55 protein-coding genes, 2 tRNA genes and 1 pseudogene (2 of these 58 running past the window's edge) are annotated in these 54,509 nt (G+C 73.7%); 30 read left to right on the forward strand and 28 right to left on the reverse strand.

What is annotated here, in order from left to right; all coding sequences use genetic code 11:
- A protein-coding gene (locus ACFWI8_RS04625) for a peptidoglycan recognition family protein (protein ID WP_387085610.1) crosses the window boundary here: on the forward strand, positions 1 to 811 show its 3' portion. It extends 365 nt beyond the left edge of the window; the window shows 811 of its 1,176 coding nt (coding positions 366-1,176); its start codon lies beyond the left edge, outside the window; its stop codon occupies positions 809 to 811.
- A gap of 393 nt (positions 812 to 1,204) precedes the next feature.
- Here ACFWI8_RS04625 and ACFWI8_RS04630 read toward each other — a convergent pair whose 3' ends face one another.
- Positions 1,205 to 2,710 (reverse strand): fused MFS/spermidine synthase, encoded by a 1,506-nt coding sequence (locus tag ACFWI8_RS04630; RefSeq protein ID WP_387085613.1) that lies wholly within the window; start codon positions 2,708 to 2,710, stop codon positions 1,205 to 1,207.
- 275 nt (positions 2,711 to 2,985) lie between these two features.
- Here ACFWI8_RS04630 and ACFWI8_RS04635 point away from each other — a divergent pair, with 275 nt between their 5' ends.
- Entirely contained in the window at positions 2,986 to 3,531 is a 546-nt protein-coding gene (locus ACFWI8_RS04635; protein WP_387085616.1) for an RNA polymerase sigma factor, read from the forward strand.
- Entirely contained in the window at positions 3,528 to 4,043 is a 516-nt protein-coding gene (locus tag ACFWI8_RS04640) for a transmembrane transport protein (RefSeq protein ID WP_387085619.1), read from the forward strand. Before ACFWI8_RS04635 ends, ACFWI8_RS04640 begins: the two co-directional genes overlap by 4 nt.
- A gap of 139 nt (positions 4,044 to 4,182) precedes the next feature.
- Here ACFWI8_RS04640 and ACFWI8_RS04645 read toward each other — a convergent pair.
- The 7 genes from ACFWI8_RS04645 to galU all read right to left on the reverse strand — a co-directional run bounded on the left by ACFWI8_RS04645 (position 4,183) and on the right by galU (position 9,203).
- Positions 4,183 to 4,256: transfer RNA gene (locus ACFWI8_RS04645), tRNA-Ala, on the reverse strand.
- A 61-nt stretch (positions 4,257 to 4,317) separates the two neighbouring features.
- Complete coding sequence (locus ACFWI8_RS04650) at positions 4,318 to 5,232, reverse strand: hypothetical protein (RefSeq protein WP_387085623.1); 915 nt, start codon at positions 5,230 to 5,232, stop codon at positions 4,318 to 4,320.
- Between the two features lie 139 nt (positions 5,233 to 5,371).
- Positions 5,372 to 5,995, reverse strand: a complete 624-nt coding sequence (locus ACFWI8_RS04655) for a GNAT family N-acetyltransferase (protein ID WP_387085626.1) — start codon at positions 5,993 to 5,995, stop codon at positions 5,372 to 5,374.
- Positions 5,992 to 6,492 (reverse strand): molybdenum cofactor biosynthesis protein B, encoded by a 501-nt coding sequence (locus ACFWI8_RS04660; protein ID WP_387085628.1) that lies wholly within the window; start codon positions 6,490 to 6,492, stop codon positions 5,992 to 5,994. Before ACFWI8_RS04660 ends, ACFWI8_RS04655 begins: the two co-directional genes overlap by 4 nt.
- Positions 6,489 to 6,968, reverse strand: coding sequence for a cyclic pyranopterin monophosphate synthase MoaC (gene moaC, locus ACFWI8_RS04665; RefSeq protein WP_387085631.1), 480 nt, complete (start codon positions 6,966 to 6,968; stop codon positions 6,489 to 6,491). The genes ACFWI8_RS04660 and moaC overlap by 4 nt, the downstream gene beginning before the upstream one ends.
- A gap of 23 nt (positions 6,969 to 6,991) precedes the next feature.
- Positions 6,992 to 8,266, reverse strand: coding sequence for a gephyrin-like molybdotransferase Glp (gene glp, locus ACFWI8_RS04670; RefSeq protein WP_387085634.1), 1,275 nt, complete (start codon positions 8,264 to 8,266; stop codon positions 6,992 to 6,994).
- 25 nt (positions 8,267 to 8,291) lie between these two features.
- Positions 8,292 to 9,203, reverse strand: coding sequence for a UTP--glucose-1-phosphate uridylyltransferase GalU (gene galU / locus ACFWI8_RS04675; protein ID WP_387085637.1), 912 nt, complete (start codon positions 9,201 to 9,203; stop codon positions 8,292 to 8,294).
- Positions 9,204 to 9,365: 162 nt separating this feature from the next.
- On the opposite strand from galU, the gene ACFWI8_RS04680 reads away from it, so the two are divergent.
- Positions 9,366 to 9,986 (forward strand): 5-formyltetrahydrofolate cyclo-ligase, encoded by a 621-nt coding sequence (locus ACFWI8_RS04680; RefSeq protein ID WP_387085640.1) that lies wholly within the window; start codon positions 9,366 to 9,368, stop codon positions 9,984 to 9,986.
- Positions 9,987 to 10,017: 31 nt separating this feature from the next.
- Here ACFWI8_RS04680 and ACFWI8_RS04685 read toward each other — a convergent pair whose 3' ends face one another.
- Positions 10,018 to 12,789, reverse strand: coding sequence for a penicillin acylase family protein (locus tag ACFWI8_RS04685; protein WP_387085643.1), 2,772 nt, complete (start codon positions 12,787 to 12,789; stop codon positions 10,018 to 10,020).
- Positions 12,790 to 12,991: 202 nt separating this feature from the next.
- On the opposite strand from ACFWI8_RS04685, the gene ACFWI8_RS04690 reads away from it, so the two are divergent.
- The 3 genes from ACFWI8_RS04690 (at position 12,992) to ACFWI8_RS04700 (ending at position 15,783) form a co-directional block, all read left to right on the forward strand.
- Entirely contained in the window at positions 12,992 to 14,494 is a 1,503-nt protein-coding gene (locus ACFWI8_RS04690; RefSeq protein WP_387085874.1) for a potassium/proton antiporter, read from the forward strand.
- Positions 14,495 to 14,587: 93 nt separating this feature from the next.
- Complete coding sequence (locus ACFWI8_RS04695; protein WP_387085646.1) at positions 14,588 to 14,947, forward strand: FmdB family zinc ribbon protein; 360 nt, start codon at positions 14,588 to 14,590, stop codon at positions 14,945 to 14,947.
- Positions 14,944 to 15,783: an S-methyl-5'-thioadenosine phosphorylase gene (locus ACFWI8_RS04700; protein ID WP_387085649.1), complete on the forward strand. Its 840-nt coding sequence runs from the start codon at positions 14,944 to 14,946 to the stop codon at positions 15,781 to 15,783. The genes ACFWI8_RS04695 and ACFWI8_RS04700 overlap by 4 nt, the downstream gene beginning before the upstream one ends.
- A gap of 306 nt (positions 15,784 to 16,089) precedes the next feature.
- On the opposite strand, the gene ACFWI8_RS04705 is transcribed toward ACFWI8_RS04700, so the two are convergent.
- On the reverse strand, positions 16,090 to 16,611 hold the full coding sequence (locus tag ACFWI8_RS04705) for a methylated-DNA--[protein]-cysteine S-methyltransferase (protein WP_387085652.1): 522 nt from the start codon (positions 16,609 to 16,611) through the stop codon (positions 16,090 to 16,092).
- 161 nt (positions 16,612 to 16,772) lie between these two features.
- Between ACFWI8_RS04705 and ACFWI8_RS04710 the strand changes: the two genes are divergently transcribed.
- Positions 16,773 to 17,396: an RcpC/CpaB family pilus assembly protein gene (locus ACFWI8_RS04710; RefSeq protein WP_387085655.1), complete on the forward strand. Its 624-nt coding sequence runs from the start codon at positions 16,773 to 16,775 to the stop codon at positions 17,394 to 17,396.
- Between the two features lie 162 nt (positions 17,397 to 17,558).
- Positions 17,559 to 18,110: a large conductance mechanosensitive channel protein MscL gene (gene mscL, locus ACFWI8_RS04715; protein ID WP_387085658.1), complete on the forward strand. Its 552-nt coding sequence runs from the start codon at positions 17,559 to 17,561 to the stop codon at positions 18,108 to 18,110.
- Positions 18,111 to 18,142: 32 nt separating this feature from the next.
- Here the strand turns inward: mscL and ACFWI8_RS04720 are convergent, their stop codons facing one another.
- From ACFWI8_RS04720 to ACFWI8_RS04750, 7 genes are all read right to left on the reverse strand, one after another.
- Positions 18,143 to 18,814, reverse strand: a complete 672-nt coding sequence (locus ACFWI8_RS04720; RefSeq protein ID WP_387085661.1) for an AMP-binding protein — start codon at positions 18,812 to 18,814, stop codon at positions 18,143 to 18,145.
- Positions 18,815 to 19,003: 189 nt separating this feature from the next.
- Entirely contained in the window at positions 19,004 to 21,037 is a 2,034-nt protein-coding gene (locus tag ACFWI8_RS04725; RefSeq protein ID WP_387085664.1) for a fructose-specific PTS transporter subunit EIIC, read from the reverse strand.
- A complete protein-coding gene (gene pfkB, locus ACFWI8_RS04730) occupies positions 21,034 to 21,993 on the reverse strand; it encodes a 1-phosphofructokinase (protein ID WP_387085667.1) in 960 nt (319 codons plus the stop codon). The genes ACFWI8_RS04725 and pfkB overlap by 4 nt, the downstream gene beginning before the upstream one ends.
- The gene (locus tag ACFWI8_RS04735; RefSeq protein WP_387085670.1) at positions 21,990 to 22,751 is read right to left on the reverse strand and encodes a DeoR/GlpR family DNA-binding transcription regulator; all 762 of its coding nucleotides are present in this window, start codon (positions 22,749 to 22,751) and stop codon (positions 21,990 to 21,992) included. Before ACFWI8_RS04735 ends, pfkB begins: the two co-directional genes overlap by 4 nt.
- 214 nt (positions 22,752 to 22,965) lie before the next feature.
- Entirely contained in the window at positions 22,966 to 24,474 is a 1,509-nt protein-coding gene (locus ACFWI8_RS04740) for an MFS transporter (RefSeq protein WP_387085673.1), read from the reverse strand.
- Positions 24,475 to 24,631: 157 nt separating this feature from the next.
- On the reverse strand, positions 24,632 to 25,273 hold the full coding sequence (locus ACFWI8_RS04745; RefSeq protein ID WP_387085676.1) for a TetR/AcrR family transcriptional regulator: 642 nt from the start codon (positions 25,271 to 25,273) through the stop codon (positions 24,632 to 24,634).
- Between the two features lie 277 nt (positions 25,274 to 25,550).
- On the reverse strand, positions 25,551 to 26,564 hold the full coding sequence (locus ACFWI8_RS04750; protein ID WP_311599649.1) for a sigma-70 family RNA polymerase sigma factor: 1,014 nt from the start codon (positions 26,562 to 26,564) through the stop codon (positions 25,551 to 25,553).
- A gap of 372 nt (positions 26,565 to 26,936) precedes the next feature.
- Between ACFWI8_RS04750 and ACFWI8_RS04755 the strand changes: the two genes are divergently transcribed.
- The 7 genes from ACFWI8_RS04755 to egtD all read left to right on the forward strand — a co-directional run bounded on the left by ACFWI8_RS04755 (position 26,937) and on the right by egtD (position 36,006).
- Positions 26,937 to 28,208: a M6 family metalloprotease domain-containing protein gene (locus ACFWI8_RS04755; protein WP_387085679.1), complete on the forward strand. Its 1,272-nt coding sequence runs from the start codon at positions 26,937 to 26,939 to the stop codon at positions 28,206 to 28,208.
- Between the two features lie 124 nt (positions 28,209 to 28,332).
- Positions 28,333 to 29,784 (forward strand): FtsW/RodA/SpoVE family cell cycle protein, encoded by a 1,452-nt coding sequence (locus tag ACFWI8_RS04760; RefSeq protein WP_387085682.1) that lies wholly within the window; start codon positions 28,333 to 28,335, stop codon positions 29,782 to 29,784.
- 63 nt (positions 29,785 to 29,847) lie between these two features.
- Positions 29,848 to 31,038, forward strand: coding sequence for a M20 family metallopeptidase (locus ACFWI8_RS04765; protein ID WP_387085685.1), 1,191 nt, complete (start codon positions 29,848 to 29,850; stop codon positions 31,036 to 31,038).
- A 530-nt stretch (positions 31,039 to 31,568) separates the two neighbouring features.
- Entirely contained in the window at positions 31,569 to 32,936 is a 1,368-nt protein-coding gene (gene egtA / locus ACFWI8_RS04770; RefSeq protein ID WP_387085688.1) for an ergothioneine biosynthesis glutamate--cysteine ligase EgtA, read from the forward strand.
- Positions 32,929 to 34,239 (forward strand): ergothioneine biosynthesis protein EgtB, encoded by a 1,311-nt coding sequence (egtB, locus tag ACFWI8_RS04775; protein WP_387085691.1) that lies wholly within the window; start codon positions 32,929 to 32,931, stop codon positions 34,237 to 34,239. The genes egtA and egtB overlap by 8 nt, the downstream gene beginning before the upstream one ends.
- Positions 34,239 to 34,979 (forward strand): ergothioneine biosynthesis protein EgtC, encoded by a 741-nt coding sequence (gene egtC / locus ACFWI8_RS04780; RefSeq protein WP_387085694.1) that lies wholly within the window; start codon positions 34,239 to 34,241, stop codon positions 34,977 to 34,979. The genes egtB and egtC overlap by 1 nt, the downstream gene beginning before the upstream one ends.
- Before the next feature lie 22 nt (positions 34,980 to 35,001).
- A complete protein-coding gene (egtD, locus tag ACFWI8_RS04785; protein ID WP_387085697.1) occupies positions 35,002 to 36,006 on the forward strand; it encodes an L-histidine N(alpha)-methyltransferase in 1,005 nt (334 codons plus the stop codon).
- Between the two features lie 15 nt (positions 36,007 to 36,021).
- Here the strand turns inward: egtD and ACFWI8_RS04790 are convergent, their stop codons facing one another.
- Positions 36,022 to 36,399, reverse strand: coding sequence for an Hsp20/alpha crystallin family protein (locus ACFWI8_RS04790; protein WP_387085700.1), 378 nt, complete (start codon positions 36,397 to 36,399; stop codon positions 36,022 to 36,024).
- A gap of 225 nt (positions 36,400 to 36,624) precedes the next feature.
- Here ACFWI8_RS04790 and ACFWI8_RS04795 point away from each other — a divergent pair.
- The 3 genes from ACFWI8_RS04795 to ACFWI8_RS04805 all read left to right on the forward strand — a co-directional run bounded on the left by ACFWI8_RS04795 (position 36,625) and on the right by ACFWI8_RS04805 (position 37,881).
- A tRNA-Arg gene (locus ACFWI8_RS04795) sits at positions 36,625 to 36,700 on the forward strand.
- Between the two features lie 510 nt (positions 36,701 to 37,210).
- Entirely contained in the window at positions 37,211 to 37,450 is a 240-nt protein-coding gene (locus ACFWI8_RS04800) for a ribbon-helix-helix protein, CopG family (RefSeq protein WP_387085703.1), read from the forward strand.
- Positions 37,447 to 37,881: a PIN domain-containing protein gene (locus ACFWI8_RS04805; RefSeq protein WP_387085706.1), complete on the forward strand. Its 435-nt coding sequence runs from the start codon at positions 37,447 to 37,449 to the stop codon at positions 37,879 to 37,881. The genes ACFWI8_RS04800 and ACFWI8_RS04805 overlap by 4 nt, the downstream gene beginning before the upstream one ends.
- Positions 37,882 to 38,178: 297 nt before the next feature.
- Here ACFWI8_RS04805 and ACFWI8_RS04810 read toward each other — a convergent pair whose 3' ends face one another.
- Positions 38,179 to 38,367 carry a hypothetical protein gene (locus ACFWI8_RS04810; RefSeq protein WP_387085709.1) on the reverse strand — a complete coding sequence of 63 codons (189 nt, stop codon included), beginning with the start codon at positions 38,365 to 38,367 and terminating at the stop codon, positions 38,179 to 38,181.
- A complete protein-coding gene (locus tag ACFWI8_RS04815) occupies positions 38,364 to 38,543 on the reverse strand; it encodes a hypothetical protein (protein WP_387085712.1) in 180 nt (59 codons plus the stop codon). The genes ACFWI8_RS04810 and ACFWI8_RS04815 overlap by 4 nt, the downstream gene beginning before the upstream one ends.
- A gap of 177 nt (positions 38,544 to 38,720) precedes the next feature.
- Between ACFWI8_RS04815 and ACFWI8_RS04820 the strand changes: the two are divergent.
- From ACFWI8_RS04820 to ACFWI8_RS04855, 8 genes and pseudogenes are all read left to right on the forward strand, one after another.
- Positions 38,721 to 38,777, forward strand: a pseudogene (locus ACFWI8_RS04820) (hypothetical protein); the annotation flags it as partial.
- Between the two features lie 530 nt (positions 38,778 to 39,307).
- A complete protein-coding gene (locus ACFWI8_RS04825) occupies positions 39,308 to 39,784 on the forward strand; it encodes a hypothetical protein (RefSeq protein WP_387085880.1) in 477 nt (158 codons plus the stop codon).
- Positions 39,781 to 40,299: a flavoprotein gene (locus tag ACFWI8_RS04830; RefSeq protein ID WP_387085715.1), complete on the forward strand. Its 519-nt coding sequence runs from the start codon at positions 39,781 to 39,783 to the stop codon at positions 40,297 to 40,299. Before ACFWI8_RS04825 ends, ACFWI8_RS04830 begins: the two co-directional genes overlap by 4 nt.
- 211 nt (positions 40,300 to 40,510) lie before the next feature.
- Positions 40,511 to 40,903, forward strand: a complete 393-nt coding sequence (locus ACFWI8_RS04835; protein WP_387085718.1) for a group 1 truncated hemoglobin — start codon at positions 40,511 to 40,513, stop codon at positions 40,901 to 40,903.
- A gap of 99 nt (positions 40,904 to 41,002) precedes the next feature.
- Complete coding sequence (locus ACFWI8_RS04840; RefSeq protein ID WP_387085721.1) at positions 41,003 to 42,205, forward strand: NAD(P)/FAD-dependent oxidoreductase; 1,203 nt, start codon at positions 41,003 to 41,005, stop codon at positions 42,203 to 42,205.
- A gap of 2 nt (positions 42,206 to 42,207) precedes the next feature.
- Positions 42,208 to 43,125, forward strand: a complete 918-nt coding sequence (locus tag ACFWI8_RS04845; protein ID WP_387085724.1) for an RNA polymerase sigma-70 factor — start codon at positions 42,208 to 42,210, stop codon at positions 43,123 to 43,125.
- A gap of 30 nt (positions 43,126 to 43,155) precedes the next feature.
- Positions 43,156 to 43,680: an RNA polymerase sigma factor gene (locus ACFWI8_RS04850; protein WP_387085727.1), complete on the forward strand. Its 525-nt coding sequence runs from the start codon at positions 43,156 to 43,158 to the stop codon at positions 43,678 to 43,680.
- On the forward strand, positions 43,667 to 44,368 hold the full coding sequence (locus ACFWI8_RS04855; protein WP_387085730.1) for a hypothetical protein: 702 nt from the start codon (positions 43,667 to 43,669) through the stop codon (positions 44,366 to 44,368). Before ACFWI8_RS04850 ends, ACFWI8_RS04855 begins: the two co-directional genes overlap by 14 nt.
- Here the strand turns inward: ACFWI8_RS04855 and ACFWI8_RS04860 are convergent.
- Positions 44,365 to 44,934 carry a DNA polymerase ligase N-terminal domain-containing protein gene (locus ACFWI8_RS04860; RefSeq protein ID WP_387085732.1) on the reverse strand — a complete coding sequence of 190 codons (570 nt, stop codon included), beginning with the start codon at positions 44,932 to 44,934 and terminating at the stop codon, positions 44,365 to 44,367. The two genes, ACFWI8_RS04855 and ACFWI8_RS04860, sit on opposite strands and share 4 nt — an antisense overlap.
- Before the next feature lie 18 nt (positions 44,935 to 44,952).
- Positions 44,953 to 45,474, reverse strand: coding sequence for an NUDIX domain-containing protein (locus ACFWI8_RS04865; RefSeq protein ID WP_387085735.1), 522 nt, complete (start codon positions 45,472 to 45,474; stop codon positions 44,953 to 44,955).
- Between the two features lie 230 nt (positions 45,475 to 45,704).
- Between ACFWI8_RS04865 and ACFWI8_RS04870 the strand changes: the two genes are divergently transcribed.
- Together ACFWI8_RS04870 and ACFWI8_RS04875 are read left to right on the forward strand one after the other, a co-directional pair.
- The gene (locus tag ACFWI8_RS04870) at positions 45,705 to 46,319 is read left to right on the forward strand and encodes a hypothetical protein (protein ID WP_387085738.1); all 615 of its coding nucleotides are present in this window, start codon (positions 45,705 to 45,707) and stop codon (positions 46,317 to 46,319) included.
- Between the two features lie 37 nt (positions 46,320 to 46,356).
- Positions 46,357 to 47,859 (forward strand): MFS transporter, encoded by a 1,503-nt coding sequence (locus ACFWI8_RS04875; protein ID WP_387085741.1) that lies wholly within the window; start codon positions 46,357 to 46,359, stop codon positions 47,857 to 47,859.
- Here ACFWI8_RS04875 and ACFWI8_RS04880 read toward each other — a convergent pair.
- Positions 47,836 to 48,279 (reverse strand): hypothetical protein, encoded by a 444-nt coding sequence (locus ACFWI8_RS04880; protein WP_387085744.1) that lies wholly within the window; start codon positions 48,277 to 48,279, stop codon positions 47,836 to 47,838. The genes ACFWI8_RS04875 and ACFWI8_RS04880 overlap by 24 nt on opposite strands.
- A 66-nt stretch (positions 48,280 to 48,345) precedes the next feature.
- Positions 48,346 to 50,787, reverse strand: coding sequence for a glycoside hydrolase N-terminal domain-containing protein (locus tag ACFWI8_RS04885; protein WP_387085747.1), 2,442 nt, complete (start codon positions 50,785 to 50,787; stop codon positions 48,346 to 48,348).
- A gap of 300 nt (positions 50,788 to 51,087) precedes the next feature.
- Here ACFWI8_RS04885 and ACFWI8_RS04890 point away from each other — a divergent pair, with 300 nt between their 5' ends.
- Positions 51,088 to 51,954 carry a phosphotransferase gene (locus ACFWI8_RS04890; protein WP_387085750.1) on the forward strand — a complete coding sequence of 289 codons (867 nt, stop codon included), beginning with the start codon at positions 51,088 to 51,090 and terminating at the stop codon, positions 51,952 to 51,954.
- A 4-nt stretch (positions 51,955 to 51,958) separates the two neighbouring features.
- Here ACFWI8_RS04890 and ACFWI8_RS04895 read toward each other — a convergent pair whose 3' ends face one another.
- From ACFWI8_RS04895 to ACFWI8_RS04910, 4 genes are all read right to left on the reverse strand, one after another.
- On the reverse strand, positions 51,959 to 52,918 hold the full coding sequence (locus ACFWI8_RS04895; protein ID WP_387085753.1) for a hypothetical protein: 960 nt from the start codon (positions 52,916 to 52,918) through the stop codon (positions 51,959 to 51,961).
- 84 nt (positions 52,919 to 53,002) lie between these two features.
- On the reverse strand, positions 53,003 to 53,128 hold the full coding sequence (locus ACFWI8_RS04900; RefSeq protein ID WP_311602724.1) for a hypothetical protein: 126 nt from the start codon (positions 53,126 to 53,128) through the stop codon (positions 53,003 to 53,005).
- 293 nt (positions 53,129 to 53,421) lie between these two features.
- Positions 53,422 to 54,213 (reverse strand): alpha/beta fold hydrolase, encoded by a 792-nt coding sequence (locus ACFWI8_RS04905; protein ID WP_387085756.1) that lies wholly within the window; start codon positions 54,211 to 54,213, stop codon positions 53,422 to 53,424.
- Between the two features lie 55 nt (positions 54,214 to 54,268).
- Positions 54,269 to 54,509: the 3' portion of a MarR family transcriptional regulator gene (locus ACFWI8_RS04910; protein ID WP_311602720.1), read on the reverse strand. It continues 200 nt past the right edge of the window; 241 of the gene's 441 nt are visible here — the last part of the coding sequence; the start codon falls outside the window, past its right edge — the gene reads right to left on this strand; the stop codon is at positions 54,269 to 54,271.

A 54,509-nucleotide genomic window follows, 5' to 3' on the forward strand; every position in this document is an offset into this window, starting at 1 on the left:
CTGGCAGCCCCTGAACCCGGCCGCCGACTGCGGCCGCGCCAACGAGGGCGCCACGCTCGTCGCCGCGCACGGCGCCTCCCGCTTCGAACTGCGCCTCCCCGACGGGGTCCAGGACGCCCCGGGCCTCGCCGTCGACACCGAACGCGGCACCCCGCGCAGCCAGCGCGTCCCTGACTCGCCGCAGCGGATGCGCGGCACGCGGTACCTCTCCCGGGCCGAGTGGGGCGCGGACGAGTCCCTGCGGTTCGACGAGAACGGTGAGCCGATCGGGCCGCTGACGTACTACCCCGTGCAGGCCATCACCGTCCACCACACGGCGACGACCAACGAGTACACCGACGCCGCCGCCGAGGTGCGGGCCATCTACACCTTCCACATCCAGACCAACGGCTGGACCGACATCGGCTACCACTTCCTGATCGACCGTGAGGGCCTCATCTACGAGGGGCACTACACGGGCGACGACGGCATCCCGGCCCACGACGCCGAGGGCAACGCGGTCACCGCCAGCCACGTCGGCGGCATGAACTCCGGCAACGTCGGCATCGCCCTGCTCGGCACCCTGGTCGACCAGCCGCCGACCGACGCGGCCCGCGACTCCCTCGTCACGCTCGTCGCGTTGCTGAGCCGCTTCCACGGGCTCGACCCGCAGGGCCAGACCCGGTTCGTCAACCCCGTCAGCGGCGCGGAGCGCGACGTCAGCGTCGTCAGCGGCCACCAGGACTGGATGGAGACCGAGTGCCCCGGCGCGGTCATGTACGCGGAGCTCGACGCGGTCCGCGCGGCGGCGGCGAGGGCGGCGGCCCGCTGACGGAGCCAGCGGGCGGCGGCGCCGCCTGGGAGCCGCACGTCGGGGAAGACCCGCCCCCACGTGTCGGCCAGCCCGAGCCCGTCGCCCGCCCACGGCTCCAGATACGCGTCCCGCACCCGCGCCACGGCGTCCGGCACGGGCGAGTCCACGAGCCGACCGCACCACTCGGCGAACGTCGGCAGGAGCCGGCGCAACGCCGCCGCCTCCCCGGGGCCAAGACCGAGCCCCGCCCCAACCGTCAGATATTCGACGAGCCGGCCGGGCAACGCGGCAACTCCCGCGCCAACGCCGGCTCGAACGCGGACCCCGGCGGATTGGCCTTGAACCACACGGCCCCGCCGCCGCGCAGCGGCACCCGCGCCGCGGCCCGCCACGCCGGCTCCTGCCGCGGCGTCACCGCCTCGCGGGCGTCGCGTACGGCGTGAGCAGCTGGTCGACGGGCGCGAAGTCGTCGGTCAACACCTGGGCGTCGCCGACCCACTCCGTGACCTCCGCGCCGCTGAGGATCTCCCACCGCTCGCCGGGACGAAGGTTCCCGCGCTCGGTGAAGCGCTCCCCCCACGCCGCCACGTCGAGCTCCCGGTCCGAGGCCGCGGCCACGAAGTTGCCGCCGGTCCCGTCGTCGAAGGCCCGCCGGTCCGCGGCCACCGCGACGTACTCGAACTCCTCGGACAGCGTGGCGACGGCGGCCCGGACGAACGCGAGCTCGCCGTGGTCGATCATGTTGACGACGTAGGCGCCGCCGGGCCGCAACACGCGCTCCACGTCCGCGATCGCCTCCCGGGTGGTGAGGTGCCACGGCACGCTGATCCCCCCGAACGCGTCACCGACGACCAGGTCCCGGGAGTCGGTGTCGATCCGCCGCAGGCCCATCCGGCCGTCCTCCACCCGCACCCGCAGGTCATCGCCCGTCTCCGCGCCCAGCCACGCCCGGTCGACGTCGACCACCCCCGGGTCGATCTCGGACACCACGCTGCTGGAGCCGGGCCGCACCGCGCGCAGGTAACTGGGTATCGAGAGGCCGCCCCCGCCCAGGTGGTAGGCGTCCAGCGCCTCACCCGCCGGGTACGCCGTGTCGATCACCGACGCGATCGCGCGTACGTAGCCGAAGTCCAGGTGCTCCGGATCGTCGAGGTCCACGTACGAGTGCCGCAGCCCGTCCAGGACCAGCGTCCGGCCGCTCTCGCGCGCCGGATCCGCGACCACCCGCGCGCAGTGGTACCGCGTCTCCGCGTCACAGCCACTCGGCACCGCAGCGCTCCCCGCGACGCTGCCGCCCACGACCACGCTCGCCACCAGCGCCCGCCGGCCACGCCGCCAGTCCCGCATCGACGCGTCGACCAGCACCCCCGTCAGCACCAGCAGCACCCCGAGCCCGATCAGGATCACGCTGACCGGCACCAACGAGATGAGCACGAAGCCGGTCAGCACGGTGCCGGCGATACCGCCCGCCGTGCCGATCCCCGACAGCCGCCCCACCACCGTGCCGGTCACCGCCAGGTCGGTCAGCATCAGCTTGGTCACCATCGGCGTCACCGCCGTCAACAGCGCCGCCGGCACGAACAGGCAGGCCCCGCCGACGAACAGCGCCGTGGAGCCTCCGGCCTCGCCGACCAGCCGCACCAGGGCCGGCGTCACCGCCACCGCCACCCCCGACAGCGCGAGCAGCGGGCCGAGCGTCCGCCGCGGCGCCACCGCGTCCGCGGCGCGCCCGCCGGCCCACGACCCGAACGCGATCGCCGACAGCGCGATGCCGATCACCATGGTGTTCATCTCCATGGTCAGTCCGACGTACGGCGCCAGCAGCCGCAACGCCACCAACTCGACGACCAGTACGGCCGCCGAAGAGCCGAACACGAGCACGGCCCCCAGCCGGGGCCCGATCCCTGGCGCACTCACCGCTCCACCACCCTCACCTGCCTGCGGTCACGTCCTCTGCGAACCTACAAGCAGCGGAACGTCCCTCAGAAACGGGCCGGCGGGGTCGTGCTCACAGTCTCCACCCGTCGTCCGCGGGCCGGACCGCGGAACTCGACGAAGCACCACCCCGCGCCGGCCACGACGGCTCGTCAGCTCCCTGTACGCCGGAATCGCGCCCGGTGCGGAGCCCGTGAACCTTTCTGTCCCGGCCGCCGACTGTCCTGGTGACGCGAGGCGGGGACCCGGAGGTGTCGATGGACGAGGACAGGCGCGGCGAGCTGCTGGTGGTGCGCTGCCAGCTCGGGGAGCGGGAGGCGTTCGACGAGTTGGTGCGCCTCTGGCATCCGCCGCTGTGGCGCTACGTGCGGGGCATGGTGGGCTCCTCGCACGTCGCGGATGACGTCGTCCAGGAAGTGTGGGTCGCCGCGGTGCGTGGACTGCCGCGCCTGCGGCAGCCGGAGCGGTTCGCCGCGTGGCTGTTCGTCATCGCCCGGCGCGCGGTGACCGATCACCTGCGGCGGGCGTACACGGCTGTGGAGGTCCCGGCGGTGGCGGACGCCGGTGTCGCCGACGGGGGCGACTCACCCGACCGCGTACTGAACTCCGTGGAGATCGAAGCCGGCCTGTCCTGGCTGCCGCCCCCGGAGCGCGAGGTGCTGATCCTGTTCCACTTGCAGGACCTGCCATTGGCCACCGTCGCGGAGATCCTCGGGGTGCCGCCCGGCACCGTGAAGAGCAGGCTGCACCGCGCCCGACGTCTGCTGCGAGACGTCCTGGTCGAGAGGGGACACGAGGCATGAGCGAGCGCGACCACAGGACACGCCGGGAGGCGCCTGAGGAACTGAGGCACGCGCTGGCGGCGGAGGCGTCACTGAGCTCGCGGATGCGGCACGTCGCCGTGGGGCTGACGGGAGGGTGTGGAGCGGCGCTGGTCGCGCTGCTGTGGGCCACTGAGCCGGGCCCGCTGCCCACCCGCACGCAGGTGGCGTTCGGCGGGCTGGTCGGTGTCGGGCTGGCGTGGGCTGTCTTCGCCGGCTGGGTCCTGTGCCGGCGGCGGCCGCTGTTCGCCCGGGACCGGGTGCTGGGGGCCCGGCTCGCGCTGGTGGTGACCACCGTGACCGGCGTCGCCGGGACGGTGCTGGCCGCCGCGCGCGGCACCCACCAGGCCGGGGTGCTGGCGGTGGCATCGGGCGGTGCCGTCCTCGTCGCCGCCGCCGGAGTGCTCCTCGTGCGGGCGCGGTCCCGCCGCCGCGAACTGCTACGACTGCGCGACTCCCTGCGGGAGCAACCTTCGCCCCCGCACGGCGCGTAGTCCCGGCCGCCGCTGCCGGAGAGCCGTTGCTGCCGCGCTTCGCCGCCCGCACGCACGCACGCGAAAGCCCCCGCCGATCGAGATCGGCGGGGGCTCCCGTCTGTCCGTTCCACCTGGTACTGGGAACGGCCCTTGCCGGTGGACCTGAGGGGATTTGAACCCCTGACCCCCTCGTTGCGAACGAGATGCGCTACCAGGCTGCGCTACAGGCCCTTGCGACTCGGAAACTGTAGCACCCGGGACGGGGCGGACCGAAATCCGTTCAGGGGGGTGGTCACTCGCCGGAGGCGCGGCGGTGGCGGTCGTCGTCGGGGTCCGCGTACTGGTCGAAGAGGGGCGTGCGCTGCGGGCCCGGCTGCGGGGTGGCGGCGGGGTTCGGGGTCGCCGCCGTGGTGGAGCGGGCGGCGGACCAGGTGTCGGGGGCCTCCAGGTCGATGCCGCGGTTGGTGCGGGGGGCGACCGGCGCGTTGACGTAGGTGGGCAGGGGGACCGGCGCCGGGTCCCAGCTCTGGGGTTCGTCGTCCAGGGCCGGGGTGCGGCGGCGCTGCTGGTCGACCCACTCGGCGTGGTCGGTCTGCTCGACGATGGCCTTGGACGGCTTCTCCGGCCTGGCGGCCGTGCTCGCCTGCGTGCGCTGGCGGAGCCGGCGGGCGGCCTCCTCGGCGCGGCGGCGGTCGAGGGCGACGGCGTAGCGGAGGCGCTCCTGGCGGCGCACGTGGACGACGTAGGCGGTGAGGAGCACGGCCGGGATCGCGGGCAGCCAGACGAAGCGGGTGCCGGCGGTGAGGGTGACGATGCCGCCGAGGGTGAAGGCGAGCAGCAGGACCATGGTGGTTCTGCGGCGTCTGGCGAGGACCTTGGCGCGGCCGCTCGGGGCGGGCGCCGGGGCCGGGGCCGGGGCGGGCGCGGGGTGGTCGTCGGCGACGGGCTCGGCGAAGGCCCGGACGTCGGCCTCGACGTCCGAGTGCGCGTCCGCCGCTGGCACGGCGTCGTCGGCGGCCGGTTCCGGCGTCTCCCCCTCCGCCGACTCCTCCGACGCGCGTCTGCGCGTCAGCAGCCGGATGGCGGTGCTGAAGCGTTCCGTCGGGCGGGCCTCGTTGAGCTCGTCCTGCCTGCGGAGCCACATCGGCACGAGATACGCGGCCCAGGCCCCGACGATCATTGCGAAGATGAGGCCACTGCTGCTCACGCTCACACCGTAGAGGGGTTTGCGGGAGTCCATCTGCCAAATGGTGCGGTGTGTCGCACGATCAGGCCGTCATCCCGGGTATTTCTTCGGATTGTTATCAGGGAGGTAACGGCCCGCCGGAAGTATTCGAATGCGTGTTTTATTTCTGGGGGGTGCGCTGGGCCTCGTGCCAGCGGGTCAGCAGGCCCTCGGGGACCTCCTCCGCGGTCAGGGCGAAGACCAGGTGGTCGCGCCAGGCGCCGTCGATATGGAGATAACGGGGGCGCAGACCCTCCTCGCGGAAGCCGAGTTTCTCCACCACGCGCCGGCTCGGGGCGTTCTCCGGGCGAATGCAGATCTCGATCCGGTGCAGGCCGAGCGTGAGGAAACAGTGGTCGGTGACCAGCGCCACCGCCGTCGGCATGATGCCGCGGCCGGCGGCCGCGCGGTCGATCCAGTAGCCGACGTGACCGGCGCACATCGAACCCCAGGTGATGCCGGCCACCGTCAACTGCCCGACGAGCCGCCCCTGGTGGGTCACGACGAACGGCAACATGCGGCCGGCCTGGGCCTCGTTGCGCAGGTGCCTGACCATCTGCCGGAACGTCGGCCGCCGCGGCGGCACATGGCCGGGCGGCGGGGGCGGGATGCTGGCCTCCCAGGGGCGCAGCCAGTCGCGGTTGCGCTGGTTGATCTCGCGCCAGGCGCGGTGGTCGCGCTGTCTGATGGGCCTCAGGCCGACGTGGTCGTCGACCAGCTCGACGGGCCAGGTGGGAACGTTCATCTCGGGTGGTCGCCGCCGCGCAGCTGGTCGACGGCGTGCCGCAGCAGCGGACGCAGCACGGCGAGGCCGTCGCGCACCCCGCCGGGCGAGCCCGGGAGGTTGACGATCAGGGTGCGGTCGGCGACGCCCGCCAGGCCGCGGGAGAGGGCGGCGGTCGGCACCTTGGCGATCCCCGCCGCGCGGATGGCCTCGGGGATGCCGGGGATCTCCCGGTCGAGGACGGCGCGGGTCATCTCGGGGGTGCGGTCGGTGGGGCTGAGGCCGGTGCCGCCGGTGGTCAGGACCACGTCGTAGGCGGCGGCCACGGCGTCCCGCAGGGCGGCCAGCACGGGTTCGCCGTCCGGGACGACGAGCGGGCCCTGGGTGGCGAAGCCGAGGTCGGTCAGGGCCTCGGCGAGCAGCGGGCCCGTGGTGTCCTGGTAGACGCCGGCCGCGGCGCGGTTGGAGGCGGTGAGGGCGAGGGCGCGGTAGGGGGCGGGTGTCGGCGGGGGCGTCATCGCTGGCGGCTCCAGTCGCCCGACGCGCCGCCGGTCTTCTCCTCGACCCTGACGTCCGAGATGACGGCGCCCTTGTCGACCGCCTTGACCATGTCCACCACCGTCAGCGCGGCGACGCTGACCGCCGTCAGCGCCTCCATCTCCACGCCGGTGCGGTCGGTGGTGCGGACGGTGGCGGCGATCTCCACCGCGTCGTCGGCGACGGTCAGCTCGACCCGGACGCCGGAGAGGGCCAGCGGGTGGCAGAGCGGGATCAGTTCAGGGGTGCGCTTGGCGCCCATGATGCCGGCGATGCGGGCGGTGGCGAGCGCGTCGCCCTTGGGCACGGCGCCGTCCCGCAGCAGGCCGACGACCTCGGGCGACACCAGCACCCGCCCGGTGGCCCGTGCGGTGCGCGTGGTGACGGCCTTCTCCGACACGTCGACCATCCGGGCGGCGCCTTGGGCGTCGACATGGGTGAGATGAGGGGCGCTCATGAGGAGCTACGGTACTCCCCGGCTCAGCCCAGCAGCACCACCGTCAGTTCGGTCCCGGGGGCGACCTCGGTCAGGTCCTCCGGGACCTCGACCAGCGCGTCGGCGCGGGCGAGGGCGGCCAGCAGGTGCGAGCCGGCGCCGCCGACCGGCGCGACCGTGCCGAGCGGCTCGCCGGGCGCTGCCGGGTTGTAGGCGCCGCGCAGGAACTGACGGCGGCCCGGCGGTGAGGCGAGCGGGGCGTCGGCGACCAGCAGGGCCCGGACGCGCGGGCGGTGCGGGTCCTCGGCCGGGAGCCCCGCCATGGCCCGCAGCGCGGGGCGGACGAACAGTTCGAAGGAGACGTAGGAGCTGACCGGGTTCCCGGGCAGCGCGAACAGCGGGACGCCGGCGGGGCCGAGCAGCCCGAACCCCTGCGGCTTGCCCGGCTGCATGGCGAGCCGGCGGAACTCGATCCCGGACTCCCGCTCCAGCGCCTCCTTGACCACGTCGTAGGCGCCGACGCTGACGCCCCCGCTGGTGACGACCAGGTCGGCCCGCACCAGCTGGTCCTCCAGCACGGCGCGCAGCGTGGCCGCGTCGTCGGCGACGGCGGCCACCCGGAAGGCGACGGCGCCGGCGGCCTGGGCGGCGGCGGCCAGCGCGAAGCTGTTCGAGTCGTGGATCCGGCCGGGCTCCAACGGCTCGCCGGGCGCGGTCAGTTCGCTGCCCGTGGAGAGCACGACGACCCGGGGGCGCGGGCGGACGGGCACGGCCGGGCGGCCGAGCGCGGCGAGCAGCCCGAGCTGGGGCGGGCCGAGCACGGTGCCGGCGGGCAGCGCGAGGGCGCCGGCCGCCGCGTCGCTGCCGCGCGGCCTGATGTGCTGGCCCTCGGTGACCGGCCGGTGGACGCGGACCTCGGGGCCCGGGGCGCCGGGGGCCATGGCGCTCGCGGGGCCGCCGCCGGTGCCGCCGTCCGTCCACTCCACCGGCACCACGGCCTGGGCGCCGGGCGGGACGGGGGCGCCGGTCATGATCCGGGCCGCCTGTCCAGGGCCGACGGTCGGCAGGTTGCCGCTGCCGGCCGCGACGTCCCCGACGACGCCGAGGACGGCGGGGAACTCCTCGGTGACACCCTCGACGTCGGCGACGCGCACCGCGTAGCCGTCCATCGAGCTGTTGTCGAACGGCGGCAGCGCGGCGGACACGGTGACGTCCTCGGTGAGCACGCAGCCGGCCGCGTCGAGCAGCGGGAGCTCGATGGGGGCGAGCGGCCGGACCGATCGCAGGATGTCCGCCAGATGTTCGTCGACTGACCACATGACGGACAGTGTGTCAGTCGCGGCGTCAGTCGAGAGCCGGCATCTCCTCGGCCACGTACGCGCGCAGCCAGGTGCGGAACTCGGGGCCGAGGTCCGGGCGTTCGCAGGCGAGCCGGACGATGGAACGCAGGTAGTCGGCGCGGTCGCCGGTGTCGTAGCGGCGGCCCTTGAAGACGACGCCGTGCACCGGGCCGCCGGGCACGTCCTTGGTGGTCATGGTCTGCAGCGCGTCGGTGAGCTGGATCTCGCCGCCGCGCCCGGGCGGGGTCTTGGCGAGCACGTCGAAGACGCCGGGGTCGAAGACGTACCGGCCGATGACCGCGTAGTTGCTGGGAGCGTCGGCGGTGTTCGGCTTCTCCACCAGGCCGGTCACCCGCATCACGCCGTCGGTCACGGGCTCGACGGCGGCGCAGCCGTAGAGGTGGATCTGCTCGGGGTCGACCTCCATCAGCGCGATGACGCTGCCGCCCCGCTCGGTCTGCACGTCGATCATCGTGGTGAGCAGGGGGTCGCGGGGGTCGATCAGGTCGTCCCCGAGGAGGACGGCGAACGGCTGGTCGCCGACGTGCGGGGCGGCGCAGGCCACCGCGTGGCCGAGGCCCTTGGGGTCGCCCTGGCGGACGTAGTGCAGGGTGGCGAGCGAGGTGGAGGCCTGGACGCGGGAGAGGCGCTCCTCGTCGCCCTTGCGGCGCAGCGCGTCCTCGAGCTCGTAGTTGCGGTCGAAGTGGTCCTCGACCGGGCGCTTGTTCCGCCCCGTGATCATGAGCACATCGGTGAGACCGGCGGCCGTCGCCTCCTCCACCACATACTGGATCGCCGGTTGGTCGACGACCGGCAGCATCTCCTTGGGCGTGGCCTTGGTGGCCGGGAGGAACCGGGTGCCGAGCCCGGCGACGGGGATGACGGCCTTGCTGAGTCGGGGGCGTGGTGACGTCATGCGGTCACCTTATCCATCTAGTGTGCCTGGACCGAGCACTTTGCAGGTGAATGCAGATGAACGTCACGTTATGAGCAGTTTTGCATTGACTCTGAATGCGTGTGAATGGGACTGATTGGGTACGGTCGCCGGAGACTTGTGAAGGGAGCGTGGGCGGTAACAGTGGAAGCGAGCCCGGAGATCGTGGCGCAGAAGCGCGAGGTCAGGCGCGACCTGCTGGCGGTGCGCGCCGCCATGGCGGACGACGAGGTGGCGCAGGCGGCGCGTGAGCTGGCCGAGCGCGCCCTCGAACTGCCCGAGGTGGCCGAGGCGCGCACGGTCGCGGCCTATGTGTCGGTGGGTCACGAGCCCGGCACCGCCACGCTGCTCGCCACGCTGCGGGCGCGCGGGGTGCGGGTGCTGCTGCCGGTGCTGCTGCCCGACGACGACCTGGACTGGGCCGAGTACGAGGGCGCCGGCCGGCTCGTGGAGGCGGAGCACGCCGGCCGCATCCGGCTGTTGCAGCCGGGCGGCCGGCGCCTGGGCCGGGACGCGGTGACCGAGGCCGACGTGGTGCTGCTGCCGGGCCTCGCCGTGGACGCCCGCGGGGTGCGGATGGGCCGCGGCGGCGGCTCCTACGACCGGGTGCTGGCGCGGATCACGGCGGCCGGCGCGCGGCCGGCGCTGGTGGCGCTCGTCTACGGCCACGAGCTGGTGGACGCGCTGCCGTGGGAGCCGCACGACCGGCCGGTGCAGGCGGCGGTCACGCCGGAGGGCGTGCACCGCTTCACCCCGGTCGAGTGAACCGTTCACGTCGGTGAGGCACTCGGCGGCGTCAGCCGCCGGTGTTGGTCGGCGTCAGGGTCAGGGTGTCCCGGGTCCGCTCCGCCACCGCGTCGGCGCTGTGCGGCCACGGCAGGTACTCGCCGTCGGCCCACAGCTCCGTCTGGTCGGTGTAGTTGGCGTGGAAGGCGTGGCCCGAGGCGCCCGAGAGGTTGATCCACTGGGACTCGTCGAAGTCGTCGAGGCTGACGATCATCCGCATCGAGGGCACCCAGGTGATGTCGTAGCCGCCGGCCGCGTTCCAGCCGCTGGCGTCCACCGCGTCCGAGCCGCCGGCCAGGTTCCACGGGCCGCGGTTGAGCAGCCACTGCACGGGCCCCGGGCCCTCGGTGCCGAGCGTCTGGTTGTTGAGCATCAGGCGGTGCAGCCGGCCCCAGCTCCAGGTGTCGATGTCCTTGCCGAGCTCGGCGGTGAGCTCCCAGCGGGCGTCGCGCATGGCGCGGGCCAGCAGCTGGTCGCGGTTCTCCGCGGCGTCCTGGGTGCGGGTGGCGGGCGTGGACCACCACGCGTTCTCCGGGTCCTCCAGGAGGTTGCCGACGACCTCGAACCAGCGGTCGCCGCCGTCCGGCTGGGCCGTCTCGGGGGAACGCTCGCCGCACTCGTTGACCAGCCGGGTGTTGCCGTCGAGGTCCTCGATCGGCTGCGACTCGTCGGCCGGGCGCACCAGGAGGCACTGGCCCTCGACGCGCAGCTCCTTGGGGAGCTTGTTGCCGAAGGCGAGCTGCAGCAGGTTGCTCCAGACGGCGTTGTAGTAGGCGGCGGCCGGCGAGTCGGCGTCCTGGGTGAAGTCCCAGCCGACGAGCAGCTCCTGGGCCTCGCGCACGTAGGGGTCGGAGATCTCGACGTCCAGCAGGTAGGGCACCAGGTTGCGGGCCATCTCGTTGCTGTTGTCCAGCTGGATGGACTGCATGTCGGTCATGGAGATCATGCCGCCGTCGGAGATGGTCTGCTCGATCAGGTCGGCGATCCGCTGGCTGCGGGTGCCGTAGCTCCAGTCGTCGGTGAGCATGTAGGGGTAGGCGTCCTCGTCGATCACGGCCTGGTTGGCGGTGACGATGTAGCCGCGCTCCGGGTTCAGCTCGGACGGCAGCTCCTCGAACGGGATGAAGCCCGTCCAGTCGTAGGAGGAGTCCCAGCCGGGGGCCGGGTAGCGGCCGTCGCCCTCGCCGCGGATCGGGATGGCGCCGGGCGCCTGGTAGCCGATGTTGCCTTCGGTGTCGGCGTAGATCAGGTTCTGGGACGGCACGGCGAAGTCCGCGGCCGCGGCGCGGAACTCCTCCCAGTCGGTGGCCGCGTTGAGGCCGAAGACGGCGTCCATGGTGCGGGAGGGCGTCAGGGCGGTCCAGCTGAGCGAGACGGCGTAGCCCTCGCCCCGGTCGGGGGCCGCGGTGTCGACCGGGGCGCTGTCGCCGACGCCGGCGAGCTGCTCGTCGCGGTCGGAGATGATGGGCCGGCCGTCGACCGTCCTGACGGTGATCTCCCGGGTCTCGCCGCCGGCGACGCGGATCTCCTCGGTGCGCGTCTCGTACGGCTCCTGACGGCCGTCGATCACGTAGTTGCCGTCCTCGAGCTTCTCCAGGCGCAGGTCCGTCACGTCCGCGCCGAGGTTGGTCAGGCCCCAGGCGATGTTCTGGTTGTGGCCGATGACGACGCCCGGCATCCCGGAGAAGGTGAAGCCGGAGACGTCGAACGGGCACTGGGCGCTCACCTCGTTGCAGTGCAGGCCCATCTGGTACCAGACGCCGGGCAGCGAGGGCGCCAGGTGCGGGTCGTTGGCCAGCAGCGGCATGCCGGTGGTGGTGTAGTCGCCGGAGACCACCCAGGAGTTGGAGCCGATGCCGCTGCCGTCGGGGCCGAGGAGGCTCGGGATCTCGTCCAGGGTGCGGGTGAGGGCGCCCAGCTGGGTCGACACGTCCTCGTAGGCGCTCCCGATGCCGGAGGCGTCGCCCGAGCCGTCACCCAGGCCCGTGGAGCCGTCACCGAGCCCGGTGGAGCCGTCGCCGAGCCCCGTCGAGCCCTCCGTGCCGCCCTGGCCCGTGGCGCCGTCCGACGCCCCCTCGGCGACGATCGGCGCGTTCCGCTCGTACGGGTAGGGCGGGTAGAGCTCCTCGATCTCGTCCGGGCCGAGCCGCTGCGCGAGCAGGGCGCGGTCGATCTCCTCCTGCATGTTGCCGCGCAGGTCCCAGGCCATCGCCTTCAGCCAGGCCACCGAGTCCACGGGCTCCCAGGGCTCGGGCTCGTAGTCGTTGACGAGGCCGAGCGCCGCGTACTCGACCGAGAGCTCGGCGCCGTCCCGCTCCGCCAGGTAGGCGTTGACGCCCGCCGTGTACGCCTCCAGATAGCCCTTCGTCTCGTCGGAGAGCTGCTCGTCCCACTCCCGTTGGGCGATGTCGTGCCAGCCGAGGGTGCGCAGGAACGCGTCCGTCTCGACCTGTTCCTCGCCGAACATCTCGGAGAGCCGGCCCGCCGTCAGGTGCCGCCGCACGTCCATCTCGTAGAAACGGTCCTGCGCCTGCACGTACCCCTGGGCGCGGAACAGGTCCTCGGGCGTGTCCGCGTAGAGCTGCGGTATGCCGTTGGCGTCGCGCTGGACGGCGACCGCGGAGGTCAGTCCCTCGATCGCGAGCTCTCCCGACACCTGCGGGTAGGACGCCCGCACGGTGCTGATGCTCCAGTAGGCGCCGTAGCCGACACCGGCCACGAGCAGCATGACGAGCGCGATCACGATCAGACGACCGCGTCGCCTTGGCTTCTTGGCGGGCATGTCTGTCCTTCACAGGGCAGCTGAGCGATTGGAAGCAACCATAGACATACGGCCACTGAGGTGAGCCTACGGGGAGTCAGCAGCCCGGGCCGCCGCGTTCATATGATGGTAAATTCGCCGCAAAGGCACTGATTTGGGGTCGCTGTAAGGTGCACCCGGTTCGCCTCGGAACGCCACGGATCGGAAAAGCGAGGGCCCGCCGCTGACTGTCGACCGCCTCAACGAGCTGATGCTCGGCTGCGCCCTGGTCCTGCTCGTCGCGGTCGCCGCGGTCCGACTGACCTCGCGCAGCGGGCTCCCCTCGCTGCTGCTCTACCTGGCGATCGGCGTCATGTTGGGCCGGGACGGCCTGGGCGTGGAGTTCCACGACGTGGAGCTCACGCAGGTGCTCGGCTACGCGGCCCTGGTCGTCATCCTCGCGGAGGGCGGCCTCGCCACCCGGTGGCAGGAGATCAGGCCGGCGCTGCCCACGGCGGCCGTCCTCGCGACGCTCGGCGTCGGCGTCAGCGTCGGCGTCACGGCCCTCGCCGCGCACTACCTCGTCGGCCTCGACTGGCAGGCCGCCCTCATCATGGGCGCCGTGGTCTCCTCGACCGACGCCGCCGCCGTCTTCTCGGTGCTGCGCCGGGTGCCGCTGCCGCGCCGGCTCACCGGCACCCTGGAGGCCGAGTCCGGCTTCAACGACGCGCCCGTCGTCATCCTGGTGGTGGCCTTCTCCGAGCACTACGGGGAGGTGGCCTGGTACGTGCTGCTGGTCGAGATGGCGTTCGAGCTCGCGGTCGGCCTCGCGGTCGGGCTGCTCGTCGGCCGGCTCGGCACCCTCGCCCTCCGCGGGATCGCGCTGCCCGCCTCCGGCCTCTACCCGATCGCCGTCCTCTCCTTCGCCGTGCTCGCCTACGCGAGCGCCGCGCTGCTGCACGGCAGCGGCTTCCTCGCCGTCTACGTGGCCGCGCTCGTGCTCGGCAACGCCGCGCTGCCGCACCGCCCGGCCACCAGGGGCTTCGCGGACGCCGTGGCGTGGATGGCGCAGATCGGCCTGTTCGTGCTGCTCGGACTGCTGGTCGACCCCGGGGTGCTCTGGGACGACGTCGGGACCGCGCTGCTGCTGGGCGGGGTGCTCACCCTCGTGGCGCGGCCGCTGTCGGTGGTGCTCTGCCTGACGCCGTTCCGCCGGCCGTGGCGGGAACAGGCGCTGCTGTCCTGGGCCGGGCTGCGGGGCGCGGTGCCCATCGTGCTGGCCATCATCCCGGTGGTGGCGCACGTGCCGGACAGTGACCGGATCTTCGGCGTCGTCTTCGTGCTGGTGGTCGTCTACACGCTGGCGCAGGGGCCGACGCTGCCGTGGCTGGCGCGGCGACTGCGGATCGGCGAGGGCGAGAAGACGGTGGACGTGGACATCGAGTCGGCGCCGCTCGAACGGCTGCGCGGGCACCTGCTCTCGGTGTCGATCCCGCAGGCCTCCCGGATGCACGGCGTGGAGGTGGCCGAGCTGCGGCTCCCGCCGCAGGCCGCCGTCACGCTGGTGGTCAGGGACGGCGCCAGCTTCGTCCCCGACCCCACCACGGTGCTGCGGCGTGGCGACGAACTGCTCGTGGTGGCGACGGACGAGGTGCGCGAGGCGGTGGAGCGGCGGCTGATCGCGGTGGGACGGGGCGGCAAGCTCGCCGGCTGGCTGCGCCCGGAGTGGCGACGGCCGGCGGCGTGAGCGTCCGCGGGGTGCCAGTGGACTTCCGCACCCGGAATGTTGCACGATGGAGCGTCGTTAGCACTCCATGACCATGAGTGCCAGGAGGAGTTCGTGCCGACTTATCAGTATCAGTGCACCGCGTGCCACGAGGGTCTCGAGGTGGTGCAGAAGTTCACCGACGACGCACTGACGGAGTGCCCCAGCTGCCAGGGGCGGCTGAAGAAGGTGTTCTCGGCGGTCGGCATCGTGTTCAAGGGCTCCGGCTTCTACCGCAACGACAGCCGTAACGCCTCGTCGTCCAGCAGCCCGGCGTCCTCGTCCGGCAAGGCCGACAAGGGTGGCAAGGCGGAGAAGGCCGGCGACTCGTCCTCGACCTCGTCGTCCGCCTCCTCGTCCTCCTCGTCCACGTCGTCGTCCTCCTCGACGGGGTCGACCACGAAGAGCGCCGGCAGCACCGCCTCCGCCGCATGACGGGCCCGCGGGCGGAGATCGGGGTCATCGGAGGCTCGGGCTTCTACTCGTTCCTCGACGACGTGACCGAGGTCACAGTCAACACCCCGTACGGGGCACCGAGCGACTCGCTCTTCGTCGGCACCCTCGCCGGCCGTGCGGTGGCGTTCCTGCCGCGGCACGGCCGCGAGCACCACCTGCCGCCGCACCGCATCAACTACCGTGCCAACCTCTGGGCGCTGCGCGCCCTGGGCGCGCGGCAGGTGCTCGGCCCGTGCGCCGTGGGCGGGCTGCTGCCGGAGCACGGCCCGGGCACGCTGCTGATCCCCGACCAGCTGGTGGACCGCACCAGGAGCCGGGTCAACACCTACTTCGACGGCGAGCCGCGGCCGGACGGCGCGCGGCCGGGCGTCGTGCACGTCTCGCTGGCCGACCCGTACTGCCCGGAGGGCAGGAAGGCGGCGCTGGCCGCCGCCGCGGGGCGCGGCTGGGACGCGGTCGACGGCGGCACCATGGTCGTCATCGAGGGCCCGCGCTTCTCCACCAGGGCCGAGTCGCGCTGGCACGCGGCCCAGGGGTGGTCGGTGGTCGGCATGACCGGCCACCCGGAGGCCGCGCTCGCCCGCGAGCTCGAGCTCTGCTACACCTCGCTCGCCCTGGTCACCGACCTCGACGCGGGCGCCGAGGCCGGCGAGGGCGTCTCGCACGCCGAGGTCCTCGAGGTCTTCGCGCAGAACGTCGACCGCCTGCGGGACGTCCTCTTCGACGCCGTCGCCGCCCTCCCGGCGGGCGAGCACCGCACCTGCCCCTGCGCCACGGCCCTGGCGGGCCAGACCCCGGGCATCGACCTTCCGTAACACGCCCCCTCCGGCGGCCGGCCGGCCCGCGGGGCGCCGCCCGAAGCGCGCGGCGCCCCGCGGCACAGCTGCTGCTTCGTGGCGGCCGCGCTGTGCCGGCCGCGTCGTGCCGTGCCGGCTGCGCCGGCAGGCGCGCCGGGCGTCGCGCTCGGCTTTCCGCGCGAAGCGCCGCCCCGCCCCAACCCCGCCCGCGCGCAGCGCGGAAAAGGGCGGGTGGGTGGGGGAAACCCGGCGCGAAGCGCCCGGCACCCTGCGGCGTCCACGCCGCCTAGCGACCGGCGCCCCGCGGCGCAGCGCGCCGCCGCGTCAGAACGCCGCGCCCTGGCCCGACTCCAGCGACAGCAGGAGCCGCTTGCGAGTCAGACCCCCGAGACCGAAGCCCGTCAGGGCGCCGGAGGCGGCCAGCACCCGATGGCACGGCACGATGATCGGCACCGGATTGGCGCCGTTGGCCGCGCCCACGGCGCGGGCCGCGGTGGGGCGGCCGAGCTCCCTCGCCAGCTCGCCGTAGCTGAGCGTCGTGCCGTAGGGGATGGTGACCAGCCGCTGCCAGACGCTGAGCTGGAACGGCGTGCCGGCGGCGGCGATCCGCAGCGCGAACCCGGTGCGGCGGCCGGCGAAGTAGGCCGTCAGCTGTTCGGCCGCCTCCCGGAAGGCGGCCGGTGCGGCGGTCGAGTCCGGGGCGGGGGCGCGGTCGGCCAGCAGGTCGATCCTGCTGAGGGTGCCCTCGGCGTCGCCACTGAGCAGCAGCTCTCCGAGGGGGGACGGGACGACGGCGTGGTGTGGGCGGGCCCCCGGGGCGAGGGGCAGAAAGCTGACGGCTGACACCCGATCCACTCTCGGGCCTCCCGGCCCCCCACGCTGGCGGTAATCGGACATCGACCCCCCGTCGGACGCCAGCTCACTCCATCGGGTGACGGGCTTGTCCACAGCCGCCGGGTTGTCCACAGGCATGAGCGGGATTCGCCATGGCTGGTCACGCTGGGCCCATGCATCCGACCTCCATGAACCCGATTCAGGACCCGCCCCGTTCCACGACCGCCGCCATCACCTCCCCCGTCGCGCCGGCGCTCCACACCCGCGGCCGGGCCGTGCCCGAGTTCACCCCCGTGCGGCCCCGGGGCGGCCGGCACCGGTTGCGCCGCGCGCTGCGGCGGCGGCGCCGGCCGGTGGCCCTGGCCTTCGCCGCCGTCTCCGCCGCGCTCGCCCTGGCCGTGCCGTGGTCGCCCGAGGAGCCGGCCGAGCGGCAGGAGGCGGCAGCCAGCGGGGCCCGCGAGGGCCCGGCGCGCGGCGCGGCCGAGCAGGAGCCGGCGGAGTCGGTCGCGGCCCCGGTGCGGATCGCGGACGCGGCGGCGGTCCGGCTGCTCAGCCCGGGGGACCGGGTGGACGTGCTGGCGGCGAGCGCCGACGCGGCCGGGGAGGAGGGCGGCGGCGCGGCCCGGGTCGTCGCCCGGCGGGCCCGGGTGGCCGAGGTTCCGGACGGCGGGGGAGCGGCCCCCGTGGACGGGGGCGCGGGCGGCGGCGCCCTGGTGGTGCTCACGGTCTCCCCGGAGACCGCGGCGCGGTTGGCCGGCGCGGCGGCCGAATCCGAACTGGTGGTCACCCGATGGTGAGTCCTGTCATCGCTGGGGAGGGGCCCGACTGGACAGCGTCCCCACCGCTGATGCAGCGTGTGGGCCGCGAACAGTACGGAATCGGCCAGGCCGGCCAGGCCGGCCAGGCCGGCCAGTCCGACGAGCCCGACGAGTCCGGTGAGACCGGGGAGAGGTGGAGCGGTGAGCGAGGGGAGGCAGGGGGTCGTGGCCGGGGTCACGACCGTCCTGGGCGGATTCAGGGACTTCCTGATGCGCGGGAACGTGGTGGAGCTCGCGGTCGCCGTCGTCATCGGCGCGGCCTTCACCAACATCGTGAACGCGGTGGTGGAGGGGGTCATCAACCCGGTGGTCGGGGCCTTCGGCACCCGGGACCTGAGCGCCTACGAGGTCTGCCTGCGGGGCGACTGCGCGGGCGACTCCGGGGTCGCGATCCGCTGGGGCGCGGTGGTGAGCGCCTCGTTGACCTTCCTGATCACCGCGGGCGTCGTCTACTTCCTGATGATCCTGCCGCTGACCCGGTTCATGGCCCGGATGAGGCGCAAGGAGGAGGTGGGGGAGGTCACGCCCGTGATCACCGAGCTCGACCTGCTCACCGAGATCAGGGACGAGTTGGTCGCCAGGCGCACCGGCCGCCCGGTGGCCACCGTGGGCGCACAGCGTTCGGGCGAGGCCGAGCCGCCGTCAGGACCGGTCGAAGGACAGGGCCGTGGGGACGGGCCCGCCAAGGAGTAGCCACCGCCGGTGGCCCGGGGTGGCGGCGAGCGTCAGAGGTGGTGCGGCGGCTTCTCGTTGACGAAGCGGGCCAGGTCGCCCGCCGCGTCCTCCGGTGGGTGCTCGCCCCAGCCCTCGTCGGCGTCGTCGGCCGAGCGGCGCTCCAGCGGGTCGTCGAAGACCAGCCGGCTGACCGGCGGTTCCGCCCGGTGTCCTTCGGGTGGCGGCGTGCTGCTCATGGCCCCAGGGTACGGCTCGGGAGGCAGCCGCTCCCCGGCGAGGGCCTCGTGCCACCACAGGTCGCGGCCCGGCGTCCAGGGCACGGGCCGGGAGTGCTGCGGGACCACGACCACCGAGCGCACCTCGGGGCACCTGGTCAGGGCCCGGTCCAGGCCGGCCTTGACCTGGACGGGCCGGCCCTCCCCCTGGTAGGAGTCGGCGGTTATCACCACCCCGGTGCCCGAGCTGGCTATCCGGTGGCGGACGTAGCCCTGGTGGTCGCCGATCGGGAGCGTGACGCGCTGGGCGTCGAGGCGGATGCAGGCCAGGGTGACCACCACCGACTCCAGGCCCATGGGCAGGAGCACTGCCACGGGATCGCCGCCGCGCACCCCGAGTCTGGTCAGCATGCGGGCGGCCTGCTCTCCCTGCCGCAGGAGCTGGGCATGGTTGAGCACATCGGCAGGGCGGAAGCCGCCGCCCGTGCCGTGTTGATCTCCGGACATGAACGCCAGCCTGGTCGCCCGGGATTGATGTCGGATAAACGTCCGCTGGACGAGGGTGTGGAGCGGCCTCGGGTGGGGAAGGGCGCGCGCCCCGAGGCGGCTGCGACCGGTGACCCCGGAGCGTCCGTGCGCGTCCGGGGGCACCGGCACTTCCATGCTCCCGCCCTCGTCGTGGTCACGGCAACCGGGTCAGGCGGCTGCCGTGGCCGCCACGCGCTCCTCGGCCGGCGCCTCGGCGGGGGCGGCACCGCCCCCGGTCGCGCGGTCGGGGCCGCCGGCCCGCCGGCCCTTCAGCAGCACCACAAGGCCGGCGGTGACGAGGGTGCCGGCGGCGATGGCCACCAGGTAGGCCAGCGGGCTGCCGACCAGCGGCACCACGAAGACGCCGCCGTGCGGGGCCCGCAGCGTGCTGCCGAACGCCATGGACAGCGCGCCGGTGACCGCGCCGCCCGCCATCGCCGAGGGGATCACCCGCAGCGGGTCGGCGGCGGCGAACGGGATGGCGCCCTCGCTGATGAAGGAGGCGCCGAGCACCCAGGCGGCCTTGCCGTTCTCCCGCTCGGTGGGCGTGAAGAGCCGGCCGCGCACCGTGGTGGCCAGGGCCATGCCCAGCGGCGGGACCATGCCCGCGGCCATCACGGCCGCCATGATCTCCAGGCTGGCCCGGGTGGGGTCGGCCACGGCGATGCCGCCGGTGGCGAAGGCGTAGGCGACCTTGTTGACCGGGCCGCCCAGGTCGAAGCACATCATCAGCCCGAGCAGCACACCGAGCAGCACGGCGTTGGTGCCGCTGAGGTCGCCGAGCCACGTCGTCATCGCGTCCTGCGCCTCGGCGATCGGCCTGCCGACGACGATGAACATCAGGAAGCCGACCACGGCGGAGGACAGCAGCGGGATCACGACCACCGGCATGATGCCGCGCAGGACCGGTGGGATGCGGACCCGTTGGATGCCCATCACCACCGTGCCGGCCAGCAGGCCGGCGGCCAGGCCGCCGAGGAAGCCGGCGTCGATGGTGACGGCGATGGCGCCGCCGACGAAGCCGGGCACCAGGCCCGGCCGGTCGGCCATGCCGTAGGCGATGTAGCCGGCCAGTACCGGGATCAGGAAGCCGAACGCGGCGCCGCCGATCTGGAACATCAGGGCGGCCCAGCTGTCCGCCTCGGTCCACACGAAGTGGTCGGCGACGGAGGGGGCCCCGTTGATCTCGTAGCCGCCGAGGGCGAAGGCGAGGGCGATCAGCAGACCGCCGGCGGCGACGAACGGCACCATGTAGCTGACGCCGGTCATCAGCCACTTGCGCAGCCGGGTGCCGAAGTGGTCGCCCGGCTCGCCGGCCCGGTCGAGGGGGGCGCTCGGGGCCCTGCCCGGCGCGGCCACCTCGCCGCGCGCCGCCTTGGCGCGGGCCTCCGCGAGCAGTTCGGCGGGGCGGTTGATGGCCGCCTTGACGCCGACGTCGACGACGGGCTTCCCGGCGAACCTGTGCTTCTCCCTGACCTCGACGTCATGGGCGAGGATCACCGCGTCGGCGTCGTCGACGGTCCCGGGCGCCAGCCGCTCGAAGCCGGCCGAGCCCTGGGTCTCCACGGTGATCTCCACACCCTCGTCCGCGGCCGCCCGCTGGAGCGACTCGGCGGCCATGTAGGTGTGCGCGATCCCCGTCGGGCACGAGGTGACGGCGACGACCCGGAACGGGCGCGCCGGCGTGGTGTCCTCGTTGGTCGGCGCGTCGGCTTCGGTCCCGCTCTCGATCCCGGGCTCGGTCTCGCTCTCGGTCTCGGTCCCGCCCGGGGCTATGAGCGCGGCGGCCTCCTCGGCGGAGGCCGTCTCCCGGAGGGCCGTGGTGAACTCGGGGCGCATCAGCTGGCGGGCCAGTTCGGAGAGGATCGTCATGTGGTCCGCGTCGGCGCCGGCCGGGGCCGCGATCAGGAAGATCAGGTCGGCGGGGCCGTCCGTGGCGCCGAAGTCGATGCCGTGGGCGGCGCGCCCGAAGGCCAGGCTGGGCTCGGTCACGTGGGCGCTGCGGCAGTGCGGGATGCCGATGCCGCCGTCCAGGCCGGTCGGCATCTGCGCCTCGCGCGCCGCCACGTCGGCCAGGAAGCCTTCGAGGTCGGTGACGCGGCCGGCGGCGGCCAGCCGTTCGGCCAGCGCGCGGGAGGCCGCTTCCTTCGTGGTGGCGGTCAGGTCGAGGTCGACCAGCGCCGGGGTGATCAACTGGCTCATCGCACGGCTCCATTGACGGGACGGGGGAGGGGGAGGTCGAGGGGCGGGTCGGTGGTCACGGTGACCGCGTCGGGGCGCAGGTCGGCGGGGGTGGGCATGGAGCTGCCCGGCAGCTGCACGGCGGCGGCGCCGTGGGCCAGGGCGGCGGCCAGCGCCGCGGGGCCGCGGCCACCCGTGGCCAGGAAGCCGGCCAGGGAGGCGTCCCCGGCGCCGACGTCGCTGCGCACGGCGGCGACGGGCGCGGTCCCGAAGTACAGCCCGGTGTCGTCCACCAGGAGCTGTCCTGCCGCGCCCAGGCTGGCCAGCACGGCGCGCGCGCCCGCCGCCCGCAGCTCCTCGGCGGCCTTGGCGGCCTCCCCGAGGGTGGCGAGGTCGCGGCCGACCGCGGCGGCCAGCTCCTCCGCGTTGGGCTTGATGACGTCGGGCCGTTCGGCGAGCGCGAGCAGCAGGGCGGGGCCCGAGGTGTCCAGCGCGATCCGGGCGCCGGAGCGGTGGGTGCGCGCGACGAGCCGCGCGTACCAGTCGTCGTCCAGGCCGCGCGGCAGGCTGCCGCAGCAGGCGGTCCAGGAGGCGGCGGCCGCGTGCTCGCCGGCGGCCTCGAGCAGCGCCTCGCTCTCCGCCGCGGTCAGCTCGGGGCCGGCCGCGTTGAGCTTGGTGAGCGTGCCGTCCGGCTCGACGGCCGAGACGTTCACCCGGGTGCGGCCGGTGACCGGCACGGCGGCGACGTCGATGCCCTGGTCGGTCAGCAGCTGTTCGAGCAGCGCGCCCTCGGGGCCGCCGAGCGGCATGACGGCGGTGGTGCGGTGGCCGGCCGCGGCCACCGCGCGGGACACGTTGACGCCCTTGCCGCCCGGGTCGACGCGGTCGCCGCCGGCCCGCAGCACGGCGCCGCGCTCCAGCGCCGGGATCTCGTAGGCGCGGTCCAGGCTCGGGTTGGGGGTGACGGTGAGGATCACGCGCGTCGCACCTCCGTGCCGGTGGCCTCGATGGCGCGGGCGTCCGCCTCGCCGAGGCCGGTGTCGGTGACCAGCACGTCCACCTGGCGCAGCGCGCCGAACCTGGCGAAGTGCTCCTGGCCGAACTTCCGGGAGTCGGCGAGCAGCACGACGCGGCGGGCGGCGCCGATCAGCGCCCGCTTGACGGCGGCCTCGGCGAGGTCGGGGGTGGTGAGGCCGGAGTCGGGGGCGAAGCCGTTGGTGGCGAGGAAGAGCACGTCGGCGGTGATCTCGCCGTAGGTGCGCAGCGCCCAGGAGTCGACGGCGGCCCGGGTGCGGTGCCTGACCCGGCCGCCGACCACGTGCAGCTCGATGCCGGGGTGGTCGGCGAGCCTGGCGGCGAGCGGCAGCGCGTGGGTGACGACGGTGAGCGAGGCGTCCAGCGGCAGGGCGGCGGCCAGCGCCGCGGTGGTGCTGCCGGCGTCGAGGATCACGCTGCCCTCGTCGGGCAGCTCGGCGAGGGCGGCCAGAGCGATGCGCTCCTTCTCGGCGACCGCGGTGGCCTCGCGCTCGCTGAGGTCGGGCTCGAAGTCGAGCCGGCCCACGGGGATCGCGCCGCCGTGCACCCGGCGCAGCACGCCGGCCCTGACCAGGGTCTTCAGGTCGCGCCTGACGGTCTCGGCGGTGACCTGGAACTCGTCGGCGAGGGCGAGGACCTCGGCCCGGCCGCGCTCCCTGGCGAGCCGGAGGATCGCCTGCTGCCGCTCGGGTGCGTACATCTGTGTTTCAGCCCGTTCTATGCCCGGATATCTGTGATTTGGCTCGGATGTTACGCCCGAGGTAGGAGGAAGTAAACAGATCCAGAAACAATGCGGGCTCAACTGGGCACGGCTCGGCGGGCGGCCCCCGCTCCGGAGGACGGCCGCGAACGCGGACCGGCCCCCGCGGCTGACGCCGCGGGGGCCGGTGTGGAGCGGAGGAGCGGGTGACGGCTCAGTGCGCGAGCACCGGGATCGGCTCCGCCTCCCCGAGGCCCTTCTCACCCTCGGGCCGTGCCTGGGCGCCGCCCCTGCTGTTGATCAGCAGGCCGGCGACCGCGGCGGCGGCCACCAGGATCCCGAAGGCCCACCAGATCGCCGAGGTGAAGCCCTCCACCATGGCGGCCGGGTCGATCGGCAGCACGCCGTGGTCCTCGGCGTACGAGGTGGTGGCGCTGGTCGCGATGGTGTTCAGCGCGGCGATGCCGATCGCGCCGCCCACCTGCTGCGACACGTTCACCATGGCCGAGGCCACGCCCGCGTCGGTCGGCCGCACGCCCGTCGTCGACAGGCTCATGGCCGGCATGAACGAGGTGCCCATGCCGAGGCCGAGCAGCACCATGGCCGGCATCAGCAGGCCCGCGTACGAGCTGTCCAGGCTGAGCTGGGTCAACAGCAGCATGCCGAGCGAGGCGGTGAGCAGGCCCGGCACCATCAGGTTGCGCGGGGCCACCCGGGTCACCAGGCGGGCGCCGATCTGCGTCGAGCCGATGACCATGCCGACCACCATCGGCAGGAAGGCGAAGCCCGTCCTGACCGGCGAGTAGCCGCGGACCACCTGGAGGTAGTAGGTCAGGAACAGGAAGAGACCGAACATCCCGATGATCGCCAGGCCGAGCGCGAGGTACGCGCCGCCCCGGTTCCGGTCGGTGATGACCCGCAGCGGCAGCAGCGGCGCCTTGACCCGGGACTCGACGAGGACGAACAGCGCCAGCAGCACGGCGGCGGCGACGAACATCGTCACGGTCACGCTCTCGCCCCAGCCCTCGTGCTCGGCCCGGGTGAACCCGTAGACCAGGGCCACCAGGCCGGTCGAGGCGAGGATGACGCCGGGGACGTCGAGGCGCGAGTGGTTGCGGGCCGACTCCGGCTCGCGGATCACCAGCACGGCGCCGACGGCGGCGACCACGGCGAACGGGATGTTCACGTAGAAGGTCCAGCGCCAGTCCAGGTACTCGGTGAGCGTGCCGCCGAGCAGCAGACCGACGGCCGCGCCCGCACCGGCGATGGCGCCGTAGACGCCGAACGCCTTGGCGCGCTCCTTGGCGTCGGTGAACAGCACCGCCAGCAGCGAGAGCGCGGCGGGCGCGAGCAGCGCGCCGAAGACGCCCTGGAGGGCGCGGGAGCCGAAGAGCATGGCCTGGTTGGTCGCGGCGCCGCCGAGCGCGGAGGCGAGCGCGAAGCCGATCAGGCCGACGACGAAGGTGCGCTGCCGGCCCCACAGGTCGGCGATCCGGCCACCGAAGAGCAGCAGCCCACCGAAGGCGAGCGCGTAGGAGGTGATCACCCACTGCGTGTTGGCCTGGCTGATCTCGAGATCCTGCTGGGCCGAGGGCAGCGCGATGTTCACGATGGTGCCGTCCAGCACGACCATCAGCTGGGCTATGGCGATGAATATCAGCGCCGTCCAGCGCTTGGGATCGGGTATGCCGGCAGCCTGGCTGACGGCGGGTTGCGGTGGCATAGGGGCGGTTACCTCACGTTGGTTGGGCTGAAAAATGGCCGTATATGGCCTCCCGGGGGCAGGCCTGCGTCGAGTCAGACCCGGGCGGGAGGGAAAACTCATCGCCGCGCCGATGCGGCGGTGCTGGGTGGTCGGGCGTCGGGCCCTCAGAGGTGGGTCAGCGGAGCTCGTCCTCGAGGTCCTCGAAGTGCCTCGCCGACCCGGGCAGCACGCTGCGTGCCGGCGTGCGCAGGCCGTCGAGGAAGATCTGCAGGTGGCGCAACGCCATGTCCTCGCTGCCGCCACAGGTGCCGGGCAGCGGGAGGGTCAGGCGGCCGATGGCGATCAGCAGGTCCCCCGCGCCCACGTCCCCGCGCAGCTGGCCGGAGGCGTGCGCCCGGGCGATCACCCGCTCGGTGATCTCCCGCATCTGCCGCTGGCTCTCGAGCAGGCGCGGGTCCTCCCTGTCGAGGGAGCCGGCGATCAGTGGGCAGAGGCCGCCGACGCGCTCCCGCGCGGCGCTGAGCACGAGGGCGGAGAGGGTCTCGAAGGGATCGTCCTCCGCGGCCATGGCCGCCTCGGCCCGGTCGACGAGCTGTTGCTTCACGTGGAGCAGTACATGGAGAAGAAGTGTCTTCCGATCGGGAAAGTGGCGGTACAGCGTGGCATTGCCGACGCCGGCGCGTCGAGCGATTTCATCCAGGGGCGCGTCCAGGCCGTGCAGCACGAACGACTCGCGCGCGGCGGTGAGGATGCGCTCGCGGTTCCGCACGGCGTCGGCCCGCAGCCGAGGCGCCTTGGCGGTGGCGATGGTGCTCACGATGCCGCTCCCTGGGACCTGTCGCGCGAACGCCGGTCGGCGCCGCGATGAACAACCGGGGATTCGGTCCCCGGTTGAGTCGGACAGTCTTCAAAACGGAGAGAGCGTCCCCGGATATTTCACGAGTCGCTGTGTTCTGGGTCACATCCGTCGGGCCGGGCTCGGGGCGGGCAACACAAAGCCTCGGCGCCGGCGTGGGCGCCGAGGCTCACGGTCACTCTTCCGCCGTTCGGGTCAGCCACCGGGCGGGCGCGGGGACGGCCGGACCGGCCGCCCCTCACGCCGCCGCGTCGAAGCCCGAGTCGTTCGCCATCCGCTTCAGCTCGAGCAGCGCGTGCTTCTCGATCTGGCGGATCCGCTCCCGGGTCAGGCCGTGCTGCTTGCCCACCTCCGTGAGCGTGCGCTCCCGACCGTCCTCGATGCCGTACCGCGCCCTGATGATGGCCGCGGTGCGCGCGTCGAGCCGGCCGATCAGGTCCTCGAGACCCTCCCGGCGCATCATCACCAGCACCGACTGCTCGGGCGTCGCCGCCGAGGTGTCCTCCAGCAGGTCGCCGAACTGCGTCTCGCCCTCGTCGTCCACCGACATGTTCAGGCTGACCGGGTCGCGGGCCCAGTCCAGCACGTCCTGGACGCGCTCCGGCGTCGAGCCGAGCTCCTTCGCCACCTCACCCGGCTCCGGCTCGCGGCCGTGCTCGCGGTTGAACTCCCGCTGCACCCGCCGGATCCGGCCGAGCTCCTCGACCAGGTGGACCGGCAGCCGGATGGTGCGCGACTGGTCGGCTATCGACCGCGTGATGGCCTGCCTGATCCACCACGTCGCGTACGTCGAGAACTTGAATCCCTTGGTGTAGTCGAACTTCTCCACGGCCCGGACCAGGCCGGCGTTGCCTTCCTGGATCAGGTCGAGCAGCGGCAGCCCGCTTCGCGGATACCGCCGCGCGACCGCCACGACCAGGCGCAGGTTGGACCGGATGAACACGTCCTTGGCGCGCTCACCCGCCTTGACGAGCTCCTTCAGCTCCTCCTCGGAGGCCGAGGCCGAGGCGCTGCCGGCGACCGGCTCCTCCTCGCCCCGCAGAAGGCGCTCCGCGTACAACCCGGCTTCGATCGCGAGGGAGAGCTCGACCTCCCTCGCCGCGTCGAGCAGCGGGGTGCGGGCTATCTCGTCCAGGTACATCCCGACCAGGTCGCGCTCCGTGGCATCGCTGCCTGCGCTGGACCGGACACTGCCCGTCGTCTCGACACTGTCATCGGTGTCCGAGCGCCGGGCGACGGCACGGGTTGCCATACGCGTGCTCCCTTGCGAAGTGATCAATTCCCACTCAAACCGAGGTCCTTGTCAGACCAGGACGGGGGACGCCCCCTTGCCTCCCGCGTCCGTAACGAATCAACGACGGGAATCCGGACAGAATTCCCAAGCGGTGCATCTTTTTCTCGGCGATGCAGTACCCTGCCCCACTGGCGCCAGCCCCCTGGTCTCCGTGGGACATCGCTCCCACATCCCTCAAGACGAACAACGCCCCCGCAAAGTTGCGCGAGCAGCCTCTTCGTCGCCGGCCGCCCGGCTCGCCGTCCGTCCCCGCCGGACCCTCCGGGTACCCACCACCCGAACGCGTCATTCCACGGGCGCCCCGCCGATTCGGGCCCTCATCGTGGACGCATGCCGCACATACCCGGCCGCCGGGCCGTGCTAGCCGCCGGTGGGTCCATCGCCCTCCTCCTCGGCAGCACGCCCGGCACCGCGGTCGCCCCGCCGACCGGAACCCCGGCGCCCGGCTCCATCCCGGCCACCGCCTGCGCCCCCGAGGCGCCCGCCGGCCTCGCCGAGGGCCTGACCGAGACCGTCGGCGCCGCGCCCGGCTTCACCCCCGCCACCGGCACCGTCTCGGCCCTCACCGTCTTCATCGACTTCCCCGACGCCGAGGCGGAGGTCAGCACCCGTGAACGGTTCGCCGAGTTCTTCCCCGAGACCGCCGAGCACTTCGCCGCCAGCTCCTACGGACGCCTCGACTACCGCGCCGTCCCCGTGCACCGCTGGCTGCGCATGTCCCAGCCCTTCGAGGACTACGGCATAGACCGGGGCGCCGGCTGGCGCCCCGACGACGACCAGGGCTACAACCGGCTGCTCCACGAGATAGTCGACGCCCTCGCCGACGACCCCGACTTCCCCGGCTTCGGCGACCACGACCTGATCAACGTCCTCGCCACCCCCAACGCCGGCCCCCCGGCCACCCAACAGGTGCTGTCCGTCACCTTCCCCGGCCGCGACCTCGTCCCCACCCCCGACGGCGGAGCGCTCCGCAACGTCAGCTTCATCTGGTCCCACCAGCCGGGCGACCCCTACCGGGTCCTGCTCCACGAGAACGGCCACGTCTTCGGCCTCCCCGACCTCTACTGGACCGACCACGCGCCCGCCCCCGAGTCCCTCGCCGGCCACTGGGACGTGATGGAGCAGGACTGGGGCCCGGGCAACGACTTCCTCGCCTGGCACAAGTGGAAGCTCGGCTGGCTCTCCGCCGAGCAGGTCGAGTGCGTCGCCGAGGCCACCACCACAGAACACGTCCTCACCCCGGTCGGCGCCCCCGGTTCCGACGGCACCCGCCTGGTGGCGGTGCGCACCGGCGAGCACGAGGCGCTCGCCGTCGAGGTACGCGCCCCCGGCGGCCTGGACGACGTCGTCTGCCGCCCCGGCGTCCTCGTCTCCCGGATCAGCACCGACACCGTCAGCGGCCTCGGCCCCGTCCGCGTCGCGGACGCCACCCCGGACAGCGCCGGCTGCCAGCCCACCCCCGACCCCCAGGTCACCGCGGAGCTCACCGACGCGCCCTTCGTCCCCGGCGAGACCTTCAGCGACCGGGACGCCCGCGTCAGCGTGCACGTCCTCGACGCCGACGCCGACGGGCGCCACCGGATACGCGTCACCCGCTGGTGACGTGGGCGCCGCGCGCGGGTAGGTTGCCGGTCAGCGCCGCGTGGGCGCCTCCCGCGGTCCGCCGGGGCGCGCCTCCCACGACCGGCTGGGGGAGGGGCGAGAAGCCCGGGAAGGGCGAGGTCAGATGCGGCAGCGCGGATTCGGCGTGGACGGCGAGGTCCTGAGGTGGATCGCCCACCGCCGCAACACGGAGCTCGGCCTGATCCTCCTCGCCCTCGGCGTCGTCGCCTTCGGCCACGCCATCGTCGGCCTGGCCCAGACCGACCGGCTGCCCCCCGCCCTGCCGGTGTACACGGCGGGACTCGGCGCCCTCGCGCTCCTCGCCCACCTGACCGTGCGCCGCTTCGCCCGCTACGCCGACCCGCTGCTGCTGCCGATCATCGTCCTGCTGACCGGCCTCGGCCTGGTGCTGATGGACCGGCTCGACCGGGACTACGCCCGCCGCTACCCGTCCACCGACTACCAGTCCCAGCCGGTCGCCCCCGACCAGGTCGTCTGGACCGTGCTCGCCGTCGTCCTGCTGGTGGTCACCCTCGTCCTGCTGCGCCACCACCGCATCCTGCAGCGCTACACCTACCTCGGCATGGCCGTCGCGATGGCGCTGCTGATGGCCCCCGCGCTCTTCGGCGCCGACCAGTTCGGCGCCAAGCGCTGGATCACCGTCGGGCCGCTGTCGGTCCAGCCGGGCGAGTTCGTCAAGGTCATGATCGTGGTGTTCTTCGCCAGCTACCTGATGGCCAACCGCGACGCCCTGGCCCTCGTCGGCCGCCGCTTCCTCGGCCTCGCCCTGCCGCGCGGCCGCAACGCGGGACCGATCCTGGTGGTGTGGGCGGTCAGCCTGGTGGTCCTCTTCTACGAGCGCGACCTGGGCACCTCGCTGATCTTCTTCGGCGTCTTCATCGTGATGCTCTACATCGCCACCGAGCGCATCAGCTGGGTGGTGCTCGGCGGGCTGCTGGCCGCCGTCGGCACCTTCTTCGTCGCCACCACCCAGCCGCACGTCAAGGGCCGGGTGCAGGCCTGGCTCGACCCGATGGCGATCTACCTGCCGCCCGAGCAGCGGCCGCCGGGGCTGATCTCCGAGCAGTCGGCGGAGGCACTCTTCAGCTTCGGCGCCGGTCACCTCACCGGCACCGGGCTCGGCCAGGGCCACTCCTACCTGGTGGGCTTCGCGGGCCGCAGCGACTTCATCCTGGCCACCGTGGGTGAGGAGCTCGGTCTTGCCGGGATGACCGCGGTCATCCTGCTCTACGCGCTGCTCGTCCAGCGCGGCATCGCCGCCGCCCTCGCCGTCACCGACCCCTTCGGCAAGCTGCTGGCCTCCGGCCTCGCCACCGTGCTCGCGCTCCAGGTCTTCGTCGTCGCGGGCGGCGTGACCGGCCTGATCCCGCTCACCGGCAAGGCGCTGCCCTTCCTCTCCCAGGGCGGCTCGTCCACGGTCGCCAACTGGCTGCTCGTCGCCCTGCTCATCAGGATCAGCGACCGCGCCGGCAAGGCGTCCACCGAGCCGGAGGGCAACGCCACCATCCTCACCCCCCTCGTGCACGCCAACCCGGCCCGCCCCGAGATCTTCTAGCGGGCGGGCGGCTGTGCGACGCTGGGGCGCACGATCGAACGACCGAGCGGGTAGGCAGCAACGATGAACCTCCTTGACGACGCGAACGCCCTGGCCGACGACCTGACCCAGCTCCGGCGCCGACTCCACGCCGTCCCCGAGGTCGGCCTCGACCTCCCCCGCACGCAGGAGACGGTCCTCGCGGCGCTCGAAGGGCTGCCGCTCGACGTCACCACCGGCGCCTCCCTCACCTCCGTGACGGCCGTGCTGCGCGGCGCCACCCCGGGACCCACGGTGCTGCTGCGCGGCGACATGGACGCGCTGCCCGTCGCCGAGCGCACCGGGCTGCCGTTCGCCGCCGACAACGGCCGGATGCACGCCTGCGGCCACGACCTGCACACGACGATGCTGGCCGGCGCGGCACGGCTGCTCTCGGCCCACCGGGACCGGCTGGCGGGCAACGTCGTCTTCATGTTCCAGCCGGGCGAGGAGGGCTACGACGGCGCCGGCCGGATGCTCGCCGAGGGCGTGCTCGACGCGACGGGGGAGCGGCCGGTCGCCGCCTACGCCCTGCACGTCATGTCGCACACCTACCCGACCGGCGTCTTCACGGGCCGCGGCGGGCCGCTGCTCGCCTCCTCCAACGTGCTGAAGGTGACGGTACGCGGCGCCGGCGGCCACGGCTCGCTGCCGCACCGGGCGAAGGACCCCATCCCGGCGGCCTGCGAGATGGTCACGGCGCTCCAGACCTACGCCACGCGCGCCTTCGACATCTTCGACCCGGTGGTCATCACGGTCGGCACCTTCCAGGCCGGCACGGCCACCAACATCATCCCGGACACCGCCACCTTCTCCGCCACCGTCCGCTCCTTCTCGGCGGCCTCGCTGGCGAAGCTGCGGGAGGGCACCGTCGCCGTCTGCCAGGGCGTCGCGGCGGCGCACGGCCTCGAGGTGACGGCCGAGTTCTCCGAGCAGTACCCGGTCACGGTCAACGACGGCGCGGAGGCCGTCTTCGCGGCCGACACGGTCCGGGAGACGTTCGGCGAGGAGCGGTACACGCGGCTGGAGAACCCCATCCCGGGCGCGGAGGACTTCTCCCGGGTGGTGGACGAGATCCCCGGCGCGATGGTCTTCCTCGGCGCGACCCCGGTCGGCGCGGACCCGGAGTCGGCCCCCGCCAACCACTCGCCGCTGGCCACCTTCGACGAGTCCGTCCTGCCGGCGGGCTCGGCGCTCTACGCGCAACTGGCCACGAGGCGCCTCGCCGCGGCCTGACGTTTCGCTGCGCTCGGCGTTGGCCGCCGGCGGCGCCGCTGCGCTTGGCGTTGGCCGCTGGCCCGCAGGCCCGACCAGGCGGCGAAGCCGCCGAGGTCGTGCCTGCGGCCGTGTTGGCCTGCGGTCGTGCGGTGCCGCGCCCACCCGCCCGCCCCTGGCGGGTGGCCTCGCGCGGTACGGGCCGCGTGGCCCGGCGGCGAAGCCGCCGCGGGCCTCGGCCCCGGCCGGGCCGTTCACCGCACGCAGCGCGGTCAGGCCCCCCGCGCGGAGCGCGCAAAAGGGGCGGGTGGGCGGGGGAAAACCCGGCGCGGAGCGCCCTGGCCCCCGGCGGCGAAGCCGCCGCAGGCCCGGCCCGCAGGGCCACCTGCGCGCGAAGCGCGGAAAAGGGCGGGCGGGTGGGGAAAACCCGCGGAGCGCCGAAACACCCAGGTGGACCCCCGCCGCAGGACGCCGCCGACACCCCAGCCGTACCGTTAATCCGGCGCTCCGGAAAAACCGGGGCGTATCGGACTACGCGGAGGGCGACCCGGATGGCATGGGATCCCACGACGGCGGCCACGACCACCGTCGACGCCACGGCCGGCGCCACCCTTGACGCCGACGAGCCGCCGCGGCCGCTCTCCGCCGCCGAGGCGGAGGCACACGTCCGCCGCACCTGCTTCGCCGCCGCGCCCCCGCTCCGCACCGGCGTCGAGCTCGAGTGGCTGGTCCACGACCGCCGCGACCCCGGTCGCCTGGTCCCGCCCGAGGCGTTGGACGCCGCTCTCGCCCCGCTCGCCGTCCCCGGCGCACTGCCTGGCGGCTCCCGTGTCACCCGGGAGCCCGGCGGCCAGGTCGAGCTCAGCGGGCCGCCGGCCACCAGCCTGGTCGGCTGTGTCGGCGCAGCCGCCGACGACGTGGCGGCGCTGCGCCACGCGCTGGCCGCCGCCGGGCTGACCCCGGTCGGCCTCGGGCTCGACCCGTACCGCCTCCGCCCGCGCGTCCTCGACGCCCCCCGCTACCGCGCGATGGAGGCGTACTTCGACCACTTCGGTCCCAGCGGCCGGATCATGATGCGGGCCAGCGCCTCCGTCCAGGTCTGCGTCGACGCCGGCGACGCGTCGGACGGGCCGAGCGGCTACCGTGCCCGCTGGGAGCTGGCCCACAGGCTCGGTCCCGTGCTGGTCGCCGCGTTCGCCAACTCGCCGCTGTGGCACGGCCGTCCGACCGGCTGGCGGTCCACCCGGCAGGCGGTGTGGGCACGCGTCGACCCGGGCCGCACCCGCCCGCCGGAGCCGGACGGCGGCCCCGACGGCGACCCGCGCGCCGCCTGGGCCGGTTACGCCCTGGACGCGCCGCTGCTGTGCGTGCGCCGCGACCCGCCCGCCGCCTGGACGACCCCCCGCGCCCGCTCGTTCCGTTCCTGGCTGCGCGGACCGCATCGCCAGCCGGAACGGCCGCCCGCGCTGACCGACCTCGACTACCACCTCAGCACCCTGTTCCCGCCCGTCCGGCCCCGTGGCTGGCTCGAACTCCGCATGATCGACGCCCAGTCGGGCGACGACTGGATCGTGCCGGTCGCCGTCGTCCGCACCCTGCTCGACGACCCGGTGGCCGCCGAGGCAGGGCGCCGAGCCACCGAGCCGCTGACCGGCCCCGCCGGGTGGCCCCGCCCGGAGCTCTGGCTGCGGGCCGCCCGCCACGGTCCGGCCGACCCGCTGCTCGGTCCCGCCGTCCGTGCCTGCCTCGCCGCCGCCGAGTCCGCGCTGGCCCGCGACCCGGCGGACGCCCGACTGCGCGCCGCCGTAGGCCGGTTCGCCGACCGCTACGCCGAACGCGGCCGCTGCCCGGCCGACGACCACCTGGACAGCCTCGACCGCCCCGCACGACCCCCACGTGAAGGGGCGCGCCATGACTGACCACACCCTCACCCGGCCCCCCTCGGACGACGTCGACGACCTCGTCGAGGCCCTGGCCGCCGCCCGGCGCCGCACCCACGCCCTCACCGACTGCCTCCCGGACGACGAACTCGCCGCCCAGCACTCTCCGTTGATGTCCCCGCTGGTCTGGGACCTGGCGCACATAGGCAACCAGGAGGAGATCTGGCTGGTCCGCACCGCCGGCGGCCGCCCCGCGCTGCGGCCCGAACTCGACCCCCACTACGACGCGTTCCGCCACCCCCGGGCCGACCGCCCCGCGCTGCCGCTGCTCCCCCCGGAACCGGCCCGCCGCTACCTCGCCCAGGTCCGCGCCCAGGCCCTCGACGTGCTGGCCACCGCGCCGTCCGAGGCCCGCTTCCTCTTCCGGATGATCGCCCAACACGAGCAGCAGCACGACGAGACCATGCTCGCCACCCACCAACTCCGCCGCGGCCCGGCCGTCCTCGCCGCCCCGGACCCGCCCGCCGCGCCCGCCGACGCCGCCGGCCTGCCCCGCGAAGTCCTCGTCCCCGGCGGCCCGTTCACCATGGGCACCGACCTCGCCACCGACCCCGACGCGCTGGACAACGAACGCCCGGCGCACCGCGTCGACGTCCCCGCCTTCTGGCTGGACACCCTGCCCGTCACCAACGCCGCCTACCAGGAGTTCATCGCCGACGGCGGCTACGGACAGGCCCGTTGGTGGCACCCGGACGGCTGGCTCCACCGCCGGCGCGCCGAGCTCACCGCCCCCGCCCACTGGCACCGCGACGGCGACACCTGGCTGCGCCGCCGCTTCGGCCACGTCGAGCCCGTACCGCCGAACGAGCCGGTGCTGCACGTGAGTTGGTACGAGGCCGACGCCTACGCCCGCTGGGCGGGACGCCGGCTGCCCACCGAGGCCGAGTGGGAGAAGGCCGCCCGCCACGACCCGGCCACCGGCCGCTCCCGGCGCCACCCCTGGGGCGACGTGCCGCCCACCCCCGACCACGCCAACCTCGGCCAGCGCCACCTGCGTCCGGCGCCCGCCGGCAGCTACCCGGCCGGCGCCGCGCCCTGCGGCGCCAGGCAACTCCTCGGCGACGTCTGGGAGTGGACCGCCACCGACTTCACCGGCCACCCCGGCTTCGCCGCGCACCCCTACCGCGAGTACAGCGAGGTCTTCTTCGGCACCGAGTACAAGGTGCTGCGCGGCGGCTCCTTCGGCACCGGACCCGTCGCCTGCCGATCCACCTTCCGCAACTGGGACTTCCCCGTCCGCCGCCAGATCCTCGCCGGCTTCCGCACCGCCAGGAGCGCGTGATGTGCCGGCACCTGGCCTACCTCGGCCCGCCCCGGGCGCTGGCCGAGATCGTCACCGACCCGCCGCACAGCCTCTACGAACAGTCCTACGCGCCCCGGCGACAGACCGACGGGGGCCTCAACGCCGACGGCTTCGGCATCGGCTGGTACCCGCCGGGCGACCGCGCGGGGCCGGTCCGCTACCGGCGCGCCGTCCCCATCTGGGCGGACGCCAACTTCCCCGGCCTCGCACACCTGTTGCGCAGCGGCGCGGTGCTCGCCGCGGTCCGCTCCGCCTCCCCGGGCAACAGCCTTGAGGAGTCGGCCGCCGCGCCCTACGCGTTGGGACGCTGGCTGTTCTCCCTCAACGGTTTCGTGGAGCGCTGGGAGTCGCTGCCCGGCGACACCGGCGAGGCGCTGTCCGCCGCCGACCTGCTCACCATGGAGGCGCACACCGACGCCGCCCTGCTCTGGGTCATGGTCGCCCGCCGCCTCACCGCCGGCGCACCGGCCGGGGACGCGCTCGCCGAGGTCGCCAGACTCACCGCCGCGGCCCGCCCGGCGGCCCGCCTCAACCTCCTGCTCACCGACGGTCGCGCCATCGCCGCGATCCGCCGCGGCGCCTCCCTCCACTACCGCAGGACGAGCGACGAGGTGACCGTCGCGTCCGAGCCCACCACCGATGACCGCGACTGGCAGGAGGTCCCCGACCAGTCGCTCCTCCTCACCACCCAACACACCGCGGAGATAGCCCCGTTGTGACCCCACCCGAAAGGAACCCCCCATGACTCCGTCCACCACGGGCGACACCACAGGCCACTTCACCGTCGAACGCCGCATCGCCGCCGACCACCTCACCCGCGCGCTCCGCGCCGACGCCCAGGCCGGGCTGACCGAGAGCCCCAAGTCCCTGCCGCCCAAGTGGTTCTACGACGCCCGCGGCAGCATGCTCTTCGACCGCATCACCCGGCTCCCCGAGTACTACCTCACCCGCGCGGAACGCATGGTGCTGCGCGCCAACGCCCCGCGCATCGCCGAACTCACCGGCGCCCGTACCCTCGTCGAACTCGGCTCAGGATCATCGGAGAAGACCCGCATACTGCTCGACGCCCTCACCGCCGCCGGCACCCTGCGCCGCTACGCCCCCCTCGACGTCAGCGAGTCGGCGCTCACCGCCGCGGGCCAGGCGCTCGCCGCCGCCTACCCGGGTCTTGCGATCACCGCCACCGTCGCCGACTTCGAGACCGACCTCGCCCTCCCCGAGCCCTCCGCTGGGCCCCGCCTGGTCGCGTTCCTCGGCTCGACGCTCGGCAACCTCGACACCGAACAGCGCGCCGCCTTCCTCGGCCGGCTGCGCCAGGCACTGACCGCGGAGGGTGACGCGCTGCTGCTCGGCGTCGACCTCGTCAAGGACCCGGCCCGCATGCTGCGCGCCTACGACGACGGGCAGGGTGTCACGGCCGAGTTCAACAAGAACCTGCTCACCATCCTCAACCGCGAACTGGACGCCGACTTCGACCCCGGCGCCTTCGACCACCGCGCGATCTGGAACGAGGAGGAGGAACGCATGGAGATGCGGCTGCGGGCCCGCGTCACCCACAGCGTCAAGATCCCCACCCTCGACCTCACCCTGGACTTCCTGCGCGGCGAGGACCTGCGCACCGAGATCTCCGTCAAGTTCCGCCGCGAGGGGTTCGAGCCGGAGCTTGCCCAGGCCGGCTTCACGCTCGAACACTGGTGGACCGACCAACAGGAACGGTTCGCCGTGCTCCTCGCGGTGCCGGCCTGAGCCGCCCGGACCGCCTCACTGCTCGGTCGTGACCTCGATGCGCCGGGTGCCGGCGCCGGCCGCCTTCGGGATGCGCACCGTCAACAGCCCCTCGCGCAGCGTCGCGGTCACGCGCTCGGCGTCCACCTGACCCGGCAGCGTCGTCCGGTACTCGAACCGGCCGGTGCGCCGGGTCCCGCGGTGCAGCGTGCCCTGCCGCTCCTGCTCGGTGTACTCGCCGCTGATCGTCACCTCGCGCTCGTCGAGCTCGATGTCGATGTCCTGGCGGGCCATCCCGGGCAGCTCGCACTCGATCACGTACGCGTCGTCGAACTCGGTCAGATCCGCGAACGGCGTCCACGCCGTGCCGCGCGCGAGCCCACCGCCGACGGTCGACTCGAGCAGGGTTCCCATCCGACTGAAGAGATCATCGAACTCGGACATCGCGTCCCGACCCCACGACCGCTGACTCTCGGGCATCGGCCGCTGCCGTCGTGTGGGAAGTGTCATGGCGGCTCACCTCCATCAGGAGAATCGCGACATTTCCGCCACTCTCGATGCTAGTGACCGCCCCCGCCCCCTGTCACACGCGCCCCCGCCCCCCACCCCACCACCCGCTACACTGGTCGTCCACGACGCGCCTTCGTAGCTCAGGGGATAGAGCACCGCTCTCCTAAAGCGGGTGTCGCAGGTTCGAATCCTGCCGGGGGCACCAGGGGAAACGCCCCGGACCGATCACGGTCCGGGGCGTTTGACATCGGGTCTTGACATCGACGACGGTCAGCGACGGGCGGTCTTGCGTGACGAACGACGAGGCCCTGAAGCGGCTCAGGTCTCTCTGGGAGTGCCCGAGGATCACCATCACGACCCGCCACCCCGGCGGCCGTGAGGAGCGCACCTGTGCAGGGCGTCGTGCAGCCGTATCACCCGCGGCCCCGCGTTCTTCGCCACGAGGGTGAACGGCCGACATACGTTGCGCGGCTCCACGGGCCGCTCGGTCCGGGTGGTGGAGACGTAGTCCGACTCATGCCAGGTCTCCCCGCCTTCGCCTTAGCCGCCACCCACCTCATGGGGCGCCAGCCAAGAGGTGCGGGGCCTCGATCCACCTCGGGCTTCTCTTCCCGTGCGCGCCCACGTCAGGGTCATGGCGCTTCATGTGTGACTTGGGCGGTCGGCGTCGCCCACGGCCAGAGCGGCGGATATATGGTTGAGGTACCATAGCCATATGGCCTTGAAGAAGACGACCGTCATGGTCGACGAGGAGGACCTCGCGCTGATCAAGGAGGCGGCGGCGCGGGAGGGGCGGCCGGAGTCGGAGTACTTCCGGGAGGCCTTCCATCTCGCGGCCCTCCGCACCCGGCGTTGGAACGAGGAGTGGGACATCCCGCGCCTGGACTTCGGCGGCCCGGTCACCGCCGAGGAGATCGACCGAGCGGTCTCGGACGGCGTGGCGGACGCCGAGTGATCGTCGTCGGTGACACCTCCGGCCTGGTCGCCGCTCTCAACACCTCGGACCCCGAGCACAAAGCCGCCCGCACCGCCATGCAGGAGGCGGCGCTCACCGTGGTTTCGCCGCTGGTCATCCTGGAGATCGAGCACATCACCACGCGCAATGTCGACCGCCGGGCCGCGTACGTGGTGAACGACTGGCTGTTGGCCCAGGAAAGCACCGGACGTGTGGCCATCCCCGAGCTGTCCGCCGAGACGTTGCGTAAGGCCCGCACGGTCCAGAACCGTTACGCGGCTCTGCGGCTCGACCTGACCGACGCGGTGAACGTCGTCCTGGCCGAGGCGTTCGACACCGAGATCATCCTGACCCTCGACCGCCGGGACTTCAGAGCCGTCACCCCACTCACCGGCAACCACGCCTTTCGGCTTCTGCCCGACGACCTGTAAAGCCATCCGGCCCCGTACCGGAACAGTCGGGGACTGCGGTCAACGAGGGGCACGGCCGGGCCTTCCAGGCAACCGGCCAGGACGGCGTTCGTACGGGCCAGCGGGCATACGGCGGCCGTTGGCGCGGTGATTCCCAAGCCGGGGGCATTCGGTCTCTCCATGATCGTTCAGGTCGAACATCAGCCACTCGAGCCAAGCCGCCGTGACGCCCAAGGAGTCGGCCCACTTGTGCATGGTCCCCACATAGGCGGGGTATTCCGGGGCGTTCGACATCCGGTTCCACATCGATGATGGTGGTCAGCGGAGTCCCTGGGCGTCGGCCACTACCGGTTCCAGAACGCTTGCGTCCGCCGTCCACTCCATGCCGCTGCCGTCCACCGGGCGAACGTGTGCCTCGGCCTGCAGGACGCGGCCGGTCGCCGGATCGGTGACCAGTTGGCCCGCCAGCTCGTGTCCGACCCGGCGAACGGCGGTGTCCGGGCTCATCGTTCGGCCTCCCCGGGGCGCCAGTGGCAGTCGGTCGCGTGATCCTCGGCCGTCACGATGCCGAGGTGGCAGTAGCCGCGCGTCACCGGTTCGGACCTGCTGAGCGGACCTTCCAGGCCGGTGACGAGGGTGACGGTGTCGGGTGTCGGCTCAGTGGGTGGGGGAATCACGGCCATGGTCGGCTCCTCGCTCTCGATGCCAACGGACCGTATGGGCGGTACGACAGACCGTGAGTACGCACTTCGCGTGCCCCGCGCACAGGGGGACACATGAAGACTGAGCACCGAGTCTGCCGCCGTATCGCCTACTGGCGCGAGCGCCGAGGCCTCACCCAAGGCGACTTCGGGCGTCTGATGGGCCAGTCCCGGCGCTGGGTTCAGGATCTGGAGGGCGGCCAACGGCAGTCCGATCCGCGGTTGTCCGTGCTTCAGCGGGCGGCCGATGTCCTACGCATCCCCCTGGAGCAGCTTGTGGCCGATCCGAAGCCCGTGCCGGCGCGAAGGCCTCTGCCCGCCGAGGTGGTGGCCCTCGCCGACGCGCTGCGCAAGCGGCTCGACTTCTGCTGCCATGCCTGGGAGTCCTGCCACTACGTGGCGGCCGCACGCGACCTCCCCGCCCTCCTGGTGGCCGCGCACCGCGCGGCCGCCGACAGCAGCGGGGGCGCCGTGCTGCTGTCGCGCGCCTACCAGCTCTCGGCCAGTCTGCTGTTCAAGTACGGCTCGGCCTTGTGCGCGCCCGGAGTGCTCGCCGCCGATCGCGCGCTGGCCGCCGCCGAGACTTCCGGCGACCCGGTGGCCATCGGCGCCTCTGCCCGGCGGGTCACGCGTGGCCTGATCCACCAGCAACGGCACGGCGCCGCGACCGAGTACGCCACGATGCGGCCGACGAGCTCCGCGCCGATCTCGAAAAGGCCGGCACGCTGGGGCTGTCCACGCTCGGCATGCTGTACCTGGTCGCAGCCGTCGGCGCCACGGGCGGCGGACGCAGCCCGGCGGCTGTCGCGACCGCCGCCGACCGACTGGGCGCGGCCGCCGAGGTCGCCGAGCGACAGGGTGGCGACGGCGCCGACCTCACCGGCTTCGGCGCCACCAACGTGCGCCTGCACGAGGTCGATGTCCTGCTGCGCCTCGATGACGCCCGGGCGGCGGTCGAGGCTGGGCGGCGCATCGCCCCTGGCGCCCTGGCGGCCCTCGGTCGCGAGCGCCGCGCCCGGCACCTCGTCACGACGGCACGTGCCCTGGCCTTGACACGGCGGCGCGACGAGGCGTCGACCGCCCTCGTCGAGGTCGAGCGACTGGCCCCCGAGGAAGTGCGTCGGCCGGCCGTGGTGCCGGTCGTACGGGACCTGTTGTTGCTCGTGCCGGCCCCGTCGTTGGAGTTGCGCACGTTGGCCGAACGCTGTGGAGTTCGCGCATGACCAAGGTGCTGTACCTCATCGCCTGCGCGGCCGGCCCCGCGGAGTACCTCGACCAGGGTGTTCGGCAGGCGCGGGCCGCCGGGTGGGACGTGTGCCTGATCCTCACGCCGTCGGCCGCCCGCTGGTGGGAGCCGCGCCTGCCCGAACTGGCCGAGCTGACCGGTCACCCGGTGCGCTCGCGGTACAAACTGCCCTGGGAGAAGGACGCGTTGCCGAAGGCGACGGCGATGCTGGTGGCGCCGCTGACCACCACCAGCGCCTGCAAGTGGGCCGCCGGCATCACCGACACCGTCGCCCTCGGCCTCCCGGCCGAGGGCGTGCACCTCGGCGTACCCGTGGTGGCCATGCCGTTCTGGTCCACCGCGCTCGGCGCGCAGCCGGCGGTCGGCCGGTCGGTGGCGACGCTGCGCGAGCAGGGGGTGCGCGTCGTCTTCGGCGCCGGCGAGCCACACCCGCCGAAGAGGGGCGATGCCGCTGGCTTCCCGTGGGCGCAGGGGCTGGCCGCTCTCGCCTGACTCCGGGGGCAGTGCCTCAGGAGATGGTCGATCCATCCCGTCTCCCGGTGATGTCGGGCCCCACTCGCCTCTACCGCCTCGTCGGTAACGGAAAGTTGCGGCCCTGTGTCACTGAGTTCACGGCCGCTCCGTCGGTTATGTGGACGGAACGTGGCAGGACGGAAACTGACGGCTCATCAGTGTGTGCGTGTCGTTCGCCAGAGTGGACCGCATGACTCACTCCCCAGCAGCAGACCAGCAGGTGACCGAGGAGACGCTGTACGACCGGCTCGGCGGGGAGACCGCCGTGGTGGCGGTCGTCGAGATCTTCTACGGGAAGGTGTTGGCCGACGAGGCGCTCGCCGGATACTTCGACGGCGTCGACGTCGACCGGCTCAAGCGGCACCAGAGCCGCTTCATCGGGCAGGCGCTCGGGGCCGCCAGGCCCTACAGCGGGCGGTCCATGGAGAAGGCGCACGGGCATCTCGCCATCACGGACGCGGCGTTCGACCGGGTGGTGGGGCATCTCGCGGCCTCACTCGCCGAGGCCGGCGTCGACGAGGAGACCATCGGGGTGATCGCCGCCAAACTCGGGCCGCTCCGGGCCGACATCGTCACCGCCTGACAGTCGGCGGGGTGGCGCACGTCACACCCCGGCCGTGTCACGGACGGGAGGGGCCGCCGCATCTGCTGGTCGTCACCGACCGACGGAGAAGGCGGAGCGATGAGCGCACAGCACGAAGAGCAGCGGCAGCATCACGTGGTCGTCCTGGGGGCCGGGTACGCCGGCCTGGCCGCGGCGGTGCAGCTGGCGGCCCGCGCGAGGAAGCGGGCCGACGTGGCGGTCACCGTGGTGAACGGGCAGGAGCGGTTCACCGAGCGGATGCGGCTGCACGCTGCGGCGACCGGGCAGCGGCTGGCCGAACTGAGCGTGCCCGAGCTGCTGGACGGCACCGGCGCCCGGTTCCTGCGCGGCTGGGTGACGGCGGTGGACGCCGACGCACGGACCGTGCGGGTCGACGACGAGCGGGTGCTGCGCTACGACACGCTGGTGTACGCGCTGGGCGGGGTGGCGGACACGGCGGCGGTGCCGGGGGCCCGGGAGCACGCCCACACGTTGGACGGCGCGCAGGACGCCGAGGTGCTGGCCGAACGGCTGGCGCGGCTCGGCGACGGCGGGACCGTCGTGGTCGGCGGCAGCGGGCTGACCGGCGTCGAGGCGGCCGCCGAGATCGCCGAGTGGCACCCGAGGCTCGACGTCGTCCTGCTGGGCAGGACCGGGCCGGGCGCCACCATGAACCCACGGGCCCGGGCGCATGTGCGGGCCGCGCTCGACCGGCTCGGGGTCCGGGTGCGCGCCGGCGTCGAGGTGGCGAAGGTGCTGCCGGGATCGGTCGAGTTGGCGGGCGGTGAGAGCGTCCCCGCCGACGCGGTGCTGTGGACCAGCGGCACGCGGGTCTCACCGCTGGCGGCCGCCGCGGGACTGACCGTGGACGAGCGGGGGCGCGTCGTCGTCGACGCCGCGTTGCGCTCGGTGTCGCACCCGGAGGTGTACGCGGTCGGGGACGCGGCCGCGATCACCCAGGGGTACGGCGTCATGCACGGCACCTGCCAGGGCGGCATGCCGACGGGTGTGCACGCCGCCCTGACGATCCTGCGGGTGCTGGCGGGCCGGCGGCCCAGGCCGTTCAGGTTCGGCTACTACCACACGCCGGTGAGCCTGGGCCGGGGTGACGCGGTGGTGCAGTTCACCCGCCCCGACGACAGCCCGCGCCGGGTCTGCCTCACCGGCCGCGCGGCGGTCTGGTACAAGGAGACGGTGACCGCCGCGCCGTGGCCGACCTACGGCCGGATGAGGAAGCTGCCCGCCTCGGGCGCGTTCTGGCCGCGCGGCGGCCGTTTCACCCGCACCCGGAAGGCGCTGTGACCGTGCCGGGCACCGACGACGACCAGCGGGTGTTCGGTGAGCATCGGAGGCTGCTGTTCTCCGTCGCCTACCGCGTCCTCGGCTCGGCGGCCGACGCCGAGGACGCCGTCCAGGACGCGTGGCTCAGGTGGTCGGCCGCCGACCGCTCCCAGGTGGCCGACCCCAGGGCGTACCTGACGCGGATCGTGACCAACGAGGCGCTGGCGCAGTTGCGTTCCGCCCGGCACAAGCGGGAGAGCTACGTGGGCCCCTGGCTGCCGGAGCCCATCCTCACCAGCGGTGACACCGCGGACGCGGTCACCGACGCCGAGTCGGTGTCGACGGCGATGCTGGTGGTGCTGGAGACGCTCTCCCCGCTGGAGCGCGCCGTGTTCGTGCTGAAGGAGGTCTTCGACTTCAGCCACGCCGAGATCGCCGAGGCCGTGGAGCGCTCCGAGCCCGCGGTGCGGCAGGCCGCGCACCGCGCGCGGGAGCACGTGCGGGCCCGGCGGCCCCGCTTCACCGCCGACCGCGCCCGGCAACGCGACGTCACCGAGCGGTTCTTCGCGGCGGCGACCGGCGGTGACGTCAACGCCCTGATGGAGTTGCTCTCCCCGGACGTCACGCTGTGGACGGACGGCGGCGGCAAGGTGCGCCAGGCGCTGCGCCCGGTGGTGGGCGCGGCGACGGTGGCCTCCTGGTTCGCGGCTATCGGCACCGTCACCTACCAGGGCGTCGACCCGGCCGACATGCGCGCCGAACTCGTCGAGCTCAACGGCGGCCCCGGCATCCTGTTCAGCGCGCCGGGCCGGGTGATCGCCACCGTCACCCTCGACTTCGACGCGGATGGCCGGGTGACGGCGATCCACAACGTCGCCAACCCCGACAAGCTGCGCGCCGTCGCCGGCGGCACCGCTCACGACGTTAGGCCACCGCGGTAAGTTTTCGCGCTCGGCCGGACATTACTGAGCATGGAATCGGAAGCACAGGCTGATGAGGCCGATCGGTTCGACCGGCTCTACCGGGCGACCTATCGCCGGGTGTTGGCCTTCGTCCTCCGTCAGGTCCCTGAACCCGCCGCGCAGGACGTGGTGTCCGAGGCGTACACGGTGGCGTGGCGGAAGCGTCGGCAGCTGCCGGAGGAGGAGCACGAGGCCGCGCTGTGGCTGATGGGCGTCGCCCGCAGGGTGCTCGCCAACCAGACCAGGAGCCAGCGGCGTTGGGCGCGGCTGCTGCTCCGCGCGGCAGAACACCCGCCGCCGCCGGTGGTGGTCGCGGACGACAGCGGCATCGGGCCGGCGCTGACCACCCTGTCGGCCGCCGACCAGGAGGTCCTGCGACTGGCGTACTGGGACGACCTGCCACACCGCGACATCGGCGTGGTCCTCGGCGTCTCGGCCGCGGCCGTCGCCACCCGTCTTTCCCGCGCCCGGGAGCGACTGCGCGTGGCCCTGGACACCCTGAGGAACGAGGAGAAGACACATGCCGACGTCTGAAGAGGAAGTGGTGCGGATGTTCCGCGAGGCGGATCCGGTGGCCGACCGCGCGCTGCCCGAGCCGCCGCCGTTCCGCGCCCCGGCGCGTTCGCGGCGCCGGCTGGTGGTCTCCCTGGTGGCCGCGGTGGCCGTCGGCGGCGCGACGGCCGCCGGGACGAGCTGGATCGTGGGTGACGGGGAGGGGCACTCCTTCGACTCGACCAGCGTCAACTGCATGGCGGCCGATGGCCGAGGGGACGCCGTCGTCGGCTTCAACCCGGTGACCGACGATCCCCGGGAACGGTGCGCCGAGATGTGGGAGGAGGTGTTGAGTGAGCCGGTCCCCGCCGAACTCACGCCCTGCGTGGGCTGGAACGGGGTCGGGTACTCGATCCATGTGTGGCCCGGCAGCGGCCGCGAGGTCTGTGCCGAGCGGGAGTCCGACCCGTGGGCCGGGCCGACTCCGGAGCAACTGTCCTTCGGCCAGCTCAGGCTGGACCTGGAACGTGAGTTCGGCGCCGGCGAGTGCCTGCCGCGTGCGGAGGGGGAGCGCCTGGTCGTCGGACTCCTCAGGGACAACGGGCTGGAGGGCTGGACGGTCCGCCTCGCCGATCCGAAGGGGCCCGTTCAGGACTGCGTGGAGTTGGCCCACTACCTGGAGAACCGCCGGGAGGTCTTCCTCCAGGCACGGTCGGTGGACGGAGACTAGCCCTCGCCGTCCTCGGCCCTGACCTGCCGCAGGGTGCGGCCGGTGCGGGTGGAGCGGGCGCGTTGGGGGTCGGGGGTGCCGCGGGACGAGGTGTGGCGGTCGGCGCGCTTCACCAGCAGCCAGGCGTTCTCGCGGAACCGGGTGAGGGCGTAACCGCCGTGCAGCTTCGTGCCGTCGAGTCGGAAGGACAGGTGGCCGCGGTCCAACGCCTCGGCGACCGGGCGGCCTTCGACGTGGTAGGTGCCCTCGTCCCAGATGATCACCGGGCCCGCGCCGTACTCGCCCTCGCCGATGACCCCCTCGAAGTCCCGGTACTCCAGCGGGTGGTCCTCGGTCGGCATGGCGAGCCGCTTGTCCTGCGGGTCGGTCGAGGGCCCCTTGGGGATCGCCCAGGACTTCAGGACGCCGTCCGCCTCGAGACGGAAGTCGAAGTGCGTGGAGGAGGCGTCGTGGATCTGCACCACGAACCGCGGCTCCGCGCCCGGCGCGGACTCGCCGCCCCGCGGCTCCGCCGTCCTGCCGAAGTCCCGCTTCCGCCGGTACTCGGTGAGGTCGTTCCTGGCCACCCCACCATGCTGGCAGCGCTACCCCCACACCGCATCCGGAACGACGACCCCCTCGCGCAGCTCGGCCGTCCGCCCCTCCTCGTGGGCCGCGAGCGCGGCGGCGACCCGGCGGGCGAGCACCGGGACGAGCCGCTCGCCCACCAGCGCCGGCTCGACGAACGCGAACGCGCGCAGCTCGTCGGCCGGGAGGCGGATCGCGGCGATCTCGGCCGGCGACAGCAGCCCGCCGTCGTACACGTGGTTCAGGCCCTCGCTCCGCCCCGGCCTGGGCCCCGTCCAGTCCACGGCGAGCAGCCGGCCCAACGGTCGCGTCAGGCCCAGTTCCTCCTCGACCTCCCGGACCGCCCCGTCCCGTGGGCTCTCGTCCTCCTCGACGCCGCCGCCCGGGATCTCCCACGGCTCCTTGTACACGGGGTCAACCAGCAGCACCCGCCCCGCGTGGTCGAGGAAGAGCGCGCCGGCGGACACCCGCTTGCGGGGCAGCGACCGGTCGTACTCCGAGATCTCCGACGAGTCGGAGAGAGACGAGGAAATGGTCATGGCCGGGAGGCTAGCGGGCGCGCGCCGGCGCCGGCGGTAGGCGCCCCGCGTCCCGGCGCGGCGTTCCAGCCGTACAGGGTTTCCGCAGGTCAGAGGTGGTTTTCGCGTTCCCGCATGTCTGATCGAGTGGTGGGCGTTGTGGGTGGGACGGGGGCCGGTCGAGACTCCGTGGCGTTGGCACAACCATTCGGATGGCTCGTCCATCCGGTTTCTCAGGGGGGACTTTCGTCATGACCAACCGTTCTGGCCTCGCCCGCGCCGCCGGTGTCGTCGGGATCAGCATGGCCGCGCTCGCCGGCACCCTCGCGTTCGGTGGGGGCACCGCGAGCGCGGACACCGGGTACCGGCCGCTGGAGGCGGGGGACCTGCCGGCCAGCTCGACGCCGTGGACCGCGGGGGCGCCCACGGCCGGCGCGGGCGACCCGCTGTTCTGCCTGGAGGGCGTGGTCCCGGACCGCGGCACGGTGCGGCGTGACTTCCGTACCGAGCTCGACACCTCGGCCACCCAGCTCATCATCGAGCGGAACAGCGCGGCCGCCGCCCGCCGGACGGTGAACAGCCTGCGCGCGGCCATCGAGGACTGCGCGGACGACTTCGAGCGGCAGCACCCGGACAACACCGCCGATTGGGTCGACTACGGGGACGTCGCCGCCGGGGACGGCGGGCACGTCTACGGCATCGACTCGTCCAACGAGGGCTACACCCAGGACGTGCACCTCTTCGGCGTCGGCCGCGAGGGCGACGTGGTCACGGTCGTGGTGTGGGGGCAGATGGGCCGGCTCGACTCCGCGCCCGTCGAGGAGTTCCGCGACACCACGGGCACGGCCGTGGAACGGCTCGGCTGAGGGGGCGCCCCCGGCGTCTGCCGGGGATGATGTGGGCATGGCGCGGACGGGTCAGGCCGAGGCCGGGGAGCTGACGGCCGGCTCCCCGGCCGGGCGGCGGGTGCTCGCCTGCGCCGTGCTCGGCTCGGGGATGGCGATGCTCGACGGCACCATCGTCACCGTCGCGCTGCCCCGCATCGGGGCCGACCTCGGGGTGCCGCTCTCCGACCTGCAGTGGACGCTCAACGCGTACATGCTCACCCTGGCCGGTCTCATCCTGCTCGGCGGCGGCCTGGGGGACCGCTACGGGCGGCGGCGCGTCTTCGTCTGGGGCGTCGTGTGGTTCACGGTGGCCTCGCTGCTGTGCGGGGTGGCGCCCGGCGGGCCGGCGCTGATCGGCGCGCGCGCCCTGCAGGGGGTGGGCGGCGCGCTGCTCACGCCGGGGTCGCTGGCGCTGATCCAGTCCTCGTTCAGGACCGAGGAGCGGGCCAAGGCGGTCGGCCTGTGGTCGGGGCTCGGCGGGGTCGCCACCGCCCTCGGTCCCTTCCTCGGCGGCTGGCTGGTGGACGGTCCGGGATGGCGCTGGATCTTCTTCATCAACGTGCCGCTCGCGGCCGCCATCCTGTTGCTGTCCCGTGGCGTGCCGGAGAGCCGCGACTGGCGGGCCACCGGCCGGTTCGACGTGCTGGGCGCCGCGCTGGCCGCGCTCGGCCTCGGCGGGGTCACCTACGCGCTGATCGGCCGCTTCTGGCCGGCGGCGGTCGGCGGCCTGCTGGTCGCGGCCGGCTTCGTGTGGTGGGAACGCCGCACCCCGCGGCCCATGCTGCCGCTCGGCGTCTTCCGTTCCCGGCTCTTCACCAGCACCAACCTGGTGACGCTCTGCCTCTACGCGGCGCTCGGCGGCGTGTTCTTCCTGCTGCCGACCCAGCTGCAGAACGGCCTCGGCTACGACGCGCTGGGCGCGGGCCTCGCCACGCTGCCGATGACGCTGCTGCTGACGGCGTTGTCCGGGCCCGCCGGGGCGCTGGCGCAGCGGATCGGGCCGCGGCTGCCAATGGCGCTGGGCGCGCTCCTCGGGGCGTGCGGGCTGCTGTTGCTGCACCGGGTGCGGCCAGGCGGCTCCTACCTGGGGGACGTGCTGCCGGGCGTCGTGGTGCTCGGCCTCGGGTTGAGCCTGTTCGTGGCGCCGCTGACGGCGACCGTGCTGGCGTCCGTGACGGTACGGCGGGCCGGCGTGGCCAGCGGCGTCAACAACGCGGCGGCGCGGGTGGCGCAGCTGGTCGCGGTCGCCGCGCTGCCGCTGGTCATCGGACTCTCCGCCGACCAGTACCGCTCCTCGGCCGCCGTGGACGCGGCGTTCGGCCGGGCGGTGTGGATCTGCGCCGGCCTGATGGCGGCCGGCGGCCTGCTCACCCTGGCGACGGTGCCCGGCCGACTCCCGCGGGAGGAGGGCGAGCCGGCGCCGACGCCGGAGTGCACCCCGCACTGCGCGGTCAACGCGCCGCCGCTTGAGCCGGGGCGCGGGGAGCGGGACCGCTCAGGGCCGGGGCCCGCCGCGTAGCGGACACGGCAGCCGGGGGTCCGTGTGGTTGGGGGAGCAGCCGATGACGTCCAGGGTGAGGTAGCCGGTGCCGCGCAGGTACCAGCCGGCGTGCACGTCGCCGCCCCAGCCCAGGGTCTCGGCGGCGAGCGCGGCCCGGGCCGCCGCCCGCTCCCGGTCGTGCTCGACGGCGAAGGCGGGCGCGGCGCGGCCCAGCTCGCGCCGGAACCACTCGGCCGCCTCCTCGGCCGTCCGGCAGGTGTGGGTGATGGCGGAGGCGGGCCGCAGCAGCCAGTGGCTGATCACGACCGGGGTGCAGGTGTTGGCCAGGAAATTGGGGGAGGGGGCGGACCAGGGGCCTGGCCTGCGGTCGGCCTCCTGGTCGTAGACGCGGCGCTCCCCCTGCCAGTGGTACGCGTGAAAGTGCGCGGGTGCCGTCACAACACTTCTTGGTCGTCAACCCGGGGTGCCGGCTGAACACCCGGACCGGTGATGGACCGCCGATGCTCAGTCGGTGGCCGGGGCGAGCCGGTAGGCGGTGCCGGGCGTGGCGGTGAAGGCGACGACGCCGGGTTCGGGGCGGGTGACGGCGACCCGCCGGCCGCCCGCCGTCACCTGGACGGAGGAGGCGGTGCGGACGGTGACCAGGCGGCCGTGGCCGGCGCGCAGCACGGCGTGGTCGAGCCGGCCGCCGGCCCAGGCGAGGTCGACGGTGTGGCCGCCGCGGGCGGCGAGTCCGGTGGCGCGGCCGGCGGGCAGTTCAGGCGGCAGCGCGGGCAGCAGGTGGAGCTCGTCGGTGTGGGACTGGAGCAGCCACTCGGCGATGCCGGCGGTGGCGCCGAAGTTGCCGTCGATCTGGAACGGCGGGTGGAGGCAGAAGAGGTTGGGGGCGGTGCGCTCGGGGGTGAGCTGGTCGCGCAGCAGCTGGTAGGAGCGGGCGCCGTCCTCCAGACGGGCCCAGAAGTTGATCTTCCAGGCGAGGGACCAGCCGGTGCCGGCGTCGCCGCGCTGCTCCAGGGTGACGCGCGCGGCCCTGGCGAGCTCCGGGGTGCCGCGGACGGTGATCTGGTTGCTCGGGTGCAGGCCGTAGAGGTGCGAGACGTGCCGGTGGTGCTGTTCGGGCGCGATCGCGTCCCAGTCCTCCTGCCACTCCTGGATCTGGCCCTGGGCGCCCACCTTGGTCGGGGCCAGCCGGTCGCGCAGCCGCAGCACCAGTTCGCGGAAGTCGGCGTCGGTGCCGAGGAGTTCGGCCGCGTCGGCCACGGCCTGGAAGAGGTCCCGCAGGATCTGCATGTCCATGGTGGGGCCGGCGCAGACCGAGGCGTCGGGGTGGTGGGCGTTCTCCGGGGAGTTGGAGGGGCAGGTCACCAGGTGGCCGGTGTTCGGGTCCTCGACCAGCGAGTCGGTGAAGAACCGCGCGGCCTCGCGGAGCACCGGGTAGCGGCGGCGCAGCGCCGCCAGGTCGCCGGTGAAGCGGTAGTGCTCCCAGACGTGCAGCGCCATCCAGGCGCCGCCGGTCTGCCACATGCCCCAGAACGGGCCGTCGACGGGCGCGGTGCCGCGCCAGAGGTCGGTGTTGTGGTGACAGACCCAACCGCCGGCGCCGTACTGGACGCGGGCGGTGTGCCGGCCGGCGACGGCCAGGTCGTCCAGCAGGTCGAGGACCGGTTCCATGGTCTCGACGAGGTTGGTGGGGCCGGCGGGCCAGTAGTTCATCTCGGTGTTGATGTTGATGGTGTACTTCGAGTCCCAGGGCGGGCGCAGTTGGTCGTTCCAGAGGCCCTGGAGGTTGGCCGGCTGGGTGCCGGGCCGGGAGCTGGAGATCAGCAGGTACCGGCCGAACTGGAAGAGCAGCGCGACGAGTTGCGGGTCCGCGCCGCCGGTGCTGTCGGTGCCGTCGGCGAATGCCGCGATCCGCTGGTCGGTGGGCAGGTCGGCCGCCGAGGTGGCGCCCACGTCCAGGGTGGTGCGGTCGAAGTACCGCCGGTGGTCGGCGACATGGCGGGAGCGCAGCCGCTCGTAGGGGCGGTCGGCCGCGGCGCGCAGCGGTTCCAGCGCGCGGCGTTCGGCGTCGCCCGTCAGGTCCTGGTAGCCGCGGTGGTTGGTGCCGACGGAGACCAGCAGGGTCACCGCGTCCGCCTCGGCGACGGTCAGGGTCCCGTCCCGGCTGGTCACCGTGCCGCCGGTGGCGCGCACCGTCGCCAGGGCGCGGAACCGCATCTGGCCCGCGATCCCCTCGAAGGTCTCGCCCGTGCCGTCCAGAGCGACAGTCAGCGGGTCGGGCGAGTGGGGCGTGGCGCCCGGGTGCGGGCCGTCCAGCGCGGCGGTGAACGAGATCCGGCCGCCGCGGCTCGCGGTCAGCCGGACGACGATCACCTGGTCGGCGCCGCTGGCGAAGACCTCCCTGGTGTGGGTGACGCCGTCGCGCGTGTAGCGGGTGCGGGCCACGGCGGTGGTGAGGTCGAGCTCGCGGCGGTAGTCGGTCGCCGCCCCACCGGCGGGGAACGTCAACCGCAGGTTTCCGACCGGCTGGTACGGCAGTTGACCGAGGGGCGTGCCCATGAAGGAGCTGTCGATCAGCTCCTGCGCGCCCGCCCAGTCGCCTTCGAAGACCCGGCGCCTGATCTCCGGCAGGGCGGCGAGCCCCTCGGGCGCGGCGGGGTCGTAGGGGCCGCCCGCCCAGACGGTGTCCTCGTTGAGCTGGAGCCGCTCCTCCTCGACCCCGCCGAAGACCATGGCACCGAGCCGGCCGTTGCCGACGGGCAGCGCCCGGAGCCATTCGCCCGCGGGCTCCGGGTACCAGAGCCGCAGCCGGTGGTCGGCGGCGGTGGCGGTGCTGGTGGCGGGCGTGGGGGCGGCGACGGCCGGGGCGTTGGCCGCGCCCACGGCGGCGGCGCCGGCGGCGGCGGAGAGGGCCAGGAAGTCTCTGCGATCGGTGTGGGGGCGCACAGGTGTCCCTTTCTTTACCGGGGTGGTACCGGGGGAGGTGACGCGCGTCGGCGATCGCCGTCCCGGGGGAGCCGGGGCGTGCGGGGGCGCTGTCGCGGCGGTGGGGACGGGCGGCTCCTGAGCGCCCGCCGGCGGCCCGGCTGTTCGGCCTGTGCGCTGTGCTCGGGCGACCCAGTGTCCACGACGGTAGAGATCCGATGTATCTGCCGTCAACCCTCGTGCGCGGGGCGGTTTCTGGCGTTCTCCGGCAGGCCGGGCGGGAATTGGTCGGATCACGTGGGGTGTCTACCCTGGTCGGCCATGGACCTGTCGCGTGCCGAACTCGTCGGCGAGGGGATGGAAGGCGCCGTCTACCGGCTCGGTGGCGGGCTGATCGGCAAGCTGTGGCGCGAGCGCGGCGTCGACGAACTGCGTCCGCTGGTCGACTTCTACCGGGAACTGGCCGCGCAGGGGCTGCCGTTCGCCACCCCGCTGATCGTCGAGGTGGCGGAGCGGGACGGCCGGGCGTTCACCGTGGAGCGGGAGTTGCCGGGCACGCCGCTGAGCGCCGCCGGCCTCGCGCCGGCCGCCGCGCACGACGCCGTGGTGGCCGTGGTGACGGCCTTGGCCGCCACCACGGCCGGTCCCGCGACCCGCGCGCTGCCGGTGCTGAACGAGCGGATCGCGGACCGCCCGGTGCTGCCCGAGCTGGTCCGGCGGCGGGGCGCCGCGTTCCGCCCGGTGCTGGCCGCTGCACTGCCAGGCTTCGACGCGTTGCTCGACCTGCTGCTCGACCGCCTCGACGGCGCTGCGGGCACGGGGCGGGCCGAACGGATCGTGCATGGCGACATCTGCCCGCCCAACGTCCTGGTCGACGCGGCGGGGCGGCCGGCCGCGCTGCTGGACTGGGGCCTGCTCACCACGGCCGGCGAGAATGCCTTCGACGCCGCCACCGCCGCCGCGTTCTTCGACATGTACGGCCCGGATGCTCCCGTTCACCACGAGGCGCTGGCCGGTCGGCTGGCCGAGACACTGGGGTACGACCGCGAGTGGCTGCTCGTCCAGCTGGCGGCCTACGCGGTGGCCGGCGCCTGCGCCTACGACCCGGCGGGTCGGGACGGGCACTTCGCCTGGTGCGTCGACGTGTTGGCGCGGGCTGATGTGCGGGCGGCGCTGGGAGTCGGGTAGGCGCTCAGGGCTCCCTGGGCGCGAACAGTTCCTTCTCCGAGGTGGCGGTGAAGGCCCGGTCCAGCCAGTAGGCGAGCTCACTGAGGTCGGTGCACGTCTGGATCCGGCGCAGGGAACTGGGCAGAAGGGCGACTCCGTGGGCGTCGAGCAGACGGAGGACCATCTGCCTGCGCTCTTCGACGCGAGCCCGGACGCTGCCCTTCTCCATGCCTTCCGCGATGCCCTCGGCCCTCCCCTCGGCCTTCCCTTCGGCCTTCCCTTCGGCCTTGCCTTCCAGGTACTTCTCCTCGATCAGGGTGCCCCGGCCGGGGAAGTAGATGGTCATGAGCGTTCTCCACAGCTCGCCTGCTCGGGTGTTCCCGAGGCCGATTTCCAGTAGTTGCGTGTAGTACTCGATGGACGTGGCGTCGGCGCGCCCGAGGGCGCGTGCAAGCGCGTCCAGTATGTCCCGGGCCTCGGGAGCGTCGCCATGTGTCAGAGCCGAGAACGCCGCCAGCGTCAGGTCCTGGGCGGCCTCGGCCGTGTCCGTGATGACCGGGACGTTTCCGGGGCCGAGGACCAGGGGGTTGAGGTGGAGCGATGCCCAGCCTTCGGTGCCGAGCCGGAAGGGGCCGGCCGCCCAGTCGGCGGTCGCCTTGTCCCGGCAGATCACCAGGAGCAGCGCCGGCAGCCGGTACTTCGATTTCAGGAAGCTCAGGTAGTAGGCCCAGCTGTTGACCTTGTCCGGGTCCTGCCTGGTCTGTGCCTCGATGGCCAGCAGCATCCCCTCGCCCTCGCTCGTGGTGAGGCGCAGCACGGTGTCGACCCGCCGCTCCAGCGGGCGGATCTCCGTCGCGTCTCCGCCCAGGACCTCCACCGTCGCGGCCTCCGGCAGCTCGACGCCCAGGATGCGGAAGACGGGCGCCAGGAGATCCGGCTGCTCCTGGAAGATCCGGTGTGCGGCCTCGTGTCGGGTTGTGACCATGATCAGACCTTAGGCCGTCATGATCACCGAATGCCGCCCGAATGGCCTATGTCCACTCGTTCGAGCGAGGTCGGGAAGGCCAGGTCAGAAGCGGTGCCCGCAGGCCAGGCAGGCCACGCGGTCGTCGGGGCAGGTGGCCCCGCAGTCGGGGCACTGCTTGAGCGCGACGGGGGTGCTCTGGGCTGCGAGTTCGGTGGCTGTGGTGGTCATACCTGGGTCGCTCTCTTCCGCTGTCCGGGGTCGCCGCGGCGCTCCCCCGCGCCGTGGCCGCCGCCCGCGCAGCGGCCGCAGGGGGAGGCGACGTCCCCGCCGTGGTGCTGGTCGACGTGGTGTGCGTACTGTTCCTGTGCACGTGCTTGATACCCGGTGAGCTGCGACTGCCACGTGCAGTCTGGATTGTCACATAAATACCGGTAGAAGGTCCGCGCCACGAGAGCGATGGAGATCACCTCTTTCCGCGACGATAGTGACCCGAGAGCGGGGGCGCGGGCCAGAGGGCCCGGTCAGCCGGTGTGGGCCCGGGCGAGGAAGTCGGTGACCAGCGCGAGCCATTCGGCGGGGGTCTCGACGAACGGCAGGTGGCCCGAAGGCAGTTCGGCGAACTCCGCGCCCGGGATGCCGGCCGCCACCGCGCGGTGCTGGTGCGGGGTCACCAGCAGGTCGTGGACGGTGGAGACGACCAGCGTGGGCACCGTGATCCGGCCGAGGTCGGGGCGGACGTCCAGGTCGGCCACGAGCCCGAGTTGGTCGAGCGCGCCGGGCGGCGCCGGGGCGCGGCAGGACTCGACCAACGCGGCCAGGCCGGCCGCGTCGAGCCCGTCGAGGAACGGGGTGCCGGGGCCGTGCAGCGCCGCCCAGCGCGCGGAGCGCTCGCGGTCGCCGCTGGTGAGCTGGTCCACCCAGTCCTCGACCAGCAGCCGCATCCGGGGGCCGGCGTGCGCGAAGGCGGCGGTCAGCACCAGCGCCGTCACCCGCTCCGGGTGCCGGGCGGCGGCGCGGACGGCCAGCGCGCCGCCGAGCGAGTAGCCGAGGACGGCGAAGGTGTCGAGGCCTTCCTCGACGGCCGTGGCCACCAGGTCGTCGACGAGGCGGTCGACGTTCAGCGACGCCGTGGCGCGCGGGGTGCGGCCGGAGCCCGGGTAGTCGGGGCCGACGACGGTGTGCCGCGCCGCGAGCCCGGCCAGGAGCGGGCCGTAGTTGCCGTCGATCGAGCCGGTGGCGCCGTGCGCCAGGAGGAGGCCGGGTCCCGAGCCGCGCACGACGCGGCCCAGGCCGGTGGAGGCTGAGGTGGTCATGAGGCCGAAGCTAGGACCTCACACCGGTGGCAGGGTCAAGCGCGGGTGGCGGGGATCACGGCACGGCCGCGTCCAGCGCGGCGGTGAGCCGGGTCAGCCGCTCCCGCAGGTCCACGACCTCGGCCAGCGGCAGCCCGGTGGCCTCGGCGATCCGGCGCGGGATCCGCTCGGCGTCCGCGCGCAGCGCGAGACCGGCCTCGGTGGGGCTGACGGTGACCGAGCGCTCGTCGTCCGCGCTGCGCCGGCGGCGCACCAGACCCGCGGCCTCCAGGCGCTTCAGCAGCGGCGAGAGGGTG

Origin of the sequence: Streptomyces sp. NPDC127098 (assembly GCF_042722465.1) — a bacterium.
Taxonomy (GTDB): domain Bacteria; phylum Actinomycetota; class Actinomycetes; order Streptomycetales; family Streptomycetaceae; genus Streptomyces; species Streptomyces millisiae.

Excerpts from the sequence above, each read along its gene's own strand:
- egtA (WP_387085688.1), top strand. The coding sequence starts at position 31,569 with ATGGCATGGGATCCCACGACGGCGGCCACGACCACCGTCGACGCCACG.
- ACFWI8_RS04635 (WP_387085616.1), top strand. The coding sequence starts at position 2,986 with ATGGACGAGGACAGGCGCGGCGAGCTGCTGGTGGTGCGCTGCCAGCTC.
- ACFWI8_RS04840 (WP_387085721.1), top strand. The coding sequence starts at position 41,003 with ATGAGCGCACAGCACGAAGAGCAGCGGCAGCATCACGTGGTCGTCCTG.
- ACFWI8_RS04895 (WP_387085753.1), bottom strand. The coding sequence starts at position 52,918 with ATGGTCACAACCCGACACGAGGCCGCACACCGGATCTTCCAGGAGCAG.
- ACFWI8_RS04850 (WP_387085727.1), top strand. The coding sequence starts at position 43,156 with ATGGAATCGGAAGCACAGGCTGATGAGGCCGATCGGTTCGACCGGCTC.
- galU (WP_387085637.1), bottom strand. The coding sequence starts at position 9,203 with ATGACGTCACCACGCCCCCGACTCAGCAAGGCCGTCATCCCCGTCGCC.
- ACFWI8_RS04765 (WP_387085685.1), top strand. The coding sequence starts at position 29,848 with ATGAACCTCCTTGACGACGCGAACGCCCTGGCCGACGACCTGACCCAG.
- ACFWI8_RS04810 (WP_387085709.1), bottom strand. The coding sequence starts at position 38,367 with ATGAGCCCGGACACCGCCGTTCGCCGGGTCGGACACGAGCTGGCGGGC.
- ACFWI8_RS04755 (WP_387085679.1), top strand. The coding sequence starts at position 26,937 with ATGCCGCACATACCCGGCCGCCGGGCCGTGCTAGCCGCCGGTGGGTCC.
- ACFWI8_RS04800 (WP_387085703.1), top strand. The coding sequence starts at position 37,211 with ATGGCCTTGAAGAAGACGACCGTCATGGTCGACGAGGAGGACCTCGCG.
- ACFWI8_RS04790 (WP_387085700.1), bottom strand. The coding sequence starts at position 36,399 with ATGGGAACCCTGCTCGAGTCGACCGTCGGCGGTGGGCTCGCGCGCGGC.
- ACFWI8_RS04855 (WP_387085730.1), top strand. The coding sequence starts at position 43,667 with ATGCCGACGTCTGAAGAGGAAGTGGTGCGGATGTTCCGCGAGGCGGAT.
- ACFWI8_RS04890 (WP_387085750.1), top strand. The coding sequence starts at position 51,088 with ATGGACCTGTCGCGTGCCGAACTCGTCGGCGAGGGGATGGAAGGCGCC.
- ACFWI8_RS04740 (WP_387085673.1), bottom strand. The coding sequence starts at position 24,474 with ATGCCACCGCAACCCGCCGTCAGCCAGGCTGCCGGCATACCCGATCCC.
- ACFWI8_RS04865 (WP_387085735.1), bottom strand. The coding sequence starts at position 45,474 with ATGACCATTTCCTCGTCTCTCTCCGACTCGTCGGAGATCTCGGAGTAC.
- ACFWI8_RS04905 (WP_387085756.1), bottom strand. The coding sequence starts at position 54,213 with ATGACCACCTCAGCCTCCACCGGCCTGGGCCGCGTCGTGCGCGGCTCG.
- ACFWI8_RS04760 (WP_387085682.1), top strand. The coding sequence starts at position 28,333 with ATGCGGCAGCGCGGATTCGGCGTGGACGGCGAGGTCCTGAGGTGGATC.
- ACFWI8_RS04660 (WP_387085628.1), bottom strand. The coding sequence starts at position 6,492 with ATGACGCCCCCGCCGACACCCGCCCCCTACCGCGCCCTCGCCCTCACC.
- ACFWI8_RS04720 (WP_387085661.1), bottom strand. The coding sequence starts at position 18,814 with ATGTCCGGAGATCAACACGGCACGGGCGGCGGCTTCCGCCCTGCCGAT.
- ACFWI8_RS04655 (WP_387085626.1), bottom strand. The coding sequence starts at position 5,995 with ATGAACGTTCCCACCTGGCCCGTCGAGCTGGTCGACGACCACGTCGGC.
- ACFWI8_RS04750 (WP_311599649.1), bottom strand. The coding sequence starts at position 26,564 with ATGGCAACCCGTGCCGTCGCCCGGCGCTCGGACACCGATGACAGTGTC.
- ACFWI8_RS04735 (WP_387085670.1), bottom strand. The coding sequence starts at position 22,751 with ATGTACGCACCCGAGCGGCAGCAGGCGATCCTCCGGCTCGCCAGGGAG.
- ACFWI8_RS04875 (WP_387085741.1), top strand. The coding sequence starts at position 46,357 with ATGGCGCGGACGGGTCAGGCCGAGGCCGGGGAGCTGACGGCCGGCTCC.
- moaC (WP_387085631.1), bottom strand. The coding sequence starts at position 6,968 with ATGAGCGCCCCTCATCTCACCCATGTCGACGCCCAAGGCGCCGCCCGG.
- ACFWI8_RS04870 (WP_387085738.1), top strand. The coding sequence starts at position 45,705 with ATGACCAACCGTTCTGGCCTCGCCCGCGCCGCCGGTGTCGTCGGGATC.
- ACFWI8_RS04725 (WP_387085664.1), bottom strand. The coding sequence starts at position 21,037 with ATGAGCCAGTTGATCACCCCGGCGCTGGTCGACCTCGACCTGACCGCC.
- egtC (WP_387085694.1), top strand. The coding sequence starts at position 34,239 with ATGTGCCGGCACCTGGCCTACCTCGGCCCGCCCCGGGCGCTGGCCGAG.
- ACFWI8_RS04710 (WP_387085655.1), top strand. The coding sequence starts at position 16,773 with ATGCATCCGACCTCCATGAACCCGATTCAGGACCCGCCCCGTTCCACG.
- glp (WP_387085634.1), bottom strand. The coding sequence starts at position 8,266 with ATGTGGTCAGTCGACGAACATCTGGCGGACATCCTGCGATCGGTCCGG.
- ACFWI8_RS04685 (WP_387085643.1), bottom strand. The coding sequence starts at position 12,789 with ATGCCCGCCAAGAAGCCAAGGCGACGCGGTCGTCTGATCGTGATCGCG.
- ACFWI8_RS04815 (WP_387085712.1), bottom strand. The coding sequence starts at position 38,543 with ATGGCCGTGATTCCCCCACCCACTGAGCCGACACCCGACACCGTCACC.
- ACFWI8_RS04835 (WP_387085718.1), top strand. The coding sequence starts at position 40,511 with ATGACTCACTCCCCAGCAGCAGACCAGCAGGTGACCGAGGAGACGCTG.
- ACFWI8_RS04825 (WP_387085880.1), top strand. The coding sequence starts at position 39,308 with ATGCTGTACCTGGTCGCAGCCGTCGGCGCCACGGGCGGCGGACGCAGC.
- ACFWI8_RS04700 (WP_387085649.1), top strand. The coding sequence starts at position 14,944 with ATGACGGGCCCGCGGGCGGAGATCGGGGTCATCGGAGGCTCGGGCTTC.
- egtB (WP_387085691.1), top strand. The coding sequence starts at position 32,929 with ATGACTGACCACACCCTCACCCGGCCCCCCTCGGACGACGTCGACGAC.
- ACFWI8_RS04830 (WP_387085715.1), top strand. The coding sequence starts at position 39,781 with ATGACCAAGGTGCTGTACCTCATCGCCTGCGCGGCCGGCCCCGCGGAG.
- ACFWI8_RS04640 (WP_387085619.1), top strand. The coding sequence starts at position 3,528 with ATGAGCGAGCGCGACCACAGGACACGCCGGGAGGCGCCTGAGGAACTG.
- ACFWI8_RS04900 (WP_311602724.1), bottom strand. The coding sequence starts at position 53,128 with ATGACCACCACAGCCACCGAACTCGCAGCCCAGAGCACCCCCGTCGCG.
- egtD (WP_387085697.1), top strand. The coding sequence starts at position 35,002 with ATGACTCCGTCCACCACGGGCGACACCACAGGCCACTTCACCGTCGAA.